This window comes from Yoonia sp. MH D7, assembly GCF_054439475.1.
The window spans coordinates 1146718-1203912 of the sequence record NZ_JBTJCF010000001.1 but is presented as its reverse complement, the minus strand read 5'-3'; the positions used below and the strand labels follow the sequence as shown (position 1 = coordinate 1203912).

The following is a 57195-nucleotide window of genomic DNA, read 5'->3' as shown; positions in this document are numbered from 1 at the left end:
GAGCATCAGCGCCGGTTCATCGATCGCCCCAAGGAGGGCTTTTGCCGTCTCAGTAGCGGGATCGGCGCTGGCAGTTTCTACGCGGCTCAAGATCTCATCCAGCGGTGCATCAAGGAGATCGGAGAGCGGGCGGTAGGCGAAGCCTCTCGCTTGCGCGATCTTCTGCGCTGCGCGGTAAGGGCTGGCCTCGTCTGGTCGCTCTTTTATGATAGCTTTTTCATCGAGCTCGGCTAGCAACCTGGCCTCCACATCGGGCAACAACTCACGGGCACGCCGCTCACTGTCGGTCTCAAGAGAACGGTGGATTTCTTTGCGTCCAGCGACTGCAAGAAACCGTTTGGGCACTCGCATTCGTAGGTGTCAAATGTCTCCCGTTTGATCAGTCCAGCCATCTGTGCCACCCGTTCTATGATCGCCGCCGCCTGTCGCAGATTAGCGCGTTGCTACACTTTCCTGATGGGCATTGAGATGTATAAATGACCTAAGTAGCTTGAAGGTATAGTATTATTTTAATGCACAAGTTGAACGGCGGTTGCCGTATTCCATGGTCGTCTTGGAGAGCCTCGACAGGGATTGTTCTGAAGGAAATTCGGTAACATCAAAGTGTTTTTGTTCAAAAAGTTCGGCGGTTCATCCATTTTCACCGAGTTGAAATGGTAACCTCGCCGCTTAGCCTCGGGGGAGTGACCTTTGGGCCCGATGGGAATAATCACGCTTCAATGAGAAGCGTGGTAATATGGCTGAAGATAATTCAGCTACCGACAATATTAGGGAGTGATAGGGTGTCACTCACTTGCAGCCGTGGTGAGATCATCATCGCGGCGCGGGATCATCGTTGCTGCAAGCAGTTGAGCCATGCATTTATACGTAAAAAAACGCCCCCGTAGGACGTTTTATTTATCGTTGCTAGGGCGGAGCTCAGCCGTTCCAGGTGCGTATTGGACCGCAGTCCATATGCACGAAGTTGGAACCGCGGTAGCGACCGACGCCGCCAGCGCGGCAGGCTTGTGCGGCTTGCGAAATTTGTGCGGTGCTGCGGCTATCGAGGCGCAGATCGGCGGCCTGACCAACCATGTGAAGCGATGTTTTCGCAACGCCGCTTGATTGGCTACGCAGCATCGCGTTTGTTTGCGGTGAGCGGTAACCGGACAGCAGCATATAAGGTTCGTTCACATCCATCAGGTTATGTGCGGCAGCCATAATATCAATGGTGCGGGTGTCGATGTTGATTGCTTCGCCGGTACGCCAGTCGCGCATGAAGATGTTCACTTCGCGGATTGCTTCACCGATATACTGGCCTTCGATCCAGTAGATCGTGTCCATGCGTTCGCCGGTGCGGCCATTATACATTTTCAGGCGACGGACATCGCCACCACCACGCAGGAACCCTGCAGCACTCGAATAAGTTGGTGCGGCGGAGATCGCAGTCGCTGCAAATGCGCCAAGGATACCGCGGCGGGTCATGCCCACTGTTTTGTTTTGTTTCATATTTCTTGCGCCTGTCCCGTCGCTCAACATTATTCCGCTTTTCAACGGTGTTTTCATCTATGTCCCCAGATGCACCGCCCTTATTGCACGAGTCGATTCTTGGACCAAGTCAATTTTGCCCGCAGGCACGAAACTACCCCCAAATAGGCGAGTTTTTGCGCAAATTGCCGCGGGCTTTTTGTCCCGTTGCTTTTTTGTTCGTGCGTATGGGCAACATTATTTTGCCGTAACGTCAGATGTAGTGTTTGTGAATGGACAGTGATGGGGTGGTTTATCCATATACGAGGCAATGCGTGGACTGTGTGTTTGTGCCATGAAGTATTACTCTGTTGGGGGGGCTATATGTCTGTTTTAGTTAAGTCACATGTGTTGCGCGCCGTGTTGGTTGCGAGCATGTTGTTTTCTGTTTGGGTCCCGTCGGCGCAGGCACAGGTGACCGCGTTCCGTCAAGCGGTGGCTGAGGCTGCTGCGCGTGATGAGGATTTGTCTGCGTTTTACCGCGCCCGCGATTTTCAGGGTATCTGGAGTGATCAGGGGGACAGTGGGCGTCGCAATGCCTTGCTTGCTGCGTTTGCGGATGCGGGGAATCACGGATTGCCTGCGATCCGGTATGATCCGGATGCGATCATGGCGCAGTTGCGTGCTGCGACGACACCTGCCGAGCAGGGCCGTATGGAAGTCGAGCTAAGCCGCTTGTTCATGCAATACGCCCGCGATGTGCAGACCGGCATTTTGACCCCGTCATCTGTTAGCAATGCAATCAAACGTGAAGTGCCGCTGCGCGCGCGTCTTGACACGATTAAAGCATTTTCGCAGGCAAACCCTGCGGGGTTCTTGCGGTCGCTTCCGCCGAGTTCGCCAGAGTACACCCGTTTGATGCGTGAGAAATTGCGTCTGGAGGCGTTACTGGATGCGGGTGGTTGGGGGCCATCGGTTAGTGGCGGCGCGCTTGCGCCCGGTGCGACAGGGGCACGTGTTATTGAGTTGCGTAACCGTTTGATCGCAATGGGATTTATGGATCTTTCGGCCACTCAGACCTATGATGCGTCAATTCAAGCAGCGGTGCAGCGGTTTCAGCAGGCACATGGGATAGTCGTAGATGGGACCGTGGGCGCTGGCACGTTGCGTGAAATCAACGTGCCTATGGCGTCTCGCTTGCAGTCGGTTGTTGTCTCGATGGAGCGTGAGCGCTGGATCAACCGTCCGCGTGGCGAGCGTCATATTTGGGTCAACCTTGCGGATTTCTCTGCGGCGATTGTGGATAATGACCGGGTCACATTTACGACTCGTTCGGTTGTTGGTGCGGTGCAAGCCGACCGCGAAACACCTGAGTTTTCCGATGAAATGGCGTTCATGGTTATCAACCCGAGCTGGTATGTGCCGCGCTCTATTGTGACCAAGGAATACTTGCCGTTGATGCAAAACAATCGCAATGCGGTGAGCCAGCTTGATGTGATCGATAGCAAAGGGCGCGCCGTGAGCCGATCTGCGATCGACTTTAGCAGCTACACTGCGCGCACATTCCCGTACTCGATGCGTCAAGGCCCGTCGGCCGCGAATGCGCTTGGCTTGGTCAAGTTCATGTTTCCGAACGTCTACAATATCTATTTGCATGACACCCCGTCCAAGTCGTTGTTTGGCCGCGAAGTGCGCGCCCTTAGCCATGGGTGTATTCGTTTGAATGATCCGTTTGATTTTGCTTATGCGCTTTTGGCCAAGCAGACATCGGATCCGGTAGAGTACTTTCAGTCGCGTCTGCGCACGGGGTCCGAGGTTCGCGTTAACCTCGATGTGCCTGTGCCTGTGCATATCGTCTACCGCACGGCCTTTACTGATGTGACTGGCCGCTTGCAGTTCCGCCGCGACATTTACGGGCGCGACGCTGACATCTGGAATGCATTGGCACGCGAAGGGGTAGAAGTCCGCGCGGTTCAGGGCTAAGTCTTGCCTTGAGGAATTCAGGGGTCCAAGACGTATGACACTATCAGTGAAAGACATCGCAACGGCGTTGGGGGCAAAAGCCTTTGGCGCCGTTGATCTTTTGGTGACGGGGTTGTCGGAGCCGCAGTCGGCGGGAGTGGATGATTTGGCACTGGCGATGTCACCTGCTTACGGTCCTGCTTTGGCGCAGGGGCAGGCCCGCGCGGCCGTGGTTTGGGCGGGGGCGGATTGGCGCGCGCTGGGGTTGCAGGCCGCAATTGAGGCGCCGCGCGCCCGTTTGGCGATGGCTGGTTTGACGCAGATGTTGGACGGTGTTCCAAGGGGGACGGGGATCAGTGCCCATGCGCTGGTCGATCCCACGGCGCAGATTGGCGCGGGGGTGTCGATTGGTCATTTCAGCGTGATTGGTGCGGGGGCTGTGATTGGTGATGGCTGCCAGATCGCGGATCATGTGAGCATTGCGGCAGGGGTGAAGATCGGTGCAGACACGCGGTTATGTGCCGGTGTGCGCGTTCAGTGTAGGGTACGCCTTGGCGCACGTGTCGTGATCCAGCCTAATGTTGTGATTGGTGGGGACGGATTTTCGTTTGTGACTGCTGCACCCTCCCATGTTGAAATCGGCCGTAAGACGCTGGGAAAAGTGCCGTTTGAGCCGCCTGTCGATGCGACCCAACATCGTATTCATTCGTTGGGCGGTGTCGAGATTGGCGACGATGTCGAGATTGGCGCCAATAGCACGGTGGATGCGGGGACTATTCGTGCGACGCGCATTGGATGTGGCACCAAGATCGATAATCTGGTGCAGGTCGGGCATAATGTCGTGGTAGGCGCTGATTGTCTGCTCTGTGCGCAAACGGCGGTGGCGGGCTCTGCGGTGATTGGTGATCGCTGTGTGCTGGGCGGCAAATCGGGCATCGGGGATAATCTGCGCATCGGCGCTGATTGTGTGATTGGCGGTGCTGCGATTGTGTTGGCGGATGTGCCTGCGGGCAGTTTCATGATGGGCTATCCTGCGCAGCCGATGCTGACATACCGCGCGCGTGAGCGCAGCCTGCGCCAAGCGGTTTTACGACATAAGACTGTTTCAAAACCTACGCAGAATGATTAGACACCTCACAGTCACCAATGGAACGCACAGATGAGTACGCAAGACAAAGTTATCGCCATTCTCGCCGAACAGGCCATTTTGCAGCCCAGCGATGTGGCGCTTGAAAATTCGTTAGAGGATTTGGGCATTGATAGCATGGCTTTGGTTGAAAGTATTTTTGCGATTGAAGAGACTTTTGATATTTCTGTACCGTTTAATGCCAATAATCCAAGTGACAGCGCGTTTGATATCTCAACCGTTGCCTCGATTATTGCGGCAATTGACAAGTTAAAAGCGGAGCAAGCGTGAAGTGAACCGCCGCGTTGTCATCACAGGGGCAGGGACGATCAATCCGCTTGGCGCGGATGTTGCGAGCACCTTTGAGGCGATGCGTGAGGGCCGTTGTGGCATTGACCGCCTCGATATTCGAGACGTCGATCGTTTGGCGATCCAGATTGGGGCGCAGGTCAAAGGCTACGCTGAGGCGGACTATTTTAACCGTCAGCAAATCGCGCTTTATGACCGGTTTACCCAGTTCACCTTGCTGGCTGCGCGCCAGGCGGTCGGCCAATCGGGGCTGACGTTTTCAGGCGAATTGGCGGATATGTCGGGGGTTATCCTTGGTACCTCTGGTGGTGGGTTGAACACCCAAGACGAGAATTACCGCGCGGTTTATGAAGAGGGCAAGAACCGTGTGCACCCCTTTATTGTGCCCAAATTGATGAACAGTGCCGCCGTGAGCCAAGTATCGATGGAGTGCAACTTGCTTGGTCCATCGTTTACCGTGTCGTCCGCCTGCGCGTCGAGCAATCACGCGATGGGGCAGGCGTTTAACATGGTGCGTTGCGGCATGGCGACGGTCATGGTCACGGGCGGCGCGGAGAGCATGTTGTGCTTTGGCGGGATCAAGGCGTGGGAGGGGCTGCGCGTGATGTCCAAGGATGCTTGTCGTCCGTTTTCAGCCACGCGCAATGGCATGGTCCAGGGCGAAGGGGCAGCGGTTTTTGTGTTTGAAGAGTATGAGCATGCCAAAGCACGCGGCGCGGAAATATTGTGTGAAGTGGCAGGGTTTGCGATGTCGTCTGATGCCGCAGATATTGTGATGCCGTCCAAGCAAGGGGCTGCGCGCGCGATTGCAGGGGCGTTGAAAAACGCGAAATTAGATCGCTCAGATGTGGGTTATATCAACGCGCATGGCACAGGCACTGCGGCCAATGACAAGACCGAATGTGCCGCTGTGGCCGATGTGTTTGGCGCGCATGCCGATAAGCTGATGATTTCCAGCACCAAGTCGATGCACGGTCATTTGATTGGCGGTACCGGCGCTGTGGAACTTCTTGCCTGCATCATGGCGCTGCGCGACGGGGTGATTGCGCCGACCATCGGCTATGAAGAGCCTGACCCTGAATGTGCGCTGGACGTGGTGCCGAATGTGGCGCGAGATGCCTGCGTGGACGCCGTTTTGTCGAATGCGTTTGCCTTTGGCGGGCTGAACGCGGTTATTGCGCTGCGCAAAATCTGAACATAAAAAAACCGCCTGCAACGTGAGTTGCAGACGGTTTGATCTGGTATTGCGGAAGGTTTAGTTTCCTGATCCGTCGAAGCCTGCGGTGAAACCGGAAAGCGAAATGTCCAAGACCACCTCTTGGTCTGGAGCCGCAGCTGGTACCATGCGCATTGTTGCTTTGCTTCCGCGCTTGAACTGGTTGATTTCTTCGGTTGTGAAGCCGATACGCGCAACACAGCCTGCGCGATTGCAGAACGTAAACTCGTAGCTGCGTGATGCTGAACCATCAACAGTGATTTGCAACTGCTCGGTCAACAGCGTCTCGAGCGGCACAACAATTGTTGCACCGGCTGCAGCGCGGCCACCAGCGGGCAGGGGGAACATGCTGATTTCGGCAACTGAATTACCTTCAGCGTCGTTCAAGAGTTGATACAACTGGCAAGGATCGTCCTGACCTTCCTCGGCGTTCAAGCAACGCAAAGCCCAGTCGCCGAATTCTTCGCGAATGTAAGGCGTGCCAACTGCGTTGGCGTCAGGCGCATTTGCCGTCGCAACTTCTGTGCCCATGTCGAAATCTTCGTCAGCATCAGCGGCGGGCGTTGCGGCATCAGTTGCAGCGTCTTGAGCCACAGCATCAGCGGCAGGCGTTTCTGTTGCAGCCTCTTGAGCCGCAGGTGCCGTCGTTTCATCGGTTGCAGGTGTCTCTTGCGCAAATGCGCTCGACGACGTTGCAATTAATGCGGCAAGAAAGATTGGTTTGACTGAGTTCAACATAACGTCGTTCCTAAATGATTGTTGATGCGATCTAACATGAGGGCCGCGCCGTGTCAGGCCCAAATAAGCGGAAATCGGCGGGGTTTTGCCAACAGGATTAGCGCCCCAAAGCCGCCCCTTAAATTCAAAGCGCATAGAAAAAGGGACCCGAAGGTCCCTTGATCGTTGTCTCCCCGTCGGACTTAGCCGACTAATTGATCAAACTTTATGCTGTGCGCACAAGTCCGTCAATTAAAAAAACTGAAGTTATGGCATGGCCCGAGGCAGATAGAAAAGTGCCGCGCCCGAAGGCACGGCAAGTTTAACACGAAGGATACGGTCACCACACCGGGGACATGTTGGCGCAGGACCGTGCGATTACACTGGCATGAACATGTTAAAAATGTATTTTGATGCAAACATTTTTAGCAAATAAAAGGGCCTGAACTTATGGCAGATGATATCTTTATCGGCGGCGGCGGCGATGCATACGGACAAGCGCAGCTGCTTTTGCTGGATAAAGCGAACCGTCACGGGCTGATTGCGGGGGCCACGGGCACCGGTAAAACCGTGACTTTGCAGATCATGGCCGAAGGGTTCTCGCGCGCAGGCGTGCCGGTATTTTTGTCTGATGTGAAAGGTGATTTGTCGGGGCTCGCGGTGGCAGGGTCCGAGGCATTCAAGCTTCACGGGCCTTTTACGAGCCGTGCAGCGACCATCGGCCTTGACCTGCAATATGAAAGTTTTCCTGTCACGTTCTGGGATCTGTTCGGCCAGCAAGGTCACCCGATCCGTGCCACGGTGGCAGAGATGGGGCCGCTATTGCTGTCGCGCTTGATGGATCTGACTGTGGTGCAGGAGGGGGTGTTAAACGTTGCGTTCCGCATCGCCGACGAGCAAGGCCTGCCGCTGCTGGACCTCAAGGATTTGCAATCATTGTTGATCTGGGTTGGCCAAAATGCCGGTGATCTGTCGTTGAAATACGGTAATGTCGCGGCCTCGTCCGTCGGTGCGATCCAACGGCAGTTGTTGGTGTTGGAGAATCAAGGCGGCACTGCGCTGTTTGGCGAGCCTGCATTGGAATTGTCGGATCTGATGCGCGTGCGCGCCGATGGCAAGGGCGAGATCAACATCCTTGCCGCCGATCAGTTGATGGGTAGCCCACGGCTTTATGCGACGTTTTTGCTGTGGCTGCTGTCGGAATTGTTCGAGGAACTGCCAGAGGTCGGCAATCCTGAGAAGCCTAAACTGGTGTTCTTTTTCGACGAAGCGCATTTGCTGTTTGATGGCGCGCCGAAAGCGCTGGTGGATAAGGTCGAGCAGGTCGCTCGTCTGATACGGTCGAAAGGCGTGGGGGTTTATTTTGTGACTCAGAACCCCGGCGACGTGCCTGATGATGTGTTGGGCCAGCTCGGTAACCGCGTACAACACGCGTTGCGTGCCTTTACTGCGCGTGACCGCAAGGAGCTGAAAAACGCAGCAGAGACCTACCGAGATAACCCTGCGTTCGATACTGCTGATGCCATTGTGCAGGTCGGTACAGGCGAGGCGGTCACCTCGTTTCTTGACGCGAAAGGTATCCCGCAAGTCGTTCAGCGTACGCTGATCCGCCCGCCGGCCTCGCAACTGGGACCGATCGACAAACCGACCCGCGCGGCAGTCATGGCCGCATCGGATATGGCGGGAAAATACGACGTGGCAATCGATCGGGTCAGCGCACATGAAATACTGCTAAAACGCGCGGATGCCGCAGCGAAAGAGGCCGAGCAGTCGGAGGCCGCAGCACAAGACGCCGGTGAAAAAGACCGCGAACACAGCCGCGCGCGCCGCTATGATGGAGGCAAGACCACGCAGCGGTCGTCACGGTCAAGCAAAGACGACGGGTTTGGCGGCGCTTTGGTCAATGTCGTGATGAAAGAGCTGAAAGGCACCACAGGTCGCCGCATTGTACGCGGCATCTTGGGCGGTTTGTTTAAGGGGCGGTAATTAAAGTGGCCGGATTTTAAGTATTGCGATCCGGTTTTCGTCCTTTTCGATCACTTCAAAACGGAACCCGTGGAAGCTGAACACTTGACCTTCCACGGGGATCATCTGCGCTTCATGGATCACCAGACCGGCCACTGTATTGGCCTCGTCATCGGGTAAGGCCCAGTCGTAAGCGCGGTTCAGGTCGCGCAGGGTCATGCCACCCTCGACCAAATAGGCACCGTCGGATGTGGCCTCGACTTGGGCGGCCTCATCTTCGTCAAATTCATCGGCAATTTCGCCCACGATTTCCTCTAGGATGTCTTCTAGCGTGATCAGACCTTGCAGCCCGCCATATTCATCCACGACCAGCGCAAAATGCGACTTGCGGCGCAGAAATTCGCGCATCTGGTCGCCCATCGTTGTGGTCTCTGGAATGAAATATGCGTCCATCGCAACCGACATAATGTCAAAATTACCAATGTCGCGGCGGTTGAATCTATCGGCAATCAATAATTTGTGCAGTGCGCGCAACAGGTCTTTTGAATGGATGACACCAACGATATTCTCGGGGTCATCACGGTAAAGCGGCAGGCGGGTATGTGGGCTTTCTAAAATCTGGCTGAGGATGTCCTGCACCGGCAGGGTCACATCGACCACTTCGATACCGGAGCGATGCAACATAACCTCTTCAACCATCCGCTCGTTCAGATCAAGCGCACCCAAGATACGGTCACGGTCTTCTTTTTCAACGATGCCCTCGGAATGGCCCAGTTGCAATGCACCCGCGATTTCCTCGTGGACCGCCAATATCTGGCTATCGGGATCGGTACGCACACCAAACAAAAACAACACGCCGCGCACAAAAAACCGCACGGCAGAGACGATGGGTGAAAAGATCAGCACGATGACAGCGATAGGTGCGGCCACCAGGGCGGCCACTTTTTCAGGGTTCGTGATCGCATAGGTTTTAGGCAGTACTTCTGCAAAGATCAGCACAAGGAGCGTCATAATCAACGTGGCAAAGGCCACGCCGTTCTGGCCGAATATCTTGGTCAGCAGGGCGGTGGCAAGCGAGGTCGCCAGAATATTCACCACGTTATTGCCCAATAGGACCGACCCGATCAGCCGTTCGCTATCGTCGGTCACTTCCAACGCGCGTTCTGCACCGCGGGAGCCTTTGTCTGCTGCGGTACGCAACTTGCCGCGTGATGCAGCCGTGAGTGCGGTTTCAGAGCCGGAGAAGAATCCGGAGAGAACCAGCAGCACCAGAATGGCACCCGCAGTCAGCCAGAATGCGGTATCGAAGAGGGACGTGTCCATCGTTCACTTTCATCTAAATTATTCGCGAGTGTTATGGGGCTTTGTGAGGCGCCGTTCAAGACGTCTTTGGCGTTTTGCGCGACAGCGGGTGGTGGTCCATGACCAGTTCGGTCAACCGCTCGTCCAGCACATGGGTGTAAATCTCGGTTGTTGCGACATCGGCGTGGCCCAGCATTGTCTGGATCGAGCGCAGATCAGCGCCGCCTGCGAGCAGATGCGAGGCAAAGGCGTGGCGAATCGTGTGTGGTGTCACTTTTTCAGGCGAGACACCGCCAGCGACGGCGAATTCCTTGATCAGGCCGAAAAACCTGTGCCGCGTCAGGTGACCCAACTTTCCGCGCGACGGAAACAGGAACTTCGAAGGGGGGACGCCTTTCTGGCGGGCGTCTTCCTCGGTTTTGTCACGCGCGACCAGCCACGCAGCCATAGCAATCTTGGCGGGAGGTGACAGGGGCACGAGACGTTCTTTGCCGCCTTTGCCTCGCACCAGAAGCATCGCAGGATTGCCGCGTGCCGCGCTGACCGGCAGGCTAACCAATTCCGTGACGCGCATGCCTGTGGCGTATAGCAGTTCCATCAGTGCGGTATTCCGCAGACCTTCGCGGCTATCGCGGGCGGCGGTTAAAAGCCGTTCAATCTCGGGCACATCAAGGGTTTTTGGCAGGGCTTTGGATCGTCCCGGCCCCTTGATTGTGATCGCGGGGTTTTGTGTGCGCCAGCCTTCTTCAAAGGCGAAGCGGAAAATTTGTTTGATCGCGGAGAGCCTGCGTGCGCGGGTCGATTTCGCCAATCCCTGCGCGTCGCAGTGGATCAAATAGCTTTCCACATGATCTTGTGTGACACCCGCAAAGTGCAGATCCTTGGACGTCAGCCAGCCGGAAAAGTCGGTTAAATCGCGCGCATAGGCCAGTTGTGTGTTGGTTGCGGCGTCTAGTTCTGCGGCCTGCGCCTCAAGAAATGCTTGAATCCAGTGGGCCATCGGCTGGTCGGCGGCGCTCACGAGGCGCGCTCTAGGATCAAGGCTTGCAGGGCGGTTTTGCGGGCGACATCTTCCAGTCCAATAGAGCGCCAGAACGCCAGCACATCGGTCAAGGCGGTCAGGTTCCCTGACAGGCCCGCATCCGCCGTAGCGATCGAGTGCAGCAACGCGGCCCCCAATTCACCGTTCAAAACCATCGCCTCGAACTCTGCGCTGGGTTCGATCCCGTCAAATGCCGTCTGGATCGCCTTTTCCTGATCGCTTTGCGCACCTTCAGGCACACCTTGGGCCAAAAGCACGCGGAAGTCTTGGGTATCATTGGCCTGTGCGACTGCCTCGAAATTTGGTGACAGCAGACCCACATCCAGTGCAATCTCTGCGGCCTGTCCCGTCAAGGCCAGCCCGGTCAGAGACGGAGCAAAGTAGCGAGAAAATGTAACTTCCAAACGGGCCGTCTGCATCTCGTCCCATGCCATTTTCAGGGCCGCAGAGGCAGCGTCAGCGTCGTCTGATTTCAACGCGATATCGAGAGCTTGCACTGCGCGCGCACGGTCCCAAATCCCACCCGAGGCTGCGGGCTTGCGGGCCATATAAAATCCGAAAAGCACGTTCTCGGATATAGCCCCGATACGGGCCAATCGCTCTGCCGCCTCTAACTGGCTTTTCCAGCCAGTTGTGGAGCGCAGGTCAGCGTGGGCAAAGGCGTTGGGCAGGCGGGTTGTGGTCATCGCCTCGCCAATTGCTTCACGCATCCGGAACACCAGCGGGCTAAGACGGGTCGGCGCGGGCAGGGGCGGTTCGTCCTCGAACAGATCGGGATCAAGAAAGCGTGACATCAGCGCCTCTTCTTCGGGCGTGATATCCCCTAAAACGCGGTGGGTATTCAAGATCAGTGCGGCGGCAGACCAATCGCCGTTGCGGGCGGTGCAGAAGATGCGGGCGGGGTACGTCGGCGCGACCCGTGGGGTGTCGCGCATGACGCTACAGGCTTCGTCTTCCGTGCCTGTCAGCAAGGCCACGTCAAACCAGCGGCGAAACAGATCAGGTTGTAGATTGTCACCCTGCACCAACAGGGCCAACGCCGGGTCAAGCGCGCCGATATCCAACAGCTTGTCCACACGCGCAAGATAGAGCAGTCCATCAGCGCGTTCGCCAAGCGGCGGCGCGGCCTCTGCCAGAAGCAGGGTCATTAACAATTCCTGCACGGCGGGCAGGGCGTCGATGTGTGCTGCTTGCAATAATGGAACGAGATCCTGGCTGTTGCTGGACGCCCACAAAGATTTGGGCAGCCCCGTGACCTCTGACGAGAGCAACCCGATTGGCGCAGGCGCCGGCGCGTCGAGTTCTGTAACCGTCACCTGCGGCACATCTGCGGAACTGGCGATCGGCGGCTCGTCTGGTTTTGGTTTGGCTGGAGGGGCAATGGTTGCATGGGCCTCGACGCTCTGAGACAGCCAGTCTATTGCAGACAGCGGGCTAGCCTGTTGCGCCAGCGCAATATGCGGCGCCAAAATCATTGGCACCAAGAACCAAGCCTTGTGCATTTAATTCAGATCCAGCGTGACAGGTAGCGACACAGGGGCCACAGGGGCCGCGAAATCGGATGGGAAAAAGATGGGTCCGGCATAGGCGTAGATCACCAATGCCAAGGCACCCAAAATAATCAGCACCAGTAAGAGTTTGATAAGTCGCCATAACATGGATGGTATTGCCTCATATTTGCCCGATAAGCGGTCTAGTCGCCGCGTTCTGCGTTGTTTATATATGGCCTTTCACGCAATATCACTCCATTCACATAAACAAATTTAAATTAGGCGGCACTATGCCTATCAAACACTGGAAGATAAGGCGATTTTTCTCATGACCCAAGCTGAGGTGAAACCGATTTTACACCGTACGGTTGTGCTCGTGGGTATGATGGGGTCGGGTAAAACGGCAGTCGGGCGCGCCTTGGCGACCGAATTGGAGGTACCGTTTCTGGATAGTGACGTGGCGATTGAGGAAGCGGCGACGCAATCGATTCCCGAAATATTTGAGCGCGACGGCGAGGCGTTTTTTCGTAAGCGCGAGGCAGAGGTGATTGACCGGCTGCTGTCGGGGCCCCCCGTCATCCTATCAACAGGCGGCGGCGCATTTTTATCGGACCGCACCCGCGCACTCATCGCGAAAAAGGCAGTATCGCTTTGGCTGAATGTCGATCTGAAAATTCTTTGGGAACGGGTGCGCAACAAGAACACCCGCCCTTTGCTGATGACACATGACCCGTTAGGAACATTGACCCGATTGCTGGCAGAACGCACGCCGATCTACGCCAAGGCAAAACTAGAGGTCGTGATCAAACCAAATGCGAGTATTGAAAGCACGACCGCAGATGTGCTTGATGCGCTTGCCGCCGACCCTCAAATTCTGGAGCGCACCCCATGAGTATTACCACTGCCGCCACCGTGCATGTCAATCTGCCCGGACGTGAATATGACATCCATATCGGGCCGGGTTTGCTGATCGAAGCGGGTAATCTTATCGCGCCGTTTGGCGGGCGCAGACATGTGGCCATCATCACCGACGAGACAGTGGCGGGTCTACATCTAAGCGCGCTTCAGGCGGGCTTGGCGGCGGCAGGCATCACGTCACAAGCGCTGGCCTTGCCTGCTGGCGAGGCCACAAAATGCTGGGCGGAGGTCGAGCGGACCTGTGATTTTCTGCTGGATCAGAAAGTAGAGCGCGGTGATATTGTTATCGCTTTTGGTGGCGGGGTGATTGGAGATTTGGCTGGGTTCGCGGCTTCTGTGTTGCGACGTGGCGTGCGGTTTGTACAGATCCCGACCTCGCTATTGGCGCAGGTTGACAGCTCTGTTGGCGGCAAAACGGGGATCAATACGCGTCACGGCAAGAACTTGATCGGCGCGTTTCACCAGCCGACGTTAGTGCTGGCGGATACTGCGCTGCTGGGCACGCTTGCGCCGCGCGATTTTCTGGCGGGCTACGGCGAGGTCGTGAAATACGGGCTGCTGGGTGATCTGAAGTTCTTTGAATGGCTCGAAAAGATGGCCCCTGCGATGGCAGTGGGCGATATGGATGCACGCGTGCAAGCAGTGACAAAGTCGGTGCAGATGAAGGCGGACATTGTCGCGCGTGACGAAACCGAACAGGGAGATCGTGCGCTGCTTAACCTTGGGCATACGTTCTGTCATGCGCTAGAGGCCGCGACGGGCTATTCGGACCGATTGCTGCACGGCGAAGGTGTGGCGATTGGGTGTGCGATGGCGTTCGAGTTGTCGGCCCGTTTAGGGCTGTGCAGTCAGGAATCGCCGTCCCGCGTGCGCGCGCATTTGCGTGATATGGGCACCAAGGTTGATCTGCGTGATATCGAGGGTGATTTGCCTGATGCGGAAGCTTTGCTGAACCTGATGGGGCAAGATAAAAAGGTCGTCGCAGGCCAATTGCGGTTCATTCTGGCCCGCGAGATCGGTGATGCGTTTATCACATCCGATGTGCCGCGTGATGTGGTGTTGTCGGTTTTGAAAGACGCATTAGCCGAGAGGTAGGATGGATGAGATCCATCCCACCTGATTGATTTAAAACGGGATTTCGTCGTCCATGTCAGAGCGTCCGCCGCCTTGACCGCTATCATAGCCACCGCCGGAATTGCCACCACCCTGATTGCCGCCGCCGTAGCCACCGCCAGAGTTGCCACCAGAATTACCGCCGCCGTAGCCGCCTTGGTCACCACCGCCGTAGCCACCCTGATCACCGCCGCCTTGACCGCCACCATCACGGCCGTCGAGCATGGTCAATGTGCCGCCGAAACCTTGCAAAACCACTTCTGTGGAATAGCGGTCGGTGCCATCTTGGGCTTGGTATTTGCGGGTCTGCAATGCGCCCTCGATATACACTTTCGAGCCTTTTTTGAGGTATTGCTCGGCAATGCGCACCAGACCGTCGTTGAAGATGGCAACCGAATGCCATTCGGTTTTCTCGCGGCGTTCGCCGGTGCTTTTGTCTTTCCAGTTTTCAGAGGTGGCGATGCGCAAGTTGCACACCTTGCCGCCGTTGCCGAATGTACGGACTTCTGGGTCACGGCCCAGATTGCCGATCAAGATAACTTTGTTGACGCTTCCGGCCATTTTATTCCCCTACACGATTCTACAGTACGCGTTGTTGTGACAGACCGTGTTTGGTCCGACAAGGTTTACGAGCGGATATCTGTTGCCTAGCGTTTGCAGTTTTGGGCCAAATGTGTAAAGTCCGCGCAACTGTAATGTCTGGGGGCGTTTGTATGCGCGGGTTTGGTTTGATTTTTGCCGTGGGTGCCGTGCTGGCGCCGATGGAAAGTTTTGCAGAAACACGCACGCGCGCGTCCTTGTTCGAGAACCAGTTGAGCGTCTTGGATAACCGCTCGGCGGCACAATACAATAATTCCGTGCGATTGCAGCCGCCACGCGCTGTGGTGCCGACGATTTCGACATCAACACTGCCTGCCTATAGCGGCCGCTATGCGGGCGAGTATATCAATGTAGCGCGCACTGCGGCCCGCAAACACGGCGTGCCTGAGGATTTGTTCTTGCGCCTTGTGCAGCAGGAAAGCGGCTGGAACGTCAATGCGCGGTCACATAAAGGTGCTCTGGGATTGGCGCAATTGATGCCGCAGACAGCGCGTGCCTTGGGTGTAAATCCTGCTGATCCTGCGCAGAATCTTGAAGGCGGCGCGCGGTATTTGCGTCGTCAATTCGAAACATTTGGCACATGGCGTCTGGCGCTTGCGGCTTATAATGCGGGCCCCGGGGCCGTTCAGAAATACAATGGCGTGCCGCCTTATAACGAGACGCGTAACTATGTACGGGTGATCTGGGGCAGTTAAGCACGGCTTTCACCGATAATCTTACAGGATTACCATCCGGGTGCGAGATGTGTCCGGACGGCGCATGGTCGTAAGCGCTTGCTTTGTTTGCATGAGTGCCGGTGTAAGTTTTGCCACACTAAATTTATTCGGTGCAGCTAAAAAGATTGGCGCTTAGCTGTGTTGGGTCGTCGCGCCATGTCTGCGGAATGTGCTGGGTGTGTGGCCCGTTTGTGCGGAAAAGCTGCGGGTGAAATAGGCCGCACTTTGAAAGCCCAACTGATCGGCGATGTCCTTGACGGGCAGGCTGGTGTCGCGCAGCAGCATACATGCCTCAAAATGAATTCTGTTGCGCAGCAGGCCCAGCGCCGACTTGCCGCAGGTCTGTTTGCAGCACCTTGTCAGGTGGGTGGGTGTGACCCCGAGCGTAGCTGCAAAATCACTGACGGACTTGTCGCGCCGGTAATCTCGTTCGATCAGGTCGGTGTAGGCTGCGACCAGCCTTGCGGCGGTGGTATCGGTGCGCGCTTTGCTTGTGCTGGGCGGGGCCGCTTCGATTTGCCGCTCGAAGAAAACGGCCAGTAGCCCAAGGTGGCAATGCGCCGCGCGTGCGTGGGATGCGCTGGCGGATTTCAGTTCGCGTTCGAGCGCCTCGACGAGGCCCAGCAGTTGTTTTTGCACATGTACATCGCGTAGCCGCAGGTGAACGGGTGCGTCGGGCCATTCGGAAGCCATGGCGGCGGGGATAACGATCATTTGTCCGAAAACGGTCGGGCCGACTTCAAAGCCGTACATCGTGTGGGCGGGGATATAGATCAGGTTGTTGGCCCCGTAGCCGCTGGTCAGCCCCGCAATTGTGATCCGCCCCTGTCCGCGGGTGATGAACAGCAGGCGCGGAGTGGCGTGGCTGCGCATGGCTTCGGTCCGCCAGCGGCCGGCTGTGGAGTTTTGCGCAATTGAGGACAGCGAGAGGGCTGTCGGGATCATTTCGGTGCCAAGCGTCATATCGGTCCTTTTGTTGATGCCAGCTTGGCCCGAGTTGTTATATTAAACAACGTTAATTTCATGACGCGAAGTGAATGGCATTTTCAGGTGTGGTTTTTGAGAGGTCAAGCTGGTGCCAGTCTTTGTGTTTGGAGCGGAACCACGTGCGCTGTCGTTTGGCGTATTGTTTTGACTGGATGATCGCGTTTGCTCGGGCGGTTTTAAGGCTGATCTCGCCGTTCAAATGCGCGATCAGGTCAGATGCGCCGATGGCTTTGGACGACTGGTGGGTAGGGTCCCAAGCGGGTAGCATGGCGGCGGCCTCGGTCAGTGCACCTTGGTCAAGCATGATGTCAAAGCGCTGTGTGATGCGTGTATTGAGCCAGTCCGTTGGCACATCGAGGCTGATGCGGGTGCATCGCGTAATGGGCAATACGGGCGGCGGTGTGGCGTCTTGCCAGTCTGCCATCGTGCGCCCAGTTTGGTGCAGCACCTCCCAAGCCCGTTGTACGCGCATCCGGTTTTGGGTGTCGATGCGGGCGGTCGTGTCGGGATCGAGGGCATCAAGCAGGTCGCTGAGTGAGAGCGTGTTGCCGCGGGCGCGTAGGGCTGGATCGGTCGGGGGGATGTCTGCCAATCCGCTGGTCAGGGCCAAGAAGTTGAGACCTGTACCGCCAACTACGATCGGGCGCTCGGTGCCAGAGATATAGGGTGTGACTTCGCGTAGCCATTGGCCGGTGGAGTAGGGGGCGTCGTAAGGCACATGGCCGTAAAGTGCGTGCGGAGCGAGGGAGAGATCGTGATCGTCGGGGCGTGCCGTGATGATACGCCAGCCGTCGAACACTTGGAGGGCGTCGGCATTTACAATGATCCCGCCTTGGGTCCGGGCGATATGCAGCGCAAGCGCGGATTTGCCAGAGGCCGTGGGCCCTGCAATCAGGACGGGTGAATTGGCGTCTATGTTTATCATGGGCCGTTCTTTAAAGCAGGTTATCGTGCGATTCTAGGGAAATGCCACGCGATTATGCGTTTGTCACATTGAACCACCGCGCGTTTTGAGACAAGTTAGCGCAGGTTCCATACTATTGCGCAGGGGGCAGCACATGACCGAAGCCAAAAAATCTTATAAAAGAGTAATGTTGAAGATTTCGGGCGAGGCCCTGATGGGCGACACGTCCTTTGGTCTGCATCCTCCCACAGTGCAGCGCATCGCGCGCGAAGTGAAAACCGTGCATGATATGGGTGTCGAAATTTGCATGGTGATTGGCGGCGGCAATATTTTTCGCGGGCTGCAGGGTTCTGCCCAAGGCATGGAACGCACCACTGCGGATTATATGGGCATGTTGGCCACGGTGATGAACGCACTGGCAATGCAGTCGGCACTTGAGGAACTGGATATTCATACCCGCGTGATTTCGGCGATTACCATGAACGAGGTGGCCGAGCCTTATATTCGCCGTCGTGCGGTGCGTCACCTTGAGAAAAAGCGGGTTTGTATTTTTGCTGCTGGCACGGGCAATCCCTATTTTACCACCGATACTGCAGCTACTTTGCGCGCCAATGAGATGGCCTGTGAGGCGATTTTAAAGGGCACCAAGGTTGATGGTGTCTATGACAAAGATCCTGCCAAACATGCGGATGCGGTGCGCTATGACCGCATTACTTACGACGAGGTTCTGGCCAAGCATTTGAGCGTCATGGATGCCTCTGCGATTGCGCTGGCGCGTGATAACCATCTGCCGATTATCGTATTTAGTCTGGATGAGCCCGGCGGCTTTAAGGGTATCTTAGCGGGTGAAGGCACATACACGATTGTGCATGATTAGGCCCGCATGACGAAAACCTGCACAACCTGCGACATGTCTATGCGGGCATGAGGCTATACATTTGGCGCAAACCTGCGCTATAGCATTGAAAAACCAATCCGAACCTTCAAGTGAAGAGTAGAGACCTATGTCAGAAGATTTTATTCTAGATACCGACGATCTTGCGCGCCGTATGGACGGGGCAATTGCTAACTTGCGTGTGGAGCTTGCGTCATTGCGCACCGGCCGCGCCTCGGGGTCAATGTTGGAGCCGATCATGGTGGATGCCTACGGGTCGATGACACCTATTAACCAGGTTGGGACTGTGAACGTGCCAGAGCCGCGCATGGTCACGATCAACGTTTGGGACAAGGGGCTGGTCGGCCCTGTTGAAAAGGCGATCCGCAATTCCGGTCTGGGGATTAATCCACAGCTGAATGGCACGATTATTATGTTGCCGATCCCTGAGTTGAACGAGGAACGCCGTCGTGAATTAAGCAAGGTTGCAGGCGACTACGCTGAACGTGCGCGGGTGTCGGTGCGCAACCTGCGCCGTGACGGTATGGACCAGATCAAGAAGGCAAAAGCTGACGGCATGTCAGAGGACGACCAGAAATTTTGGGAGGCGGCAGTTCAGGAATTGACCGTTGAACATACCAAAAAGGTCGACGAGACCGTCGAGACCAAACAAGCCGAGATCATGCAGGTCTGATCCGAAGGGAGGCCTGTTTGATGGCCAAAGACGCAAGCGACACATCACGCGGTCCTAATCACGTTGCCATTATCATGGATGGCAACGGGCGTTGGGCGCAGCAACGTGGCCGCCCGCGTTTGTTCGGGCATCATGCAGGTGCCAATCGCGTTCGCGAAATCGTAGAAGCTTGTCCTGATTTAGGTGTGAAATATCTGACGATTTTCGCGTTCTCGACCGAGAACTGGAAACGCACCCAGTCCGAGGTGTCTGGCCTGATGAAACTGTTTCGGCGCTATATCGAGAAAGAGGCTTTGGCGCTGTTCAAGGACGGCGTGCGGGTCCGGTTTATTGGCGATCGCGTGCGGCTGGACCCAAAGCTGGTGTCGTTGATGGATACGTTAGAGCAGAGCACCCAGCAAAATGATAAGGTACATTTGACGATTGCGTTAAATTACGGGGCACGCGATGAGGTGACCCGCGCGGCGCAACTGATGGCGATCGAGATTGAAGAGGGGCGTTTGGCCCACAAAGATGTGGACGCAGAAACCCTGTCGAAGTTTTTGGATACGCGGTTTTTACCCGATCCTGATTTAGTAATCCGCACCAGCGGCGAGGCCCGCATTTCCAATTTTCTGCTGTGGCAGTCGGCCTATGCGGAATATGAATTTATCGACACTCTGTGGCCGGACTTTACTGCCGCCGAGTTTGCCCGGGTCCTGTCAGGATTTGGCGGGCGCGAGCGTCGGTTTGGCGCAGTCACGGCATCTTAGGGCAAATGGCATGAAATCACAGAATTGGGATGACCTGACGGTCCGGCTAATATCCAGCGTGGCAATGACGGCTGTGGGGGCTGTTGGTGTGATTGCGGGTGGTGTCTGGTTTCAGATGTTGGTGGTGTTTGTCACCGCTGTGATGGTTTGGGAATTGTGGACGATGATTGCCCCCGACCGTCCCACGCCGGGCATGTTGATGGCCGCACTGACTGCGTCGGTAATGTCGGGGCAATTGACGTTGGTAGGCAGCTGGCCATTGTTGATGTTTTTAATTGTGCCTGTGGTTGGCGCGAGCCAGATTAAAATCGAGCGCCGTGCGTTTTTCCTGTTTGCGCTGGCTATTCCTGTCGCGGGTTACGGGTTGCTGCATTTTCGTGCTGAATACGGGTTTGTCTGGTTGCTGTGGTTGATGTCAGTCGTAATTGCCACCGATGTGTTTGGTTATTTTGCGGGCCGCACCTTTGGCGGGCCTAAGTTCTGGCCGTCGATCAGTCCGAAAAAAACGTGGTCGGGAACGGTTGCAGGTTGGATTTCTGCGGCAATTGTTGGTTTGATTTTTGTCGCTTTGACCAATGCGGGTGCAGTGATTGTGCTGATGTCGGTCGTCATTAGCTTTGCGGGTCAAATGGGCGATATCGCAGAAAGTGCGCTGAAGCGTCGTGTGGGCGTCAAGGATAGCTCGACGTTGATTCCCGGCCATGGCGGGTTGTTTGACCGCTTTGATGCATTGTTGGGGGCTGCCTTGTTTATGGTAATTATTATCAGCTTGATAAATGTGCCCGGGGTTTCTTTTTGAAGTCTGTTTCAATTTTTGGAGCGACCGGATCGGTAGGCCAGAGCGCTGTTGATTTGATCGCGCGTAAGCCTGATGATTATGATGTCGTGGTGCTGACGGGTGGTCGCAATATTGACCGCCTGGCTGAGGATGCCGTGCGCCTAGGGGCATCGATGGCAGTGACGTGCCATGAAGAGTTATACAATGATTTGAAGGCGTTGCTGGCGGGACATGATGTGGAAGTTGCCGCTGGCGATGATGCGATTGCGGCTGCGGCTGATCGCAGTGTCGACTGGACGTTGTCGGCGATTGTGGGTGCTGCGGGACTGAAACCTAGCCTGACTGTGGCGGCAAAGGGCGGCACGCTGGCGCTCGCGAATAAGGAAAGTCTGGTGACGGCAGGCCCGCTATTGATGCAGACCGCAAGGGATGCGGGAGCGGTCATTTTGCCGGTAGATAGCGAACATTCTGCAGTATTCCAGGCGTTGAACGGCGAGGATATGACCGCAGTCGAGCGAGTGATTATCACGGCGTCGGGTGGCGCGTTTCGCGACTGGCCGATTGCGGATCTGGAGAGGGCGAGTTTGGCCGAGGCGTCATCCCATCCCAATTGGGATATGGGCCAGCGGATCACGATTGATTCTGCCTCAATGTTTAACAAAGGCATGGAGTTGATTGAAACCAAAGAGTTTTTTGGAATTGATCCAGCGATGATCGAGGTTTTGGTGCACCGCGAAAGTTTGGTGCATGCGCTTGTCGGGTTCACGGATGGCGCGTTGATGGCCCATGTCGGGCCTGCTGATATGCGCCATGCGATTGGCTACGCGCTGCATTGGCCTAAGCGGGGGCATTTACCGGTGGAGCGGCTGGATTTAGCCAAGATTGGTCAATTGAGTTTTGAGGCCCCTGATCCTGCGCGCTATCCTGCGTTGCAGATTGCAAGCGACGTGATGGCACTGGGCGGCTTGAGCGGAGCGGTGTTTAATGCGGCCAAAGAGCGCGCGTTGGATCTGTTTATCGCTCATAAAATCGGATTTCTGGACATGGCGAGGGTGGTGTCACGGGTTGTTGACACGATGTCGGCCAACGAGGGGCTGCAAAATGCCCAGATTACCTTAGATAACGTAATGGAAATAGATGCTTTGGCGCGCGTGCGCGCAGACGAAGCAGCGGCTAAGCTAGGATAGAGTTTTGGATTTTGCACAGATTATGTCGTCATTTGGCGGCGGGTTATACACGATTGCGGCCTTTGTTCTGGCCCTTTCGGTCATTGTAGCGGTCCATGAATATGGCCACTATATCGTCGGGCGTTGGACGGGTATCCACGCGGAAGTGTTCAGCCTTGGCATGGGCCCTGTGCTGTATCAGCGCACCGATAAACGCGGCACTGTCTGGCAAATCGCGGCGCTGCCGTTTGGTGGGTATGTGCGCTTTATGGGCGATGCCAATGCTGCGGGTGTCGGCGGAACCGGAGACGTCAGTGACACAGACAAGCGCCGCTCGATGGCAGGAGCGCCTTTGTGGGCGCGCAGTCTGACGGTTTTGGCAGGGCCTATTTTCAACTTTATCTTGGCGATTGCGATTTTTGCTGTGATTGCGATGACAAGTGGTCGCTCGATTGATCCGCTGACCTATGAGGCCGGTCGCGATTTGCCGTCGCAATTTGTGTCCGAGTTGCAGGCGGGCGATCAGGTGTTGCGTGTTGAAGGGCTTGCATTTGGCAATAACGAGCCGGTGATCGAGACGCTGCCTTACACGCCGACTTTGCAGTATGATATTGTGCGTGACGGTCAGCCAATGACTGTTACGGGACCGTATCTGATGCCGTCTGCGATAACGGGGATCAGTCCGCGTTCGGCGGCAGATGATGCCGGACTGCGCAAGGGTGATGTGATTACCGCCGTTGACGGGGCTGATGTGGTGGCATTTGCCCAGTTGATCGAAACGGTGACTGCGGCGGATGGCAAACCTTTGACGTTGGAGGTGTGGCGTGATGGCCAGACGATGGATTTCACGCTGGCGCCACGCCGTGTCGATATCCCGCGGGCCGAGGGCGGATTCGAGGCCCGCTATTTGATTGGTGTCACGGGGTCGGTTTTCTTTGACGAGGCGACCGCAAATTTAGGGATTTTGGAAAGTCTGACGGGGGGATATACCCAATTAAAGTTCATTATTTCGTCGTCGCTATCAGGTCTATATCATGTCATCGCGGGCGATATCTCGACGTGTAATCTGTCAGGACCGGTTGGCATTGCGCAGACCTCGGGATCAATGGCGGCACAGGGGGCCACGAGTTTTGTATGGTTTCTGGGCATGTTGTCTGCGGCGGTCGGTCTATTGAACCTATTTCCCATTCCTGTTCTGGATGGCGGGCATCTGGTATTTTACGCGTATGAAGCGGTGATGCGCCGTAAACCGTCGGTGGCGGCATTTAATGTGCTGATGATGATTGGTCTGGGGTTGATCGCGGCGATGATGGCGTTCGCGATGTTAAATGATTTGGTGCTGTGCCCGTAAAACGGGCGGCACCTGTCACAATTGCGCCGTGATTGCCGGCTAGAAAATGCCCCACAAGATAGGAGCGTAAAGATGCAAATTTTGAACCAGAGTTATAAAGGGCTGTCATTTTTGGTAAGCTTGAATGCTGATCGTCTGTTGATGATTGGCGCGATGGTTGCAGCACTTTATATTGGATCATACCTCGCGTTGATCTGATAAGGATACACACGGCCGAAACTCAGCAGAAACGCGCCCATTGTGGCGCGTTTGTTCGTTTTGACAAGGCGCGGTTTACGCGATACTCCAGTGCATAATGAGATGACAATATAGGCGAAGACCATGAACCGTTCCAAAACGCTTGCTGCTGCGAAAAATTCCACGTCGATGCGAGGTCTGTTTTTTGGGCTCGTTTTGGGTGTCAGCTCTGTTTATGCCTTGCAAGTCCATGCGCAGAGCACCGTGTTTAACGCGGTGTCGATCGAGGGCAACCAGCGTGTCGAGGATGGCACGATTCTATCGTTTGCGGGGATCAGTCGCGGCGAAGCGATTTCGGCGGGTGAATTAAATGATGCGGCTCAGCGTATTCGCGGTTCTGGCCTGTTTGAGACGGTGGATGTGACCACAACCGGCGGCACATTGCGGATCGTCCTTACTGAATGGCCAACGGTGAACCAGATCAATATCGAGGGCAACACGAAGGTGCGCGACGCCGAATTGCTGGCCGTGGTCGAGAGCCAGACCCGCCGCGTTTATACGCCCGCGCAGGCCGAGCGCGACACGGCAGCAATTGCCAAAGTGTACGCCGACAAGGGCCGCATCAATGCGGTTGTGCGCCCGCGTATCATCAAGCGCTCTGACAACCGTGTGGATCTGGTGTTTGAAGTGATTGAATCCGGATTGACCGAAATCGAGCGCATTTCGTTTGTCGGAAACCGCACATATTCCGAGGGCCGTTTGCGCCGCGTGCTAGAGACCAAGCAGGCGGGCATTTTGCGCGCGATTATTGGTCGTGATACATTTGTCGAAGACCGGATTGCGTTTGACCGTCGCGCGTTAACTGATTTTTACCAGTCGCGCGGCTATGTTGATTTTGAGGTGCAGAATGTCGATGTGGCGCTGACCCGCGAGCGTGATGCCTATCTGGTCACGTTTAACGTGCAAGAAGGCCAGCAGTTCAAGTTTGGGAATATCTCGGTAACCAGTGATATTCCCGAGGCGGATGTGGCTGTGTTTCGTGATGCGCTGACGTTGAAATCGGGCGCTGTCTATTCACCCGCCGTATTAGAGACAGAGATTGCGCGTTTAGAACGTTTGGCGCTGCGGCTTGGCATCAACTTTTTGTCGGTTGATCCGCGTGTGACCCGCAACGATCGTGATCTGTCGCTGGATATGGAATTTGCGCTGGTGCGTGGCGAACGGATTTTTGTCGAGCGTATTGATATTGAAGGCAACAATACCACGCTGGACCGTATTGTGCGCAATCAGTTCCGCGTCGTAGAGGGCGATCCGTTCAACCCACGTGAAATCCGCGAGAGCGCGTCGCGCATTCGTGCGCTTGGGTTCTTTGGCAATGCAAATGTCGAGGCACGCGAGGGATCGTCGCCAAATCAGGTGGTTATTGACGTTGACGTAGAAGAAACGAACACGGGCTCATTGTCGTTTGGCGGCAACTATAATTCTGATACCGGTTTTGGGTTGCTGGCGTCGTTCCGTCAGAGCAACTTTATGGGTCGGGGGCAGGGTGTCAGTGCGCAGATATCTACGGCCGAGACGAACCGTGTGCTGTCGTTCTCGTTTAACGAGCCACAGTTTTTAGGCCGTGATTTAGGCTTTGGTCTCGATCTGGAGTATAGCACGACAGACAATGAAAATGCTCTGTACGATACAGAGCGTTTTAAGTTCAAGCCATCGCTGACGTTCCCGGTGAGCGAAAGTGGCCGCTTACAAATGTATGTGTCATCTGACTATACCGACATTACCGAAGTTGACGACGATGCAAGTCTGTTGATTCAAGAAGATGCGCTGGAGGGGGCCGTGTGGTCGTCGTCCGTTGGGTACCTTTACAGCTACGATTCGCGCCGCACCGGTCTGAACCCGAATGCGGGCATAGTATTCCGTTTTGGCCAGCAGTTTGGGGTCGGCGATTCGCAGTACATTAAAACCACAGCCTTGGCCGCTGCAGAGACGAAGGTATACAACGAAGAGATCACGTTGCGCGCTACGATCGAAGGCGGCTATCTGGACTTTACCGAGGGCAACAGTCGGATCACGGATCGTTTCTTTTTGGGCAGTCGTTTGATGCGCGGCTTTGAAGCGGGTGGTATTGGCCCACGTGACGAGTTTACAGATGACGCATTGGGCGGAAACACTTACGCGGTAGCGCGCTTGGAGGCTGAGTTCCCGATTGGCTTGCCGAGCGAATACGGTATCAGCGGCGGTGCTTTTGTGGATTATGGGTCCGTGTGGAATATCGGGCGCAGCCTTGCTGACTGTGGCGCGGCGTCTGAGACATGCACGTCGGTATTATATGACGACTACACGCCGCGTGCGGTTGCGGGTGTATCGTTATTTTGGGACACGCCGATTGGGCCGTTGCGCTTTAACTTTACCGAAGCACTGGATGCCCAGGACGAGGATAATACCAAGAGCTTTGACGTGACGGTTTCGACCAGTTTCTGATGCGGATGTTACGCGCTGTATATGTTGCGGGGGCGCTTGCGATTGCCGGTTTACCGGCTGTGGCCCAGCAAATTGTTGACACGGATGGGCCTGGCGTAGTTGTTGTTGACACTGACGAGTTATTTCGCACGACGATTTATGGCAAGAGAGTTACGTCGGAGTTGGAAACGCGCGCGCGTGCGTTGCAGGCCGAAAACGATCGTATCACCGCAGATTTGACCTCGGAAGAAAAAAGCCTGACCGAGCGTCGTCCGAATATGGACCCAGCTGCATTTCGTGTGGAGGCCGCAGAGTTTGATGCCCGTGTACAGGGGATCAGGCGGTCGCGCGATGCAGCGATTGCAGCGTTTGAGACCGATCGTGAAAATGCGCCACGCTTATTTATGGAACGTGTACGCACAACGCTTGGAGAGTTGATGGTAGAGCGAGGTGCGGTTGTGATGCTGAACCAGAACATGGTGCTTTTGTCGCTGTCGCGTGTTGATATTACCAATGCTGCGATTGCCCGCATTGATGCCGATTTGGGTGACGGTTCCGAGCCTGTAGCGGATCAATAGCCTAGAGGTAGCCGTGACTTGCTGGATGCTTGTCCGTTTGGTATCAGTCACATAAGTATTTTATGAATGGATCTGACCTGATGACCGAAGCCCAGCCAACAACATCACCTGCGACGCCCACCACGGCCGATATCAAGTTGATCCAGAAGATCATTCCGCATCGCTATCCGTTTTTGCTGGTCGATAAAGTTCGCGATATTGACGGCATCAAATCGGCAGTAGGCATCAAGAATGTCACGATGAATGAACCGCATTTTCAGGGCCATTTTCCCGGCAATCCGATTATGCCCGGTGTCACCATTATCGAAGCAATGGCACAGACGGCTGCCGTAATGATCGGCACCAGCCTTGGTCTGACGGACGGCAATCTCAACGTGTATTTCATGGCAATCGATGGCTGCAAATTCCGCCGCATGGTTGTGCCAGGTGACGTGCTTGAGATGCACTTGGAAACGACACGCGGTAAGGCGGGCGGCAAGGTTTGGAAGTTTAAAGGTGTGGCAATGGTTGAGGGCGAAATGGCCGCAGAGGCGGAGTTCACCGCCATGATGGACCTGAAAGCCTGATGTCGGCAATCCACCCTTCGGCGGTTATTGAAGACGGTGCAGTTATTGGCGCTGGCTGTCAGATTGGTCCGTTTTGTCTGGTTGGCGCAGAGGTGGTTTTGGGTGCGAATGTTGTGCTCAAATCCCATGTCGTGGTTACCGGCGATACCCATATCGGCGATGATACAATTGTGTTTTCCTTCGCCGTGATCGGTGAAATTCCGCAGGATTTGAAGTTTGGTGGCGAAAAAACGTCACTGCGCATTGGTGCGCGCAATCGTATCCGCGAGCATGTGACGATGAATACCGGCACGGTTGGCGGCGGTGGTGTGACCCGTATCGGCGACGACGGATTATTTATGGCAGGCTGTCACATTGCACATGATGCTCAGGTTGGCGACCGTGTCATTGTGGTGAATTCCAGCGCCGTGGCAGGCCATTGTCATATTGAAGACGACGTTATTATCGGTGGTCTTTGCGGAATCCATCAGTGGGTGCGGATTGGGCAGGGGGCTATTGTTGGCGCGTTGTCGATGGTGACCAATGATGTGGTACCGCACGGGTTGGTGATGGGACCGCGTGGCACCTTGGATGGTTTGAACCTCGTTGGCTTGAAGCGTAAGGGCGTTGCCCGCGCTGACATCACCGCGATGCGCGCGGCGTTCCAGATGTTGAAAGACGGCGAAGGCACGTTTCACGATCGTGCGCAGCGCTTGGCCGACGAGAGCGAAAGCGCATATGTGCAGCAGATGGTCGCGTTCATTTTGGGCGAGACTGACCGTAACTTTTTGACCCCAAGCTGATGCTGGCGCTGATCGCAGGTACGGGCGCACTGCCTGCCGCGATTGTGGCAGCGCGCCCTGATGCATTGGTCTGTGCGATGGCGGGTTTTTTGCCAGAGGTGCCTACCAAGGTTACCTTTCGTATCGAGCAATTGGGCAGTTTTATAAGCCAGTTGAAGGGCTTGGGAGTGACGCAGGTGTGTTTCGCGGGGGCTGTGAAGCGGCCTGTGGTTGATCCATATGCGATTGATGCTGCGACAAAACCCTTGGTGCCACTGATTGCTGGCGCGATTGCGCAGGGGGATGATGGTGCGCTGCGCGCCGTGCTTGGGATTTTTGAAAATGACGGGTTCGAGATCGTGGCTGCGCATGCTTTGGTGCCGCAACTGCTGCCTGCGGCCGGTGTTCCGACCCGCCGCCGCCCAGATGCAAAGATGATGGCCGAGGCTGTTCTAGGCGAGCGGGTATTGGTGAAACTCGGTGCGCGTGATTTGGGGCAAGCTTGTGTAATTTCAGGTGATCAGGTGGTTGCCCAAGAAGATGACGCAGGCACGGACGCGCTGATTGCAGCGGTGCGGGTCACGGGTGGGGTGTTGGTGAAGGGACCAAAGCCGGATCAGGATCGTCGTGCGGATCTTCCTGTGATCGGGATTGCGACCGCGCGCGGGATTGTGGACGCGGGTTTGGATGGCATCGTGATTGAGGCGGGTGGTGTGATGGTTTTGGACATGACAGCCGTAATCAGTGAACTGGATGCACATGACAAAGTGTTGTGGGTTCGCCCCACAACAGAGCGTTGATGCGAGTCTTTATCATCGCGGGCGAGGCGTCGGGCGATAAGCTGGGGGCTGCGTTGATGGCGGGCTTGTCGTCGCTAGTGGATGTGTCGTTTGACGGGGTTGGTGGGCCTTTGATGCAGGATGCGGGGCTGGTCAGCCGGTTCCCGATGGATGAATTGAGTGTGATGGGTTTGGCCGAAATTTTGCCGAAGTATCGCGCGTTAAAGGCCCGTGTACACGAGATGGCAGAGGCGGTTTTAGCGACCCGACCGGATGTTTTGATCACGATTGATAGCCCTGATTTTTGTCTGCGCGTCGCGAAACTTGTCAAAGCCAAAAGTGATATTCGCACGGTGCATTATGTGGCGCCGACGGTCTGGGCGTGGCGTCCAAAGCGCGCCATGCGCATGGCGCGTCATATTGATCAGGTTCTGGCCCTGTTTCCGTTCGAGCCGCACTACATGGAAGCGGCGGGGATGCGTTGTGATTTTGTCGGGCATCCTGTGGTGACCGATGCGCTGGCTAACGCAGAAGAAGTGGCGGCATGGACAGGGGACGGCCCCTTGGTTTTGGTGTTGCCGGGCAGCAGGCGCGGCGAAGTGCAGCGATTGATGGATCGCTTTGGTGCGGCGGCGGCTGCGATTGCCAAAACCCATCCCACAGCGCGGTTTGTGATCCCGACCACAGGCAATGTGACCGGTCTGGTACGCGAATTAGCGGCAAGTTGGTCTGTGGATGTGCAGGTTTTAGATGGTGACGCGAAGGCGTTGAAGCGTGGCACCTTCGCGGCGGCGGACGTGGCTTTGGCGGCGTCTGGGACGGTTTCACTGGAGCTGGCGGCGAATGATACGCCGATGGTGATTGCTTATGATATGGCGTGGTTGAGTCGCGTGATCATCAGTCGGTTGTTATTGGTGGATACTGTGACCTTGGTGAATTTGGTCAGCGAGAGCCGAGTTGTGCCAGAGTTTGTTGGGAAGGCCTGTCAGCCTATGCCGATTGCGGCGGCGGTGCTCGCCGTGCTGGATGATCCGTCTGCCCAACGGGCTGCCATGGCGTTAACCATGGACCGCTTGGGCCGTGGTGGCGAATCCCCGGGGCTACGTGCCGCTAGAGCCGTTTTGGACGGGGTCCGATCCAGCCACTGAGAATTAGCAAGCCAAACGCAAGGATTGCAAAGCCGATGTAGGCGTTTACTGGCAGCGCTTCACTCAATGACACCGCGCCGAGGATGATCGCGACGGGCGCGACGAGCAGGGTGACGATCATCGTATTACCCGAGCCTGCGATGTTCAGCACGCGATAGAATAGCAGATATGCGAGCGCTGTCGCGAAAATTGCGTAATAGCCGATGGCGAGCCAAGTGGCAGGTTGCAGGGCGAGCGTTATCGGGCCTTCGATGATCCAAGCGGTTGGGATTGTTATTAAACTTGATCCTGTGAGCATGCCCGCGGCGGCGACTTGCGGGCTAAGGGAGCCTAGAGTTTTACGCCCCCAGACCCCTGCAAGCGCATATGACATCGTGCCGCCGATCACCGCGAGTTGAGCGATGCTACGCAGGTCAAAATGTGCGAGATAGGACAGGCCGATTGCTGTGGCGACGCCGATAAATCCAGTGGTAACGCCGATAGTTTTGCGCCAGCTAAGTTTTTCATCCGCAAAGAATAGAGCCGCAAAAAGGACTCCAAAGATCGAGGTTGAAGCGTTGAGAATCGCCGTCAGCCCCGTTTCGATGTGCAACTGGGCCCATGCCATCAGCGAGAAAGGGATCACATTGTTGAGGAGCCCCATGACCAGAAATGCGAGCCAGATGCGCGGATCGCATGGGACGGGATAGCGTTTTATAAGAATATAACCCCAGAGAATCACCATGGCCCAGCCGGTGCGATGGGCAACAGCGGTAAGCGGGCCGATTTCGTTCAGCGCCACATGGATTGACAGGAACGAGCCCCCCCAAATGAGGGAGAGGATGGCCAGCAAGAGCCAAGCGGTCGGGGTGAGGTTTTTTTGAATTTGGGTCATTTGGGTTTGTCGGTGGAAATCGCGCACTCAACAACCCGAAAAATGCGGAAATGGAAAAGCCCTGTCAGATGACAGGGCTTTTCCGTCGATTTATCAAAACTTAGTATGTGTAAGCGATTTTCAGGCCAACAGCGACGGCGTGGTTGTCTTCGAATTCTGCGCCGATGATTTCGGTCGTTGCATCACCCGCCATGATGTAGCGCACGCCGCCCGTCAGCGCGATGCCGTTGGCCAGTGTGTATGTGCCGCCGACAGTAACGCTTGTGTAGCCGTCAGTTGGCGACAGGTTACTTTGTGCGCCGCCGAGGGATTTTTCATAGCCCAAGGTGAGTGCGCCAGAGAAACTATCGGTGAACTTGCGGCCAACACCCAATGTGTATGTGACAACATCGTCGTCCCATTCCACGATAGGTTCGCCGCCAGGGAGGCTATTGAGGAACACGTCAGTGATGTCGCCTTCGCTCCATTCTGCCCAACGGACCGAACCGAAGACCAATGTGTTGGCTGCAACGCCGGATTGGAATTCTAGGTTCACAGACTGGGGCATTGTTGCGGTCAAATTGCCGAGGCCACCAGCACCGTCGCCGTCAAGTTCTAGAGCAATTGCGCTGCTGTAAGTCAGGGCAACACGCATTGCGATATCTTGACGCTCGTATGCCATGCCAGCCACGTAGCCTGTGCCAGATCCGCTTGAGTAGTTGGAAGTATAGGCGGCGGCAGGGATCGACGGGATGTTACGTGTATAGTAACCGTCGGCGGTCAGGTAGCGTGGGCCAAAATGAACGCTGATATTTTCATTGAATTTATAACGTCCAACCAATGTGATCGCGGTCGAATTTACTTCAGCGCCGGTGCCCGAGATTGGGTAGCCGAGGTCGGTCGAATCGTAACCGATGTTTGCACCAAATGGTTGGTCAATGATCAACGCCACCGAGACATCATCGCTGATGTCTGTTTTGAAGGCAAAACCAGCGTTCGAATATTCAGGTACCGCGCTGCCCGAGGAAACGGTGCCTGCGCCAACGGTGCCAGATACCGATGGTGTCATGTAACCGTAGCTAAGTTCGACGTATTTGCCGTCTTCAAAGAGTGCGCCAATGCTTTGACCAGAGCGGTCAATGCCGCCTGCGTAAGCGGCGGTTGTTGTCAGCATAAGTGCTGCCCCAACTGTAGTGAGTTTTTTCATGTCTCCATCCCCGTCATGAAACTTATAAGATAGTTGATGTTAAAAACCTCAACTGGTTTTCGTCAATTATTGACGTGGCGTTATAGTTACGTCGCGAGAGCACCGCGGCATAAATACACAGTTAGGTCACAAGTTTAGCCTGCCCGAAGTTAATATTTATGTAATTCGCCACGAATATAATGATTCCGCCGATCAGCACCCAAATATCGATTGGCTCGTTATACAGGATGATTCCCACCACGGCGATGATTGGTAGCCTTGCAAAATCGATAGGCATGACGACGGCGGCAGGCGCAATCGACAGTGCTTTGGTCAGGCAAAAGTGCGCGGCAAGCCCTGCTATGCCAATGATAACAACCCATGGCAGGGTTTGTGCGTCAGGCAGTGTGATATCGCCGTCATAACCCGCGCAGATCAGTCCAAAGATGGCTTGCAGCCCTGTGAGGTACGCAAGGATGCAGGTAATAGTCGCCGTCCGCGTCAGTTTACGGGTGAAAATTGCAGTGAATGCAAATGCGATTGCGCATAGAGCTGCTGCAATCAGTCCTGCGTTAAGGTTTTGGAAATCCGGACGTGCGACAATAAGGATACCGATAAAGCCGATGGCGGCGGCGATCGCGGCGATGCGTGTGATCCGTTCTTTTAGTATGAGAGGTGCCAATACGATTGCCCAGATGGGGGTGGTGAACTCCACGGCAAAGACCTGCGCCAGTGGAATGACAGTGATTGCAAAAAACCAAAGGTTTTGTCCGGTGAAGTGACACAGGTTGCGCAATGCGTGGAGCCCGATCCGGTCGCGGTTGATTTGGTTTAATGTGCCCATTGCCCATCCTGCGATCATCACGATGCTGAAGCCAACAAGCGACCGGTAGAGCATGATTTCAAATGTATCGAGGTTGAGCGATGCGGCGCGGCCTGCGATGGCCATTGTGGTGAAGGCGACGATTGCGCCAATCATCCATGTTGCGGCGCGGAACGTAGTACTCATGTCGGGATCCCGCCGTGCGGGTCTGCCGGCGCGGGCAATGTCGCCGGATTTTCATGTGAATTCAAGTGGTAAGGTGAATTAAGGGTTGGTGCCTGCTATGCCCGTTATTTTGCCAACCCGCTGACGGAAATAGTGAGCATAAGACACGCCATACAAGGTGTGGATCATCGTTGGAGTAAAGCGTCTGTGATGACACCGATTAAGCATCCGAGGCTCTCAGCAATGGTTACGCAAGTCATGCAAAGTGAAAGCCGTACATTTGATATCCTTTCAAACATTTATGTTGTTGAAAAGATGCCGGCAGACACTGCATTTGCATAGATTTAGCGCAAGTGCGCTATTCCCACTCGATGGTGCCCGGAGGTTTTGAGGTGATGTCATAGGTCACGCGGTTGATGCCTTGCACTTCGTTGATGATACGCGTGGCGGTTTCCCCAAGGAAGTCGTGGGTAAACGGATAATAATCCGCGGTCATCCCATCGACCGAGTTGACCGCGCGCAGGGCGCAGGCAAAATCGTATGTGCGCGCGTCGCCCATAACGCCAACGGTACGCACCGGCAGGATGGCCACAAAGGCTTGCCAGATGTCATCATAGAGCCCGTGTTTGCGTATTTGATCGATGTAGACCGCGTCCGCTTTGCGCAAGATGTCCAGCTTTTCGCGGGTGATTTCGCCAGGGCAACGTATCGCAAGGCCGGGACCAGGGAACGGGTGGCGTCCGATGAATGATTGCGGCAGGCCAAGCTCACGCCCCAATGCGCGCACTTCATCTTTGAACAATTCGCGCAGGGGTTCGACCAGTTTCAGGCCCATTTTTTCAGGCAAACCGCCAACATTGTGGTGGCTTTTAATCGTCACCGAGGGACCACCAGAGAAAGACACGCTTTCGATCACATCAGGATAAAGTGTGCCTTGGGCCAAGAATTCGGCACCATCAATTGTATTGGCATGTTTCTGGAACACGTCGATAAACAATTTGCCGATGATTTTGCGCTTGGTCTCGGGGTCGGATTGCCCTTCGAGTTCGCCAAGGAACAGTTCCTGCTCATCTGCATAGATCAACGGAATGTTGTAGTTTTCGCGGAACATTTTGAGGACGCCTTCGGCCTCGTCCTGGCGCAATAATCCGTTGTTCACAAAAACGCAGGTCAGTTGATCGCCAATCGCTTCGTGAATCAAGACCGCCGCGACGGACGAATCAACGCCGCCAGACAACCCGCAGATCACGTTTTTGTCGCCGACTTGGGCACGGATCGCCTCAATCGCCTGCTCGCGGTAGGCCGACATTGTCCAGTCGCCCGAAAAACCGGCGATGCGCACGAAGTTTTCGTATAGTTTTGCGCCGTTTGGCGTGTGATGCACTTCCGGGTGGAATTGCACCGCATAAAAATTGCGCGACACATCAGCCGTAATAGCAAAAGGGGCATTGGGCGAAGTACCAAAAACGCCAAAGCCGGGCGCAATTTCCGAAACGTGGTCGCCGTGGCTCATCCAGACTTGTTCTTTGTCATCCCCGAACCAGCCGTCAAGCAAGTCAAGTTGCCCTTGCTGTGTCACGAAAGCGCGCCCAAATTCAGCCGTGCCATGTCCGCGATCCACTTGACCGCCAAGTTGCTGCATCATGGTTTGCTGACCATAGCAAATCCCAAGAACCGGCACACCCATCGTAAAGACCGATTGCGCCGCGCGCGGTGATCCCTTGCGGGTCACAGAATCCGGACCGCCTGAAAGGATAATCGCTTTGGGTGCGAAATCACTTAAAAAGGCATCGTCCACCACCTGATAGGGATGAATTTCGCAATAGACATGCAGCTCGCGCAAGCGACGCGCAATCAGCTGCGTAACCTGGCTACCGAAGTCGATGATGAGAAGGCGTTCATGTGTCTGTATATCCATGCCGCGTTTTAGCCTTGAGTTGGGGGCCTGTGCAAGAGTGTCAGATGTCGCTTTTGCGCAGCAAGCGCCGTTAATTTCCCAAGGTGGTCGCATTGTTTTAGGTATTGAGGGGCTAACAACTTGTTTTTGAGGACATTCCCATGACTGATGCATCCACAATTCCCGCCCGTCGTGCCCGTGGTGGCGGTGGTGCTGCCCGCCGTGCAGAGCGCACAGCCGTCAGTGTTGAGACTGCCAAATATATCGAGCGCAATATTCCGAACTACGAGGTTCTTGATGAAGCGGCGCTGGATATTATCGAGCGGAATGCCGAGACGATTTTGGCGGAAATTGGCGTTATGTTTGTTGATAACCCGGACGCGCTGGATCGTTGGCGCGCGGCGGGTGCCGAGGTTGATGGCGAAAGGGTGCGGATTCCGCGCGGGCTTGCACGCAAATTATGTTCCACGGCCCCCGCAACCTTTACGCAATGCGCCCGCAATCCGGAGCGCAATGTCGAAATCGGCGGCAAGAACCTTGTGCTGGCCCCTGTCTACGGCCCGCCATTTGTGCGCGATGTCGAAGGTGGGCGTCGCTACGCCACGATGGCCGATTTCGAAAAATTCGTGAAACTTGGCTACATGTCAAAATGGCTGCACCATTCAGGCGGAACAGTCTGCGAACCGACGGATATTCCTGTGAACAAGCGCCATTTGGATATGTTGCTGGCGCATATGGTGTTGTCGGACAAGCCGTTTATGGGGTCCGTGACCGAGCCAAGCCGCGCGCAAGACAGTGTTGATATGTGCAGCATCCTGTTTGGCGCAGAGTTTGTGCAAAACAACACGGTCATGACATCGCTGATTAACATCAACAGCCCGATGACCTTTGACAGTATTATGATGGGCGCATTGGAGATTTTTGCCGCCAATAACCAAGCCTCTATTATTTCACCGTTTATTGTCGGCGGGGCGATGGCCCCTGTGTCAGTTGCGGGAACTTTGACGCAGGTCATGGCCGAAGTGCTGGCAGGCATCGCCTACAGTCAACTGATCCGCGCTGGTGCACCGGTGATTATGGGCGCATTTGTGACCTCGATTGATATGAACTCGGGCGCGCCGACCTTTGGCACGCCAGAAGCCGCGCATATCACTTACGGGGCAGGGCAACTGGCGCGGCGGTTGGGCGTGCCATATCGTTCTGCCGGGTCGTTCTGTGGCTCTAAACTGCCTGATGCGCAGGCGGCTTACGAAACGTCTAACAGTTTGCAGATGGGCTTGCTCTCAGGTGTGAACTTCATGTTGCATGCCTGTGGATGGCTTGAGGGCGGCCTTGTTGCGTCTTTCGAAAAATTCGTCATGGACGCCGATCAGCTTGGTACCTTGCACCATTTTGCGCGCGGCGTGGATATGTCCGAAGATGCGCAAGCGATGGGTGCAATTGCCGAAGTTGGCCCAGGCGGTCACTATCTGGGCTGCGCGCACACACAAGCAAACTTTAAAACTGCGTTCTGGCGCTCTGATCTGTTCGATTACAAGCCGTTCGAGACATGGGACGAAGAGGGCGCGCGCGATACGCAAGCCTTGGCTGCGGTCCGTGTGAAAAAGATGATCGATACCTACCAGCAGCCCGCGCTTGAGCCCGAGATCGAAGCACGGCTGCGGGCGTATGTGGCTGATAAAAAGGCAAGCATGCCTGACTCGTTTATGTAACCACCTCAAGCGGGCGGCTGGTGGCGCGCAAAATTTGTGCTTCCGCCATCAAAGCAATCATCACTTCGACATGACAGGCCACTGAATAGGTGGCCTGTTTTTCGACGCGTGCACCATTCATGGCGTATTCGATGTCCAGCAGCTGCATCACAGCGGGGGCAGGGCGTGGGATGATGTCGGTTTTAAGAATACGCTTCAGGTGTTGATCCCGCACATAATCATCAAGCCCGAAACGAGCGGCATTGATCAGCAAACGAGGGCGGCGCAGTTGGGCGATACGAGCAGAAATATCTAGCATGGTCAGAGTCCTTTTGGGTGTGGCAGTGCCCAGTACATGGCATGGCGGACAGGGGCGTTGCGCAAACGGACAACACGGCGCGCGGTGGGGCCATGATTATTTATCTTTTAGAAACAATAGTGAACGTGATTGGAAACAATTAACTATTGAGTAACCAATGCAATCATAGGTTGTGAACTGGCAATGTGATTCCTATTCGGCAGGCTTTAGCTGGATAGGGCGACGTAAGGATATCGGGATGCAAAACCAGCGGATTCAAGATGTAACAGAGGGCCTTCCTACGTGGGTGCCAATCGCTGCGGCGCATTATCTGGCGCATACAGAACATGGTATCTCTATCCGTGCACTTGCGAAGGATCACAACTGCCACCCGTCCACGATTCTGCGTCAAGTGCGCCGCTATGAGGGACGCCGTGACGACCCGTTGGTTGATGACGCGCTGCGCGCACTTTCACGGACATCAACGCGGGATCAAGGCCATAGTAACAAGGAAATTACACATATGAAGATCGTCCGCCTGAACGAGCATTCCGCGCCGCGAGATGGCCTGACTCAAACAAGGATCGAGCAGGAAGCCAAGCGTGTATTGCTCAGGCTATGCGAACCCGGTGCTGTGATGGCTGTGGCCAGCCAAATGGAAACGGCTGTTATTGTGCGCGAAAGTAACGGTGGGGACCAGTTGCGCACGGCCGTCGTCGAACGCGAGATTGCACAGGCTTTAGCGTTAAAAGACTGGATTAGTTGCTCTGACACGACGGGCCGCGTGTCGCGGTATTTTATCACCAATGCGGGACGTGCGGCATTGCGTGCCTTGACCGCCCAAAGCGAGAATGCAGCCTCCGGTTTTGGTGACGCGCGTAGTGTGATGCGCGGCATGCCAGCATGGGATCTTGCAGTGTTTGAGGGGGACACGCGCCCCAAACCCCCAGCCGTCGAGAGTCCATTGATCGGCTTGTCGCGCCGCCGTGATCGTGACGGTGAGCCGTTTTTGCCCCGCGATCTGGTCGCCGCTGGCGAACGCCTACGCGAGGATTTCGAGCTTGCCAAAATGGGCAGCTAGATTGGCACTGACGTTGCAGTGTTTATGGCCGGCATGCCTGCGCCAGATGGTCCGCGCGGCGCCATTGCAGGGCATTTGAGAGTGCAGGCTGCACTTGGTGATCTTGGGTACGGGACTGATGGATGTGGTGTTTCACTGCTGTTGTTTGCTGGAAGGACTGGAAAATACCGAGAAATCAATGGGCTGGTCAGCGAGATCAGGTAAAATTGTACTGCGGATAGGGTTGCAGCGTCTGAAACGACACTACACTGAGCTCGGAAAATACGCCCCATTGATCGGATGACCCAATAGCGCGCGCAAGGTGTTGTCGTCAGGCGCGGGAAATACTAGGTTACCCATGACCTCATTTATGGATATTGCCGTGCGTGATCTGAAAATACCTGCTCAACGTCACCCTGAAAAAGCCAAGCGCCCTGACAACGTGCAACCGAAAAAACCTGACTGGATCAGGGTAAAGGCGCCAACATCCGAGGGTTATAAGGTGACCCGCGACATCATACGTGAGCATAAATTGGTCACGGTCTGTGAAGAAGCAGGCTGTCCCAACGTGGGCGAATGCTGGTCACAGGGCCATGCAACGATGATGATCATGGGCGAAGTTTGTACGCGGGCTTGCACGTTTTGTAATATCGCAACGGGCAAACCACCCGAGGATCTCGACGTATTCGAGCCAGGCCGCGTTGCCGATGCCGTGAAAAAACTTGGTCTAAACCATGTGGTGATTACCTCTGTGGATCGCGACGATGTGCGGGATGGCGGGGCTGAACATTTTGCCCAGACCATCCGTGCCATTCGCAAACAGTCGCCAAGCACAACGATCGAAATTTTGACGCCTGACTTTATTCGCTGTGATCCCGATGTGTTACGAATCGTTGTTGAAGCAAAACCTGATGTATTCAATCACAATCTAGAAACAGTTCCTGGCCTTTATCCAGAGGTGCGCCCCGGCGCGCGCTATTTCCATTCATTGCGCCTGTTGCAGCGCGTGAAAGAAATTGACCCAACGATGTTCACCAAGTCGGGCATCATGGTCGGTTTGGGCGAGAATAAGCAATCCGTCACGCAGGTGATGGAAGATATGCGCGCGGCTGACATCGATTTTCTGACGATCGGCCAGTACTTGCAGCCAACCCCCAAGCACCACGCAGTTGACCGGTTTGTGACGCCTGAAGAGTTCAAAACCTACGAGAAAACAGCTTACAACAAGGGCTTCTTGATGGTTTCGGCCTCGCCGCTGACACGATCAAGTTATCATGCAGGCGACGATTTTGCGCAATTGCGCGCTGCGCGGTTGAAGAAATTCGGGCAAGCCTAAAGCCGCGGGGCGCGTTGCACGCGGTCTGCGGCGACCCAATCGGGCAGTAATCCCAATTTTTCCACCCCTACGAGCACCAAGCAAAAGACAACGATTCCAAAGACAAACATAACTTTCTTCATGCTGGGCGGATTTTGCGCCCAGCGTTTTGCGTGCAATAGCCAGCGCGGGTTCATGCTTCGGTGAACCTGACTTTACCAACAAATGGCAGATTACGGTTGCGTTGCGCAAAATCGATTCCGTAGCCCACTACAAATTCATCTGGTATTTCAAATCCGATCCACGTCGGTTTGAAATCCACCTCGCGGCGTGCCGGCTTATCAAGCAAAGCAATAGTTTTCATACGCGCCGGTTTTTTAGTCATCAGATAGTCGTATACATGCTGTAAAGTGTGACCTGTATCAATAATGTCTTCAACAATCAGCACGTCGCGGCCTTCAATACCACCGCGCAAGTCTTTGAAAATACGGACTTCTCTGCTACTCTCTGTAGCGTCACCGTAAGACGAAGCCTCCAGAAAATCCACCTCGACCGGCAGATCAAGTTCACGGACCAGATCTGCAATAAAGACAAACGAGCCACGCAATAGCCCGACCACAACCAGCTTGTCGGTATCTTTGAAGGTGGTTTGGATTTCGCGTGACAGCGCCTCGATCCGCGCGGCGATGGATTTCGCGCTGATCATGGTGTCGATCACATAGTTTTTTTGCGTCATGTCGGCCTCAATTTGTGCTTCAAGCTTGATTTCTGGTTCTATTCTACGACATCAACGGGTGAAGTCACCTGCGAAAGTCCGATATGACCAGCCATTCCGAGACAAAATTTTTGCCCTACACTGCGGATCAGATGTATGATCTGGTGTCCGATGTAGCAAATTACCCAAAATTTCTGCCGTGGACCGCTGCCGCGCGCGTGCGCAGCGAGATACAAAATGATGACCATGTTGAAATGCTCGCGGATTTGGTGATCTCGTTTAAGGTGTTTCGTGAAACCTTTGGCAGTCGGGTCCTGCTGTGGCCAGCGCTAAAAAAGATCGACACATCGTATCTGGATGGCCCGTTTAAGTTTCTGGAAAGTACATGGGTTTTTCGTGATGTCGAAGCGGGTTGCGAGGTATCCTTTGAAGTTGATTTCGAATTCAAAAACAGGCTCTTACAAGGCGCAGCAGGTTTGTTTTTCAATGAGGCAATGCAACGTATTGTTCAGTCCTTTGAGACGCGCGCGGACGACCTTTACCGGGACGCGTAAGACTTTACAGCAGATATAAGCAAGTCCAGCGCGTAATCGGTCGCCGCTTTGCGAACATTTGCGCGCCCGAGCGGGCCAAATTCCTCCGTAATGACACGGGTCTCTTGCGAGGTATGTAGACCAAAACAAACACGTCCTTCGGGCTTATAATCCGAGCCGCCAGGACCTGCGATGCCGGTGATACTGACGGCGATGTCGGCGTTCGAATGGGCGACGGCCCCGATAGCCATCTCGCGGGCGACTTGCTCGGATACCGCGCCATATGCGTTAAGCGTCGCAGTGCTCACACCGAGCATTTGCTTCTTCGCGATGTTGGTATAGGTCACAAACCCTCGCTCGAAAATCGCGGAACTGCCTGCAACTTCCGTGATTGCAGCAGCCACCATACCGCCCGTGCAGCTTTCTGCGGTGGCGATTGTCAGATTTGCGGCGCTTGCAAGGTCGAGCAAGGTTTTGGCGCGTATCACATCAGCACCGCATGATAAAAACCGCCCAAAAGCAGGACGCCAAGAGCCGCAAAAATGCCTGCGAGCACGTCGTCAAGCATCACGCCCGTGGCATCATCGCGCTTATCTGCCCAGCCCACGAGCCACGGCTTGGTGATATCGAACAAGCGAAATAGCGCAAATGCGGTGATCCAACCGGGCCAAAGCGCAAGCGCGTCGAGATCGCGCGACGTGACAATGCTGGCGATGGGCAAAAGGGCGATCCACATACCGACGACTTCGTCGATCACGATTTCCGACGGATCGTGATTTTCTTGACCCGCAGTTTCGCGTTGGGTCGCCCAGAAGCCGAGACCATAGACCACGATGCACGCGAGGATAAGCCCATAAAGCCCCGTGAAGGTTATAATAATCCACGCAAAGGGCAGGGCAGCGAGTGATCCCCATGTGCCAGGCGCGGGTCGCATGTACCCGACATAAAAGAAGGTCGCGATAAGTTTGCTCATGATTTTACCAATGTTGCGGTGGCGAGTGAAGCGATGCCTTCTTCGCGACCTGTGAAACCGAGGCGTTCTGATGTGGTGGCTTTGACGCTAATCCGGTCAGGGCTGAGCCCCATGATGTCTGCGAGGGCGGCTTTCATCGCCGCTTGATGCGGACCAATTTTAGGATATTCGCAGACAAGAGTGCAATCTATATTACTGATTTTAAACCCGTTATCTGCCGCGAGCTTCACAGCATGACGCAGGAAAATATGGCTTGCCGTGCCTTTCCATTGAGGGTCGGACGGCGGAAAATGCTGGCCAATATCTCCCATACCCAGCGCGCCGTAGATCGCATCTGTGACCGCATGCATGCCAACATCAGCGTCGGAATGCCCAAGCAGGCTGCGCGTATGTGCAACCTTCACGCCACAAAGCCAGACGTGATCCCCGTCGGTAAAGGCATGCACATCGTATCCGTTACCACATCTTACATCCATTTCCTGTCCTAACATACTGGCAGCGCGTGAAAAATCGACGGCTGTGGTGATTTTGAGATTGCGTTCTTCGCCCTGCACTATGGCCACATCAATGCCCGCAGCGCGTGCGACGGCAACGTCGTCGGCAGCAGGTGCTTGAAGGGCGGCATGTGCCTGCACGATAGCATGGTAATGGAACCCTTGCGGGGTCTGCGCGCGATAAAGATTTTCGCGGTCTTTTGAACCGCTTACAAAGCCATCCTCACCAGTCCACAGCGCATCAGTGACAGGCAGCGCGGGGGCCGCGCCCTCATGATGGTCGAGAGCCGCAATAACATCGGTGATGATCGCAGCACTGACCAATGGCCGCGCGGCATCGTGGATCAAAACATAGGTTGGATTGGTTTCTGCAAGCGCATCAAGCCCCGCGCGTACAGAGGCATCGCGGGTCGCGCCACCCATCACAACGTGGTCCGCAGTGAGATTAAGCGCACGCCAGAGGATTGCATCATCGGGGTGCAAAACGACGACGATATAATCAACAAACGGCCTTAAGGCGTTGTAAGTATATTCAATTACGGATGTCCCGTGCAGCGCTTGCCATTGCTTGGGCAACGCACCGCCCGCGCGGTTTCCGCGTCCTGCCGCGACAATGATTGCTGCTGTGGTCATCGTGTTTCCTTTTCCTACGCCGTGTTTACTGCCTGTTCGTCTGTGGCGCAATTCGTGGCGAGGCGTGGGTATTATTGCTTAATAAATGTGCGAACTTGATGTGATGCGTGTTTTTTATGCGACTATGCGTTGTGAATGCCCGTGAACCCAAGTAAATCTGGAGTCCAGATCCATCAAAAGGTATTTCCCCTCCCGTGAAACATGTCGAATCGATTTCACTGTCTGCAATTTCACTCAGCCCACCCGTGGCTTTGGCCCCCTTGGCGGGGATCACTGACCTGCCGTTTCGCCAGTTGGTGGCATCGTTTGGCGCGGGCTGGGTTGTCAGCGAAATGGTCGCAAGCCAGGAGATGGTACAAGCCAAGCCGGCCGCGCGCGAAAAGGCCGAATTAGGCTTTGATCAGGCGGGCACAGCGGTCCAGATCGCGGGCCGCGAGGCGTATTGGATGGCCGAGGCTGCCAAGCTGGTCGCGGCAAATGGCGCGGCTTTCATTGATATAAATATGGGCTGCCCTGCCAAAAAAGTCACCAGCGGGTATTCAGGGTCGGCACTGTTGCGCGATCCTGATCATGCGCTGACCTTGATCGAGGCGGTGGTGAACGCCGTCGATATTCCTGTCACGCTCAAGACGCGGCTAGGCTGGGATCATGACTGTTTAAATGCGGCGTATGTGGCCAAGCGGGCCGAGAATGCGGGGATCAAATTGGTCACGATTCATGGCCGCACGCGCTGCCAGTTTTACAAAGGATCGGCCGATTGGGCCGCGATTGCCGAGATCAAGACGGCGGTGAACATCCCTGTAATTGCCAATGGCGACATTATGGGGGCGGATACGGCACGCGAGGCGCTGAAACAGTCAGGCGCGGATGGCGTAATGATCGGGCGCGGCGCGCAGGGGCGGCCATGGATTTTGGCACAAGTTGCGAGTGAGTTGCACGGCACGACAGCGCCTGTGATCCCTACCGGGGCAGATTTGGCCGCGTTAGTTTGCGGACATTACGAGGAGATGTTGTCGTTCTACGGCTCTGAGTTTGGTCGCAAGACCGCGCGCAAACATTTGGGCTGGTATATGGACGATGTGGAAACACCGAGCGCGCTGCGCCGCGAAGTCCTGACCGAACCAGATCCAAAGGCGGTTTTGCGCCTGTTGCCTGATGCAATTGCGGGGATCGCGGTGTGATTGAAGATGCGGCACTTTGGGCTTCGTTGCCTGTTCCTACGTTGTTACTCGACAAAATGGATATGATTATCGAAATAAATCCAGCGGCAGAGAGTTTTCTGAACCTATCCGCCAAATCGTTGAAAAGTAAATCTTTCTGGGACACCGTAATGATTGATGCACCGTTAGAAGGCGCATTTGGTCGCGCCCGCGACGGTCGCACGCCGCTATTTGTAAATGACGTTGATGTCGGCAGCTTTGAGCGACCGCCGATGCAGTGCAACATCCAGTTCACCCCCCATCAGGGCCGTGACGATGTGATGATCGCAATGATCAGCCCGCGCGAAATTGCCAGCCGCATGACCAAAAGCCATAATACGGGTAAAGCGGCAAAATCGGCGATTGGCATGGCGGAAATGCTGGCCCATGAAATCAAAAATCCGCTGGCGGGAATTATCGGCGCTGCGCAATTGTTGGCAATGGGGCTGCCTGCGCAGGATCAGGAGTTGACTGATTTGATTGTAGAAGAAAGCCGCCGCATTGTGACGTTATTAGAGCAGGTTGAGCAGTTCGGCAATCTGCGCCCACCCTTGCTGACCTCGGTGAATATTCATGATGTTTTGGACCGTGCAAAACGCTCTGCGGCTGTCGGTTTTGGCGCACATATGCGGTTTGTCGAAGAATACGACCCGTCTTTGCCTGATGTTCTCGGCGACGGGGACCAGTTATTGCAAGTGGTCTTGAACTTGCTGAAAAATGCATCCGAGGCGGCGAATGGTAGCGGTCAGATCAAGTTACACACATTCTATGATCCATCATTGCGGGTGCGCAGGGCTGACGGCACGCAAGCCCGCTTGCCGCTTCAGGTCGAGATTATTGACGACGGACCGGGTTTGCCCCCCGAGATCGCCAATGATGTATTCGAGCCGTTTATTTCAGGCCGCGAGAATGGCACCGGATTGGGCTTGGCGCTGGTGTCGAAACTGATCGGCGACGCAGGGGGCTGGATTTCGGTCAAAAGCGCCCCTGGTTGCACGGCGTTTCGCATCTCGCTGCCACTTGCCCCGAAAATTGTTGGAGAAAAATAATGGATGGCACTGTTCTGGTCGCAGATGACGATCGCACGATACGCACGGTTCTGACACAAGCACTGACGCGGGCAGGGTGCAAGGTGCATGCCACCTCGTCGCTGGTGACGTTGATGCGCTGGGTGGATGAAGGCAAGGGCGATTTGGTGATCTCCGATGTGATGATGCCAGACGGCAATGGCCTAGAGCAACTGCCCAAGATTGCACTTGCCCGTCCTGGATTGCCGGTGATTGTAATTTCGGCGCAGAATACGATCATGACGGCCATCAAGGCAGCCGAGGCCGAGGCCTATGATTATCTGCCCAAGCCGTTTGATTTGCCTGATTTAATGAAGCGGGCGGCAAGGGCGTTGGAGATCAAACGGCGTACGCCCCAGATAAAACCACCTGCGTCCAACGAAACAGGAGATCTGCCGCTGGTGGGCCACACGCCGGTGATGCAGAGCTTATACCGTTTGGTTGCGCGGATCATTAATACGCCTATGCCCGTGTTGATCACCGGCGAAAGCGGGACAGGCAAATCGTTGATTGCACGCGCTATTCACGATTATTCTGATCGGCGAACCCAACCGTTTGTGGTCGTATCAGGTGCTGATCTGAAAGAAGTGGACGGGCTCTCGGCGGTGCTTGCGCGGGCCAAGGGGGGATCGTTGCTATTTGACGAGGTCGGCGATCTGTCTGATGTGGCACAGGGTCGTATCGTGCGCATGCTGGACGCTTTGGACGACACTGCCCCGCGTATCATGGCAACGTCCCAGACCGATTTGATGGCAAAGCTGGAGGATGGCTCGTTTCGTCAAGACCTGTTTTATCGCCTTGGCGGCGTGACGATCAATGTGCCATCGCTGCGCGAGCGGGTCGATGATATACTGTTGCTGGTCGCGCATTTTTTAACCCGTTCCGAACGTGAAGGTGCGCCAGCACGTCGCATGGGCGTTACCGCCTTGGACCTGATCCGGGGGTATAGCTGGCCTGGTAACGTGCGTCAGTTAGAAAATGCGATCAAGCGCTTGGTATTCACCTCCGCCGGCGAAGAAATTAACCGCGCCGAGGTCGAGGCCGTTCTGGGCAATCAACCTGCAATGGAGCCTGCAACGAGGGGTGCAGACGGCGACAAACTGGCGGCTTCGGTTGGCAAACATTTGCGGCGTTATTTTGATTTGCATGGCGGCGACTTACCGGCACCGGGCCTTTACAATCGAATCCTGCGCGAGGTTGAAGGGCCATTGATCGAGACTGCTTTGGATGCAACGGCGGGGAATCAGGCAAAATGTGCCGATTTACTAGGGATCAACCGAAATACTTTGCGAAAGAAGATCACAGAGTTGGATATCCGCGTGACACGCCGCCGCAAAATGATGTAAAACCGCAACATAAGCGTGGCACCTCGGACGCAACTATATCTGGGGCTAAACACGCAATGTGGTGGTATGTGAGGGCAACCTCACCTTTATATATAAAGGGGCTTATGCGTGCAGCGTGGCCTAACGCGAACGAATTTAGCGCGGTTTAGCCGTTGGCGCCGCAATCGCGCGGTCCAAAACGCGACGGTTCTGGGGCTTGTCCTGTTGGGGCCGGTGCTGGCGGTGCTGACCTATGTGGTTTTGGGCCCGTTGGTGCAGTCTTCAACCTCTCCGTTCCTGCGTTTAGTACTCCTTGCCGATCTGATTTACGTGATGGTTGTCGCATCGTTAGTGATGCAGCGTGTGGCCAGCATGATCGCGGCGCGGCGCGCTAAATCCGCAGGTTCGCAGCTGCATTTGCGTCTGACGGGGGTTTTTGCGCTGCTCGCCCTGACGCCTACCGTTCTGGTCGCCCTGTTTGCGATGCTGTCGCTGAATGTCGGTCTAGAAGGTTGGTTTTCCGAGCGGGTCCGCACAGTTCTCAGCACGTCATTGACCACTGCACAGGCCTATGAACGCGAAGAAAGACAGGAATTAACCCGTGACGGCCAAGCTCTCGCCGCCTATCTGAACACCGAGAGATTGCGCAACTTCTTTATGGATGATGGCGATGTGCGACTGGCAATTGCGCAGGTGCAAAACCAAATTGATCGCGGGCTAACCGAGACCTATTTCATCAGCGGCACCGGCGAGATCATGACGCGCGGTGCCGGATCGTATGATTTTGACTACGAGCAGCCACGGCCTGCGGATTTTGTAGCGGCAACGGCAAAAACGACCCATATCATCGAGGACGCCAACAACAACGAGTTTCGGGCCCTGATCGCGATGCCGCAGTTTCACGACCGCTTTGTCTATGTGACGCGCACCGTGAATGGTGAAATCCTGTCCTTGCTGGATCAGACCACGGAAACTGTGGCGCTCTACGAGCAGTTAGAGAATGATCGCGGACGATTATTATTCAACTTTGGACTGATTTATCTGGGCTTCGCTGTAATTCTCATTTTGGCGGCTATCTGGCTTGGGCTTTGGTTCGCCGAAGGACTGTCGCGCCCTGTCGGGCGACTTGTTACGGCGTCACAACGGGTCGGTGCGGGTGATCTGGATGTGCGAGTGATCGAGGATGTTGGCGAAGATGAGATTTCGCAATTAGGTATGTATTTCAATCAGATGACAACCCAATTGAAGGTGCAGCGCGATGAATTGCTGGACACCAACCGCCAGATCGAGCGGCGACGTCGCTTGTTTGATTCCGTGTTGGGCTCGGTGACATCCGGGGTCGTGGGGTTGGATGCACGGGGCCGTGTCGATTTTGCCAACCGCTCGGCGCAAGGTCTTTTGGCCGTGGGTGAAGCACAAGAAAGCGTGGCAATTGCGGTGGCGGTGCCAGAGTTCGGCGCGCTCTTCGAGGCGATGCGCAAGGACGGCCGTGAAGTGGCGCAAGAACAAATCAATTTGATCCGCGATGGCTCGCAGGAAAGTTTGCTGGTGCGGATGTCAACACGGCGCAATGCCGAGGGCACGCTAGAGGGATATGTTGTGGCCTTTGACGACGTGACCGATCTGGTCAGTGCGCAGCGCATGGCCGCATGGGGGGATGTCGCGCGCCGTATTGCCCACGAGATCAAAAACCCGCTGACGCCAATTCAATTGTCGGCTGAACGCATCAAACGAAAATTCTCAAAAGAAGTGGCCGAGAGCGACAAGCTGGAACAGATGACAGACGTTATCGTGCGTCAAACCAACGACTTACGACGCATTGTTGACGAATTTTCAAAATTCGCGCGGATGCCAGAACCCAAACTATTGCCAGCGGACTTGGTCACGCTGGTCGGCAACGCAGTAACCCTGCAAGAGGCTGGCCAGCCTGACGTGACCTTCTTTGTGGCGCTGCCCGAAAAGGGTGCTTGCGTGGATGTAGACGAGACAATGATCTCTCAGGCGCTCATAAACCTTATTAAGAACGCAGGCGAAGCCACTGAAACTTATCGTGAAAAAGAGGATGCGCCCAATTATCATCCCGAAATTCGGATCGAGATGGCCTATTCGGATTGCACCGCAACACTCACAATTAGCGACAATGGCATAGGTTTGCCGCATGACCGCGCGCGCCTGTTCGAGCCCTATGTCACCACGCGCAGTAGCGGCACGGGATTGGGCCTGCCGATTGTGAAGAAAATCATCGAAGAACATGGTGGCACTTTGACACTCAAAGACGCCGCAGACTTTCACGGGACTGGCCATATCGGGGCCATGGCCGAAATCAAATTGCCTTTGATGCCACGCGGCACAGAGCAAACATAAATAGTTAGAGGGTAACACACATGGGCGATATTCTAATCACTGACGACGAGCGTGACATTCGTGAGTTAATCTCGGATATCCTTCAGGATGAAGGGTTTACGACACGTCTTGCCGGAAATTCAGATGACTGTATGGCTGAAATTGCCAAGTCGCCACCAGCCTTGATGGTGCTCGATATCTGGCTGAAAGATAGCAACATGGACGGGATTGATATCCTTAAGACCGTGAAACGCGACCACCCAGATATTCCGGTCGTGATCATTTCCGGTCATGGCAATATCGAAATTGCCGTGGCCGCGATCAAACAAGGGGCTTATGATTTTATCGAAAAGCCTTTCAACATCGATCAACTTCTGGTTGTTGTGCGCCGTGCTATGGAAACCAGCAAGTTGCGCCGCGAAAATATCGAGTTAAAGCGCGGCGAAGTCGCAGGCACGGATATGCTCGGCGATAGCGCTGCATTCCGCACCCTGAAATCCCAACTGGATAAGGTCACCAAATCCAATGGCCGTGTCATGCTGACAGGGCCTGCGGGTGCTGGCAAGGAAATCGCTGCCCGTTATATCCATGCGCATTCCAACCGTGCAGGATCGCCGTTTATCACCGTTAATTCCGCCTCGATCGCGCCTGATCGCATGGAAGAAGTGCTATTTGGCCGTGAGGGTGGCAGTCGTGGCATTGAAAAAGGCCTACTCGAAGAGGCCAATGGCGGTGTGATCTATTTCGACGAAATCGGTGATATGCCACTGGGAACACAGTCAAAAATACTGCGTGTTCTGGTCGATCAACGGTTCCAACGGGTTGGCGGCAATGACAAGGTGCAGGTCGATTTGCGCGTCATTTCCTCCAGTAACCGTGATCTGCCGATGGCCATTGAGGCCGGCACATTCCGCGAAGAATTATTCCACCGCCTGAACGTGGTCCCGATTGCGGTGCCTAGTCTGGAAGAGCGTCGCGAGGATATTCCGCTACTGGCCGAATACTTCATCGAAATGCTGAACAAAGCGCAGGGGTTGCCACTGCGCAAACTTGCGGAAGATGCCCGTGCCTTGCTGCAAACCATGCTCTGGCCCGGCAACGTGCGTCAGTTGAAAAACGTGATCGAACGTGTGCTGATCTTAGGTGAAAGCAGCGATGCCATTTCCGCCAAAGAATTGCCAGCCTCGGCCGAGAGTTCAACAGCGGAAGAGGGGCGCATTGTGCTGGCGGGCGGCCTTGCGACCTTGCCATTGCGCGAGGCCCGCGAATTGTTCGAGCGCGAATACCTTCTGACCCAGATCAACCGCTTCGGTGGCAACATCAGCAGGACGGCGTCATTTGTGGGTATGGAACGCTCTGCGTTGCACCGTAAACTCAAATCTCTTGGCGTCTCGACCACCAACAAAGCTGGCGGACGTGTCGCGTATATTGAAGGCGAAGCATAATTGACGAAACATCCGCGTTCTGTCACCCGTAGCCAGTTGCAAGGAGTGACACGATGAAAGTGATTATTTGCGGAGCGGGTCAGGTTGGCTGGCAAATCGCGCGGCATCTGTCGGGCGAAAAAAACGATGTGACGGTTGTGGATAACAATCCCGAACTCGTGCGCCGCGCCACTGATACGCTTGATGTACAAGGGATCTGCGGCTTTGCAAGTTACCCTGACGTGCTGGCCCGCGCTGGCGCCAAGGACGCCGATATGATCATCGCCGCGACTCATTCCGACGAGGTGAATATGGTCACCTGTCAGGTCGCCCACTCGGTCTTTGCCATCCAGCGCAAAATCGCGCGGCTCCGCGCACAAAGCTATCTGACGGCGATCTATTCCGACCTTTACCGCCGTGATCACCTGCCGATCGATGTTGTGATCAGTCCGGAGCGCGAGGTGGCCGAGGCCGCGTTGCAAAGGCTTGCAGCCCCGTCTGCGTTTGACACCGAAAGCTTCATGGAGGGCAAAGCACAGCTTGTCGGCATCTCGATTGACGAAAGCTGTCCGGTGATCAACACGCCACTGCGCCAGTTGACGGATCTGTTTTCGACTCTGCGCGCGGTTGTGGTCGGCATCCGCCGCGAGGGGCGATTGTTTGTGCCGTCTGCCGGTGACCAGATTTTTGCAGGCGACGACTGTTACGCTTTCACCCATTCCGAAGATCTTTCGCGTACAATGGAGATTTTCGGCAAATCAAATGCCAAGCAAGAGCGCATCGTGATCATTGGCGGTGGCAATGTAGGCTTGGGTGTGGCGCGTGCGTTAGAAGCACAAACCGAGCGGGTGCGCGTCAAGATCATCGAAAAAAACCGTGAAATCGCAGAAGCCGCTGCCGACGTGTTGGACCGCACAATTGTACTGCTGGGCGACGGGTTGGATGGCGCTTTGCTGGAGGAAGCGCACATTAGTTCCGCCGACGCCGTGCTGGCTGTGACCGATGACGATAAGACAAACCTGTTGGCCTCGGTGCGTGCCAAAGAGATGGGCTGTGCTATGGCGATTGCATTGATCAACGACCCCAGTCTGGTGCCATTGATGGGGCCGCTGGATATAGACGCTTATATCAATCCGCGCGCCACAACCGTCAGCTCGATTCTGCGCCATATCCGTCATGGCCGTGTGCGGGCGGTCTATTCAATCGGCGATGCAGAGGCCGAAGTGATCGAAGCACAGGTGCTTGGCACCTCACCGATATCGGGCCAGATGATCAAAAATATCGCTTTCCCCGAAGGCACGCTGGTCTGTGCCGTGATGAAAAAAGGCGAGCCGCTGAAGCCAACAGGCGATATGCGGATCGACGAAGGCGATGTGATCGCAATCTTTGCAATGGCTGACGACGTGCCAGAGGTCGAGCGGCTTTTGCAGGTCTCCATCGACTTTTTCTGATGATGGACTGGATCAAAAGACTTCCGTTTTTTGTGATCCTTATGGGGATTGGCGCGTTTGCGATGCTGATCCCTGCAATGCATGCGCTTGCGTTAAATGATTTTACGACAATGCGCGTCTTCTTCTACGGCTTTGTGCTGTTCGGATTGCTTTCCTTCATTCTGGGGTTGGCCACGTCGAATTACGCACCTGTCAGCGTTGCACGTAGCCAACTGGTCGCCCTTCTGGCCGCTTTCACCGTACTGCCAGTCATGTTTGCGATCCCGTTCTACGAGGCGGTTGGCAATACTACACTGCTAAATGCATGGTTCGAAATGGTGTCCTGCCTGACCACGACAGGGGCCACTGTTTATGACAACGCGGGCCGTTTGGCACCATCGCTGCACCTGTGGCGCGGGCTTGTCGGCTGGCTCGGCGGATTGTTGATCTGGATCACCGCCGTGTCGATTTTCGCGCCGATGAACCTGGGCGGGTTCGAGGTGCGTGCGACCGGTGCAGCGGGCAAAAGCGCTATTGCTGCGACCTATACGCAGATTGGACAGATTGCTGACCCGACCGAACGTCTGCTGCGCTTTGCGATCACATTAACGCCACTTTACACTGGCTTGACGTTTGTGTTGTGGCTGGGGCTGACCAGTCTGGGCGAGGTGCCATATATCGCGCTGATCCACGCCATGTCGGTCATGTCGACCTCGGGCATCTCGCCGATTAACGGTCTGTATTACGCCAAAGCTGGCTTCTGGGGCGAAGCGCTGATTCTGGTCTTTTTTATCCTCGCAATCTCGCGCCTGTCGTTTTCAGCCGGACAATTTGGTGAAAAAGACAGCTCGCTGCTGAAAGATCCCGAATTCAAAATTGGCGTCGCCTTGATCGTCATGGTTACAGGCGCATTATTTTTCCGGCATTTTGTCGGCGCAGGTGACGGGCAGGCGGTGGCATCATGGACCCAGATGTTCAAAGCATTCTGGGGCGCGCTGTTCACCGTCACCTCGTTTTTAACCACAACAGGATTTGAATCGCGTTATTGGACAGGCATTGCCACATGGTCGGGCTTGCAAACACCGGGGCTGGGGCTGGTGGGTCTAGCCTTGATTGGCGGCGGGGTCGCGACCACAGCGGGCGGCGTGAAACTGTTGCGGATATACGCGCTCTACCGGCACTCCGAACGCGAGTTGGAACGGCTGGTTTATCCCTCGTCGGTCGGTGGTGGTGGCCGCGAAGCGCGCCGTATCAGACGTCAGGGTGCCTATATCTCGTGGATTTTCTTTATGCTATTTGCCCTGTCAATTGCGGGCGTTATGCTACTGCTATCCCTGACAGGGGTGCAATTCGAGGTGACAATGGTGCTTGCGATCTCAGCGCTCTCCACCACCGGTCCTTTGGCACAAGTCGCCGCCGAATATCCGATTTCCTACTCGGGCATTCCAGATCTTGCCAAAATGATTCTCGCGGCAGCAATGGTGCTTGGACGACTTGAAACGCTGGCGATTATCGCACTTTTCAACCCTGAAATCTGGCGAAAATAAATGCTGTTTTTTGGGCTGGAAACCTTTGCCATGGCGCGACATACTGCACCGATAAACGAGGGAGGCCGATCGCGGCCGCAAGAACAAAAAAAGGGGTCCCGCTATGGCGGCCGATAAAGCAAATCTGCAAGATGCATTTCTTAACCATGTGCGCAAAGCCAAGGTGCCTGTGACGATCTTTTTGGTCAACGGCGTGAAATTGCAGGGCGTGATTACATGGTTTGATAGTTTCTGTGTCCTGTTGCGTCGCGACGGACAAGCCCAGCTGGTCTACAAAAGCGCGATTTCAACGATCATGCCATCGCAGCCGATCAGCCTGTATGAAGGCGAAGAATAACTTTGCTGGAACACGATAAGCACATCACCCGTGCTTGGGTCTTGCACCCTGATCTGAAAAACGACCAGACACGCAGGGACGCTGGACCTGCGCTGGAAGAGGCGATTGCGCTAGCAGCCGCCTTGCCCGAAATCGAAGTGATGGGGGGCACATCCGTGCGCCTTCCAAAACGTCATGCGGGAATGCTTTTCGGCAAAGGCAAGATCGAAGAACTGCGGCTGATATTTGAAGAGGCCGAGGTTGAACTGGTCTTGGTCGACGGATCGGTCACGCCGGTACAGCAACGTAACTTGGAAAAAGCATGGGGCGTCAAATTGCTTGATCGCACCGGCCTAATCCTTGAAATCTTCTCTGACCGTGCGCGCACCGCCGAAGGCGTGTTGCAGGTCGAGATGGCAGCGCTGTCCTACCAACGCACCCGTCTTGTCCGCGCATGGACGCACCTTGAACGCCAACGTGGCGGCATGGGCTTTGTCGGTGGTCCGGGTGAAACCCAGATCGAATCCGACCGCCGCGCTATTGACGACCATCTGGTGCGTCTGCGCGCCAAACTGGCCAAGGTTGTAAAAACCCGTGCTCTGCACCGCGCCTCGCGCGCCAAAGTGCCTTACCCAATTGTGGCTCTCGTCGGCTATACCAACGCGGGTAAATCCACGCTCTTTAACCGCTTGACCGGCGCAGATGTGTTTGTGAAAGACATGCTATTCGCCACGCTTGACCCGACCATGCGCAAGATAGAATTGCCCACGGGCGACGAAATCATCATGTCTGACACGGTTGGTTTTATCTCTGACCTGCCAACCGAACTGGTCGCGGCCTTCCGCGCGACACTTGAAGAAGTGCTGGACGCTGACCTGATCGTGCATGTGCGCGACATCAGCCACGCCGAAACCGAAGAGCAATCCAAGGACGTGATGGCGATCCTGACCGCATTGGGGGTCGCTGAAACTGCGCCGCTGATCGAAGTCTGGAACAAGATCGACAAGCTCGACGAGGACCGCCGCGACGCTGTCGAAACCCAGTCCGCGCGCACCGACGACCTGTTTGCGGTCTCGGCAGTGACAGGCGACGGCATGGACGCCCTGCTGGCAGCCGTGGCCGAACACCTGAAAGACCCGCGCCGCGAAGAGGTGATCAAACTCACCTTTGCCGAGGGCCGCAAGCGCGCTTGGCTGTTCGAGCAGGGAATTGTTACCGACGACACCCAAACCGACGCGGGCAATACCTTGACCGTGTTCTGGACCTTGCTGCAAAAAGAACGCTTCAGCCGTATGTGATCTAGGGTGCGGCGGGTACCAACGTGGTCACACCCACCGCCGCCGCCCTTGCCAGATCAGGGTCCAACGACATCGGAATATACTCGCCGCGCCGCCATAACTCGCCCAAATTGTCATAATAGCGCGACAGTGGATGGCCCGATTGGCCGGTGGCCGTGACAAACACCGAACTGTCAGGATCAGCAAAATCGTAGACCCCGCGATACCCCGCTGCATGGACGTTTTCATAGGGATTTGGCCCAGTACCTGACGTGCGGCCGCGTTGTAACGTGTTGTCGCCGCCGCTGGTGGATTGACGGATATTTACAAACCAGTTCAGCACAGGCACGTCGCCAAGCACCGGATGGTCATGGGTCGCCTGATGTAGATCGCCCCAGCGCAGCGCCGCTATGCGACCGCCAGCATTTTCATCAATCCACAGCAGGGCATCATCCAGCGCCAGCCGCGCGATCTCGGTGCAGGTCTCCACGGGTGCGGACTGGATCACGTCACACCACGCCGACGCGCCGTCCACATTCCGGAACACCCGCTCGATGAACACAGGATTGGCATGGGTGAACTCCGAGGTTAGTGGCCCCATCTCGTCGCGAATTAGCCGCTCGTTAAGACTGCGCAACCACGCCGCATACAGCAGCGGCTCGGGCAAATGTTCGTTCATTTCACCGTTCCATGCCGCAAGTAATTCCAGCGCTTCCTGACGGCGGCGCACAGGCGTGCCATCCACCGCAGCCTCGCCAGTGAACCACAGATCCGCGCCAATCAACGGCAACAGCGCGCGCGCCGTGAAACTCACAGTGTCCAGTTGTGCCTCGATAAAGCTTTCGCGCGTATGCACAGCACGGCTTTGCATCAAACGGGTCCAGCGGTTAATGCGCTGCGTATCGCCCCACAAATAAGACATGTGATTGGGAAACGGACGGTCCACCGTTTTGTTATTGGTATTACCTAAAATGCCACTTTCAGGGTTCACAAATTCGGGGTTGTCGGCATAAGGCATACGCCCTTGCCAGCGGTTCTCGGAAAGGTAGCCGTAGCTGGGAAACCGTCCCTTGGACTGATGATTTACATCGCGGGCGGGCACTGCGCCGATGGTCTTCATCGCAATCTGGGTGCGGTCCGCCAAGGTCAGGTTCTGGCTTGGTGCGATATAGCGCTCGGCTGCGTCAATGCCCTCTTGCACGGTACGCGCATGGCCAATCGCCAAAGCAGCGGACATGGTGGTGTCTTTTTCCGACAATGCCGTCCAGCCAATTGCCGCCACATGCCCCGCGGGGGTCACCGCCCCAAGATCATATTGCGCGGCAGGCATCACGGGACCATTATCGGTCCAAAGCAGTTTCAGCGTGACAGCAGGCCCGTCTTTGACACGGATAATGCTTTGGCGGGTGCGGAATTCGGACCACCCGGTAGGGGTGCGGTATTCATTCAGGTTTTCGGGATTCAGTTCTTCTAGGAAAATATCTTGATCATCCAGATAACTGCTGGTGATCCCCCAACCCAAATCCGCACTGCGCCCTGACAAAACCGCGGGCATGCCTGGAATAGTGGCACCAATCACACCACCGGATTGCAACTCCAATCGCGCCAGATACCAGACGGTTGGTGCAGTCAGCCCAAGGTGTGGATCGTTGGCCAACAAAGTAGACCCCGCCGCCGCGCGCTCGATCCCCGCAGCCCAAGCGTTTGACGCCCCTGCAAGCTCAGGCGGCTTGGACGGATTGAGTGGCCCATAAGCAAGCCTGCTATCAGGCGTATAGCGCGGCAGGCCCGGCACGAGGCTCGCATAGTCGGGCAGGGCAGCGATCCCCGTTGTCGGATCATCGGGCAAAATATCCGCAAGCCTGTCACTCGAAATCATAAGCGAGGTGCGCGCACGTAGCACTTCCGCCTCCAGATGCGAAGAAAGCTGTAATGCCATCAGCTTGAGAATGGCAATACTGTCAGCAGGTTGCCATGGCGCGACAGGATGGTTGAACATCCACATCTCAGGGGCACCGCGTCCTAGCGCCCCTTTGTTAATCTCGGCCAGCCATGCATTCACGCCCGCAGAATAAGCCTCAAGTGCGCTTTTTGTGCTATCGTCCTGCACTGCCACAGAACCGCTCGCCAGCGTGTAAAGATCAAAGCGGCGCAGCACCTTGTCGATCTCTAACGTGCTCTCGCCAAACAATTCCGACAGCCGCCCTTGGGCTGTGCGGCGCAGCATCGTCATCTGCCACAAACGGTCCTGTGCATGGGCATAGCCCAATCCAAAATAAACATCCGCGTCATTCTCACCAAAGATATGTGGCACGTTGGCATTATCGCGCACGATCTCGATCGGTGCGATTAACCCAAGCGCTGCAGCCTCGGCGTCATAATCGGGCAGGGACCGTGCAGCAAAGTAATAGGTCAGCCCAAAGATTCCAACGATCAAAACGATCAGCAGAGTCGTGAGGCGAAGAAGCCAGCGGAAAATAAGCGCCATGAGATAAGCAGGCCTTTGCACAAGACAGATTTGGGGGCCTGTCTACCGCGCCTCGGCCCTGTGCACCAGCGCCAAGGCGGCATCAACCGCCAACTTTGGTGTGGTCAGCACAGACCAGCGTATCTGGCGATACGCCGCCGCAAGCGTCCAGTAGCGCCTCTGAGGCAGCTTTGGTGGCGTTCAAGCAAGTGACCAGCATGATCTGTGGCCCGATTTTAACGGCCGCTTCAAATGCGGGACGGT

General features: G+C 55.5%; 53 protein-coding genes and 1 pseudogene (1 of these 54 only partly in view). 34 read left to right on the top strand and 20 right to left on the bottom strand.

The window, feature by feature from the left end; translation table 11 throughout:
- Positions 1-351, bottom strand: the 5' end (the start) of a protein-coding gene (locus tag ACXLHR_RS05915) for a hypothetical protein (protein WP_458790593.1). The gene continues 546 nt to the left of window position 1, outside the view; only the first 351 of its 897 coding nucleotides appear in the window; its start codon is at positions 349-351; its stop codon lies beyond the left edge, outside the window.
- Between the two features lie 567 nt (positions 352-918).
- A complete protein-coding gene (locus ACXLHR_RS05910) occupies positions 919-1488 on the bottom strand; it encodes a YcbK family protein (RefSeq protein ID WP_458790592.1) in 570 nt (189 codons plus the stop codon).
- Positions 1489-1830: 342 nt separating this feature from the next.
- Between ACXLHR_RS05910 and ACXLHR_RS05905 the strand changes: the two genes are divergently transcribed.
- From ACXLHR_RS05905 to ACXLHR_RS05890, 4 genes are read left to right on the top strand one after another with little or no spacing between them, the layout of a single operon-like run.
- Complete coding sequence (locus tag ACXLHR_RS05905; protein WP_458790591.1) at positions 1831-3429, top strand: L,D-transpeptidase family protein; 1599 nt, start codon at positions 1831-1833, stop codon at positions 3427-3429.
- Between the two features lie 34 nt (positions 3430-3463).
- Positions 3464-4537: a UDP-3-O-(3-hydroxymyristoyl)glucosamine N-acyltransferase gene (locus ACXLHR_RS05900; RefSeq protein WP_458790590.1), complete on the top strand. Its 1074-nt coding sequence runs from the start codon at positions 3464-3466 to the stop codon at positions 4535-4537.
- Positions 4538-4567: 30 nt separating this feature from the next.
- Positions 4568-4825: an acyl carrier protein gene (locus ACXLHR_RS05895; protein WP_458790589.1), complete on the top strand. Its 258-nt coding sequence runs from the start codon at positions 4568-4570 to the stop codon at positions 4823-4825.
- Position 4826: 1 nt separating this feature from the next.
- Positions 4827-6038, top strand: coding sequence for a beta-ketoacyl-[acyl-carrier-protein] synthase family protein (locus ACXLHR_RS05890; RefSeq protein WP_458790588.1), 1212 nt, complete (start codon positions 4827-4829; stop codon positions 6036-6038).
- Between the two features lie 60 nt (positions 6039-6098).
- Here ACXLHR_RS05890 and ACXLHR_RS05885 read toward each other — a convergent pair whose 3' ends face one another.
- Complete coding sequence (locus ACXLHR_RS05885) at positions 6099-6797, bottom strand: invasion associated locus B family protein (RefSeq protein ID WP_458790587.1); 699 nt, start codon at positions 6795-6797, stop codon at positions 6099-6101.
- A gap of 429 nt (positions 6798-7226) precedes the next feature.
- Between ACXLHR_RS05885 and ACXLHR_RS05880 the strand changes: the two genes are divergently transcribed.
- Complete coding sequence (locus ACXLHR_RS05880) at positions 7227-8762, top strand: helicase HerA-like domain-containing protein (RefSeq protein ID WP_458790586.1); 1536 nt, start codon at positions 7227-7229, stop codon at positions 8760-8762.
- Here the strand turns inward: ACXLHR_RS05880 and ACXLHR_RS05875 are convergent, their stop codons facing one another.
- Genes ACXLHR_RS05875 through ACXLHR_RS05860 form a run of 4 tightly spaced genes read right to left on the bottom strand, consistent with a single transcriptional unit; the run spans position 8763 to position 12743 of the window.
- Complete coding sequence (locus tag ACXLHR_RS05875) at positions 8763-10064, bottom strand: HlyC/CorC family transporter (protein ID WP_458790585.1); 1302 nt, start codon at positions 10062-10064, stop codon at positions 8763-8765.
- Between the two features lie 55 nt (positions 10065-10119).
- Positions 10120-11043 carry a site-specific tyrosine recombinase XerD gene (locus tag ACXLHR_RS05870; RefSeq protein ID WP_458792482.1) on the bottom strand — a complete coding sequence of 308 codons (924 nt, stop codon included), beginning with the start codon at positions 11041-11043 and terminating at the stop codon, positions 10120-10122.
- Positions 11044-11060: 17 nt separating this feature from the next.
- Positions 11061-12560, bottom strand: coding sequence for a hypothetical protein (locus tag ACXLHR_RS05865; protein ID WP_458792481.1), 1500 nt, complete (start codon positions 12558-12560; stop codon positions 11061-11063).
- A 27-nt stretch (positions 12561-12587) separates the two neighbouring features.
- Positions 12588-12743 (bottom strand): hypothetical protein, encoded by a 156-nt coding sequence (locus tag ACXLHR_RS05860; protein WP_458790584.1) that lies wholly within the window; start codon positions 12741-12743, stop codon positions 12588-12590.
- Positions 12744-12903: 160 nt separating this feature from the next.
- Between ACXLHR_RS05860 and ACXLHR_RS05855 the strand changes: the two genes are divergently transcribed.
- Together ACXLHR_RS05855 and aroB are read left to right on the top strand one after the other, a co-directional pair.
- Entirely contained in the window at positions 12904-13467 is a 564-nt protein-coding gene (locus ACXLHR_RS05855) for a shikimate kinase (RefSeq protein ID WP_458790583.1), read from the top strand.
- On the top strand, positions 13464-14588 hold the full coding sequence (gene aroB / locus ACXLHR_RS05850) for a 3-dehydroquinate synthase (RefSeq protein ID WP_458790582.1): 1125 nt from the start codon (positions 13464-13466) through the stop codon (positions 14586-14588). The genes ACXLHR_RS05855 and aroB overlap by 4 nt, the downstream gene beginning before the upstream one ends.
- Before the next feature lie 30 nt (positions 14589-14618).
- Here the strand turns inward: aroB and ssb are convergent, their stop codons facing one another.
- The gene (gene ssb, locus ACXLHR_RS05845; protein WP_458790581.1) at positions 14619-15167 is read right to left on the bottom strand and encodes a single-stranded DNA-binding protein; all 549 of its coding nucleotides are present in this window, start codon (positions 15165-15167) and stop codon (positions 14619-14621) included.
- 134 nt (positions 15168-15301) lie between these two features.
- Here ssb and ACXLHR_RS05840 point away from each other — a divergent pair, with 134 nt between their 5' ends.
- The gene (locus tag ACXLHR_RS05840) at positions 15302-15901 is read left to right on the top strand and encodes a lytic transglycosylase domain-containing protein (RefSeq protein WP_458790580.1); all 600 of its coding nucleotides are present in this window, start codon (positions 15302-15304) and stop codon (positions 15899-15901) included.
- 153 nt (positions 15902-16054) lie between these two features.
- Here ACXLHR_RS05840 and ACXLHR_RS05835 read toward each other — a convergent pair whose 3' ends face one another.
- Positions 16055-16885 (bottom strand): AraC family transcriptional regulator, encoded by an 831-nt coding sequence (locus ACXLHR_RS05835; RefSeq protein ID WP_458790579.1) that lies wholly within the window; start codon positions 16883-16885, stop codon positions 16055-16057.
- A gap of 58 nt (positions 16886-16943) precedes the next feature.
- Positions 16944-17834: a tRNA (adenosine(37)-N6)-dimethylallyltransferase MiaA gene (gene miaA, locus ACXLHR_RS05830; protein ID WP_458790578.1), complete on the bottom strand. Its 891-nt coding sequence runs from the start codon at positions 17832-17834 to the stop codon at positions 16944-16946.
- 133 nt (positions 17835-17967) lie between these two features.
- Between miaA and pyrH the strand changes: the two genes are divergently transcribed.
- The 13 genes from pyrH to lpxB all read left to right on the top strand — a co-directional run bounded on the left by pyrH (position 17968) and on the right by lpxB (position 29900).
- Complete coding sequence (gene pyrH, locus ACXLHR_RS05825) at positions 17968-18690, top strand: UMP kinase (RefSeq protein ID WP_458790577.1); 723 nt, start codon at positions 17968-17970, stop codon at positions 18688-18690.
- Positions 18691-18817: 127 nt separating this feature from the next.
- The gene (frr, locus tag ACXLHR_RS05820) at positions 18818-19381 is read left to right on the top strand and encodes a ribosome recycling factor (protein WP_458790576.1); all 564 of its coding nucleotides are present in this window, start codon (positions 18818-18820) and stop codon (positions 19379-19381) included.
- A gap of 20 nt (positions 19382-19401) precedes the next feature.
- Positions 19402-20133, top strand: a complete 732-nt coding sequence (uppS, locus tag ACXLHR_RS05815; protein ID WP_458790575.1) for a polyprenyl diphosphate synthase — start codon at positions 19402-19404, stop codon at positions 20131-20133.
- Between the two features lie 10 nt (positions 20134-20143).
- Positions 20144-20932, top strand: coding sequence for a phosphatidate cytidylyltransferase (locus ACXLHR_RS05810; RefSeq protein WP_458790574.1), 789 nt, complete (start codon positions 20144-20146; stop codon positions 20930-20932).
- On the top strand, positions 20929-22098 hold the full coding sequence (gene dxr, locus ACXLHR_RS05805; RefSeq protein WP_458790573.1) for a 1-deoxy-D-xylulose-5-phosphate reductoisomerase: 1170 nt from the start codon (positions 20929-20931) through the stop codon (positions 22096-22098). Before ACXLHR_RS05810 ends, dxr begins: the two co-directional genes overlap by 4 nt.
- 4 nt (positions 22099-22102) lie before the next feature.
- The gene (gene rseP, locus ACXLHR_RS05800) at positions 22103-23428 is read left to right on the top strand and encodes an RIP metalloprotease RseP (protein WP_458790572.1); all 1326 of its coding nucleotides are present in this window, start codon (positions 22103-22105) and stop codon (positions 23426-23428) included.
- A gap of 72 nt (positions 23429-23500) precedes the next feature.
- Positions 23501-23626, top strand: a complete 126-nt coding sequence (locus tag ACXLHR_RS05795; RefSeq protein ID WP_458790571.1) for a hypothetical protein — start codon at positions 23501-23503, stop codon at positions 23624-23626.
- Between the two features lie 123 nt (positions 23627-23749).
- Entirely contained in the window at positions 23750-26089 is a 2340-nt protein-coding gene (gene bamA / locus ACXLHR_RS05790; RefSeq protein ID WP_458790570.1) for an outer membrane protein assembly factor BamA, read from the top strand.
- A gap of 5 nt (positions 26090-26094) precedes the next feature.
- On the top strand, positions 26095-26646 hold the full coding sequence (locus ACXLHR_RS05785; RefSeq protein WP_458790569.1) for an OmpH/Skp family outer membrane protein: 552 nt from the start codon (positions 26095-26097) through the stop codon (positions 26644-26646).
- A gap of 80 nt (positions 26647-26726) precedes the next feature.
- The gene (fabZ, locus tag ACXLHR_RS05780; protein WP_458790568.1) at positions 26727-27212 is read left to right on the top strand and encodes a 3-hydroxyacyl-ACP dehydratase FabZ; all 486 of its coding nucleotides are present in this window, start codon (positions 26727-26729) and stop codon (positions 27210-27212) included.
- Positions 27212-27994, top strand: coding sequence for an acyl-ACP--UDP-N-acetylglucosamine O-acyltransferase (gene lpxA / locus ACXLHR_RS05775; RefSeq protein ID WP_458790567.1), 783 nt, complete (start codon positions 27212-27214; stop codon positions 27992-27994). The genes fabZ and lpxA overlap by 1 nt, the downstream gene beginning before the upstream one ends.
- On the top strand, positions 27994-28773 hold the full coding sequence (locus ACXLHR_RS05770) for an LpxI family protein (protein WP_458790566.1): 780 nt from the start codon (positions 27994-27996) through the stop codon (positions 28771-28773). Before lpxA ends, ACXLHR_RS05770 begins: the two co-directional genes overlap by 1 nt.
- Positions 28773-29900 (top strand): lipid-A-disaccharide synthase, encoded by a 1128-nt coding sequence (lpxB, locus tag ACXLHR_RS05765; protein WP_458790565.1) that lies wholly within the window; start codon positions 28773-28775, stop codon positions 29898-29900. Before ACXLHR_RS05770 ends, lpxB begins: the two co-directional genes overlap by 1 nt.
- On the opposite strand, the gene ACXLHR_RS05760 is transcribed toward lpxB, so the two are convergent.
- The 4 genes from ACXLHR_RS05760 to guaA form a co-directional block, all read right to left on the bottom strand.
- A complete protein-coding gene (locus tag ACXLHR_RS05760) occupies positions 29863-30774 on the bottom strand; it encodes a DMT family transporter (RefSeq protein WP_458790564.1) in 912 nt (303 codons plus the stop codon). The two genes, lpxB and ACXLHR_RS05760, sit on opposite strands and share 38 nt — an antisense overlap.
- Before the next feature lie 100 nt (positions 30775-30874).
- On the bottom strand, positions 30875-31960 hold the full coding sequence (locus tag ACXLHR_RS05755; protein ID WP_458790563.1) for an OmpP1/FadL family transporter: 1086 nt from the start codon (positions 31958-31960) through the stop codon (positions 30875-30877).
- A gap of 121 nt (positions 31961-32081) precedes the next feature.
- Positions 32082-32948: a DMT family transporter gene (locus tag ACXLHR_RS05750; protein WP_458790562.1), complete on the bottom strand. Its 867-nt coding sequence runs from the start codon at positions 32946-32948 to the stop codon at positions 32082-32084.
- Positions 32949-33285: 337 nt separating this feature from the next.
- On the bottom strand, positions 33286-34845 hold the full coding sequence (guaA, locus tag ACXLHR_RS05745; protein WP_458790561.1) for a glutamine-hydrolyzing GMP synthase: 1560 nt from the start codon (positions 34843-34845) through the stop codon (positions 33286-33288).
- A gap of 140 nt (positions 34846-34985) precedes the next feature.
- On the opposite strand from guaA, the gene ACXLHR_RS05740 reads away from it, so the two are divergent.
- Entirely contained in the window at positions 34986-36536 is a 1551-nt protein-coding gene (locus tag ACXLHR_RS05740) for a trimethylamine methyltransferase family protein (protein WP_458790560.1), read from the top strand.
- Here the strand turns inward: ACXLHR_RS05740 and ACXLHR_RS05735 are convergent.
- A complete protein-coding gene (locus ACXLHR_RS05735; RefSeq protein ID WP_458790559.1) occupies positions 36529-36834 on the bottom strand; it encodes a DUF6477 family protein in 306 nt (101 codons plus the stop codon). The genes ACXLHR_RS05740 and ACXLHR_RS05735 overlap by 8 nt on opposite strands.
- A gap of 238 nt (positions 36835-37072) precedes the next feature.
- Between ACXLHR_RS05735 and ACXLHR_RS05730 the strand changes: the two are divergent.
- Positions 37073-38177: pseudogene (locus tag ACXLHR_RS05730) on the top strand (DUF6456 domain-containing protein).
- 72 nt (positions 38178-38249) lie between these two features.
- Positions 38250-39209, top strand: a complete 960-nt coding sequence (lipA, locus tag ACXLHR_RS05725) for a lipoyl synthase (RefSeq protein ID WP_458792480.1) — start codon at positions 38250-38252, stop codon at positions 39207-39209.
- Positions 39210-39381: 172 nt separating this feature from the next.
- Here the strand turns inward: lipA and hpt are convergent, their stop codons facing one another.
- Positions 39382-39924, bottom strand: coding sequence for a hypoxanthine phosphoribosyltransferase (gene hpt, locus ACXLHR_RS05720; RefSeq protein WP_458790558.1), 543 nt, complete (start codon positions 39922-39924; stop codon positions 39382-39384).
- Positions 39925-40007: 83 nt separating this feature from the next.
- Here hpt and ACXLHR_RS05715 point away from each other — a divergent pair, with 83 nt between their 5' ends.
- Positions 40008-40457: a type II toxin-antitoxin system RatA family toxin gene (locus tag ACXLHR_RS05715; RefSeq protein ID WP_458790557.1), complete on the top strand. Its 450-nt coding sequence runs from the start codon at positions 40008-40010 to the stop codon at positions 40455-40457.
- Here the strand turns inward: ACXLHR_RS05715 and ACXLHR_RS05710 are convergent.
- The 3 genes from ACXLHR_RS05710 to ACXLHR_RS05700 are packed head-to-tail and all read right to left on the bottom strand — an operon-like array spanning position 40442 to position 42536.
- Positions 40442-40921 carry a CinA family protein gene (locus tag ACXLHR_RS05710; RefSeq protein WP_458792479.1) on the bottom strand — a complete coding sequence of 160 codons (480 nt, stop codon included), beginning with the start codon at positions 40919-40921 and terminating at the stop codon, positions 40442-40444. The two genes, ACXLHR_RS05715 and ACXLHR_RS05710, sit on opposite strands and share 16 nt — an antisense overlap.
- Entirely contained in the window at positions 40921-41409 is a 489-nt protein-coding gene (locus ACXLHR_RS05705; protein ID WP_458790556.1) for a phosphatidylglycerophosphatase A family protein, read from the bottom strand. Before ACXLHR_RS05705 ends, ACXLHR_RS05710 begins: the two co-directional genes overlap by 1 nt.
- A complete protein-coding gene (locus tag ACXLHR_RS05700) occupies positions 41406-42536 on the bottom strand; it encodes a bifunctional 2-C-methyl-D-erythritol 4-phosphate cytidylyltransferase/2-C-methyl-D-erythritol 2,4-cyclodiphosphate synthase (RefSeq protein ID WP_458790555.1) in 1131 nt (376 codons plus the stop codon). The genes ACXLHR_RS05705 and ACXLHR_RS05700 overlap by 4 nt, the downstream gene beginning before the upstream one ends.
- Before the next feature lie 194 nt (positions 42537-42730).
- Between ACXLHR_RS05700 and dusB the strand changes: the two genes are divergently transcribed.
- The 9 genes from dusB (at position 42731) to hflX (ending at position 54485) form a co-directional block, all read left to right on the top strand.
- Positions 42731-43717, top strand: a complete 987-nt coding sequence (gene dusB / locus ACXLHR_RS05695; RefSeq protein WP_458790554.1) for a tRNA dihydrouridine synthase DusB — start codon at positions 42731-42733, stop codon at positions 43715-43717.
- Positions 43714-44784 (top strand): two-component system sensor histidine kinase NtrB, encoded by a 1071-nt coding sequence (locus ACXLHR_RS05690; RefSeq protein WP_458790553.1) that lies wholly within the window; start codon positions 43714-43716, stop codon positions 44782-44784. Before dusB ends, ACXLHR_RS05690 begins: the two co-directional genes overlap by 4 nt.
- Positions 44784-46148 carry a response regulator gene (locus ACXLHR_RS05685; protein WP_458790552.1) on the top strand — a complete coding sequence of 455 codons (1365 nt, stop codon included), beginning with the start codon at positions 44784-44786 and terminating at the stop codon, positions 46146-46148. The genes ACXLHR_RS05690 and ACXLHR_RS05685 overlap by 1 nt, the downstream gene beginning before the upstream one ends.
- 108 nt (positions 46149-46256) lie before the next feature.
- Positions 46257-48491, top strand: coding sequence for a sensor histidine kinase NtrY-like (locus ACXLHR_RS05680; protein ID WP_458790551.1), 2235 nt, complete (start codon positions 46257-46259; stop codon positions 48489-48491).
- Positions 48492-48511: 20 nt separating this feature from the next.
- Positions 48512-49915, top strand: a complete 1404-nt coding sequence (gene ntrX / locus ACXLHR_RS05675; RefSeq protein WP_458790550.1) for a nitrogen assimilation response regulator NtrX — start codon at positions 48512-48514, stop codon at positions 49913-49915.
- Between the two features lie 53 nt (positions 49916-49968).
- Positions 49969-51345, top strand: a complete 1377-nt coding sequence (gene trkA / locus ACXLHR_RS05670; protein WP_458790549.1) for a Trk system potassium transporter TrkA — start codon at positions 49969-49971, stop codon at positions 51343-51345.
- A gap of 2 nt (positions 51346-51347) precedes the next feature.
- Complete coding sequence (locus ACXLHR_RS05665) at positions 51348-52871, top strand: TrkH family potassium uptake protein (RefSeq protein WP_458792478.1); 1524 nt, start codon at positions 51348-51350, stop codon at positions 52869-52871.
- Positions 52872-52974: 103 nt separating this feature from the next.
- Entirely contained in the window at positions 52975-53208 is a 234-nt protein-coding gene (gene hfq / locus ACXLHR_RS05660) for an RNA chaperone Hfq (RefSeq protein ID WP_458790548.1), read from the top strand.
- A 5-nt stretch (positions 53209-53213) separates the two neighbouring features.
- Positions 53214-54485: a GTPase HflX gene (hflX, locus tag ACXLHR_RS05655; protein WP_458792477.1), complete on the top strand. Its 1272-nt coding sequence runs from the start codon at positions 53214-53216 to the stop codon at positions 54483-54485.
- A gap of 1 nt (position 54486) precedes the next feature.
- Here hflX and ACXLHR_RS05650 read toward each other — a convergent pair whose 3' ends face one another.
- Positions 54487-56952, bottom strand: coding sequence for a penicillin acylase family protein (locus ACXLHR_RS05650; protein ID WP_458790547.1), 2466 nt, complete (start codon positions 56950-56952; stop codon positions 54487-54489).
- Between the last annotated feature and the right edge of the window lie 243 nt (positions 56953-57195).

Excerpts from the sequence above, each read along its gene's own strand:
- ACXLHR_RS05910 (WP_458790592.1), bottom strand. The coding sequence starts at position 1,488 with ATGAAACAAAACAAAACAGTGGGCATGACCCGCCGCGGTATCCTTGGC.
- ACXLHR_RS05905 (WP_458790591.1), top strand. The coding sequence starts at position 1,831 with ATGTCTGTTTTAGTTAAGTCACATGTGTTGCGCGCCGTGTTGGTTGCG.
- ACXLHR_RS05900 (WP_458790590.1), top strand. The coding sequence starts at position 3,464 with ATGACACTATCAGTGAAAGACATCGCAACGGCGTTGGGGGCAAAAGCC.
- ACXLHR_RS05895 (WP_458790589.1), top strand. The coding sequence starts at position 4,568 with ATGAGTACGCAAGACAAAGTTATCGCCATTCTCGCCGAACAGGCCATT.
- ACXLHR_RS05885 (WP_458790587.1), bottom strand. The coding sequence starts at position 6,797 with ATGTTGAACTCAGTCAAACCAATCTTTCTTGCCGCATTAATTGCAACG.
- ACXLHR_RS05880 (WP_458790586.1), top strand. The coding sequence starts at position 7,227 with ATGGCAGATGATATCTTTATCGGCGGCGGCGGCGATGCATACGGACAA.
- ACXLHR_RS05875 (WP_458790585.1), bottom strand. The coding sequence starts at position 10,064 with ATGGACACGTCCCTCTTCGATACCGCATTCTGGCTGACTGCGGGTGCC.
- ACXLHR_RS05870 (WP_458792482.1), bottom strand. The coding sequence starts at position 11,043 with ATGGCCCACTGGATTCAAGCATTTCTTGAGGCGCAGGCCGCAGAACTA.
- ACXLHR_RS05865 (WP_458792481.1), bottom strand. The coding sequence starts at position 12,560 with ATGATTTTGGCGCCGCATATTGCGCTGGCGCAACAGGCTAGCCCGCTG.
- ACXLHR_RS05860 (WP_458790584.1), bottom strand. The coding sequence starts at position 12,743 with ATGTTATGGCGACTTATCAAACTCTTACTGGTGCTGATTATTTTGGGT.
- ACXLHR_RS05855 (WP_458790583.1), top strand. The coding sequence starts at position 12,904 with ATGACCCAAGCTGAGGTGAAACCGATTTTACACCGTACGGTTGTGCTC.
- aroB (WP_458790582.1), top strand. The coding sequence starts at position 13,464 with ATGAGTATTACCACTGCCGCCACCGTGCATGTCAATCTGCCCGGACGT.
- ssb (WP_458790581.1), bottom strand. The coding sequence starts at position 15,167 with ATGGCCGGAAGCGTCAACAAAGTTATCTTGATCGGCAATCTGGGCCGT.
- ACXLHR_RS05840 (WP_458790580.1), top strand. The coding sequence starts at position 15,302 with ATGTCTGGGGGCGTTTGTATGCGCGGGTTTGGTTTGATTTTTGCCGTG.
- ACXLHR_RS05835 (WP_458790579.1), bottom strand. The coding sequence starts at position 16,885 with ATGACGCTTGGCACCGAAATGATCCCGACAGCCCTCTCGCTGTCCTCA.
- miaA (WP_458790578.1), bottom strand. The coding sequence starts at position 17,834 with ATGATAAACATAGACGCCAATTCACCCGTCCTGATTGCAGGGCCCACG.
- pyrH (WP_458790577.1), top strand. The coding sequence starts at position 17,968 with ATGACCGAAGCCAAAAAATCTTATAAAAGAGTAATGTTGAAGATTTCG.
- frr (WP_458790576.1), top strand. The coding sequence starts at position 18,818 with ATGTCAGAAGATTTTATTCTAGATACCGACGATCTTGCGCGCCGTATG.
- uppS (WP_458790575.1), top strand. The coding sequence starts at position 19,402 with ATGGCCAAAGACGCAAGCGACACATCACGCGGTCCTAATCACGTTGCC.
- ACXLHR_RS05810 (WP_458790574.1), top strand. The coding sequence starts at position 20,144 with ATGAAATCACAGAATTGGGATGACCTGACGGTCCGGCTAATATCCAGC.
- ACXLHR_RS05795 (WP_458790571.1), top strand. The coding sequence starts at position 23,501 with ATGCAAATTTTGAACCAGAGTTATAAAGGGCTGTCATTTTTGGTAAGC.
- bamA (WP_458790570.1), top strand. The coding sequence starts at position 23,750 with ATGAACCGTTCCAAAACGCTTGCTGCTGCGAAAAATTCCACGTCGATG.
- ACXLHR_RS05785 (WP_458790569.1), top strand. The coding sequence starts at position 26,095 with ATGTTACGCGCTGTATATGTTGCGGGGGCGCTTGCGATTGCCGGTTTA.
- fabZ (WP_458790568.1), top strand. The coding sequence starts at position 26,727 with ATGACCGAAGCCCAGCCAACAACATCACCTGCGACGCCCACCACGGCC.
- lpxA (WP_458790567.1), top strand. The coding sequence starts at position 27,212 with ATGTCGGCAATCCACCCTTCGGCGGTTATTGAAGACGGTGCAGTTATT.
- ACXLHR_RS05770 (WP_458790566.1), top strand. The coding sequence starts at position 27,994 with ATGCTGGCGCTGATCGCAGGTACGGGCGCACTGCCTGCCGCGATTGTG.
- lpxB (WP_458790565.1), top strand. The coding sequence starts at position 28,773 with ATGCGAGTCTTTATCATCGCGGGCGAGGCGTCGGGCGATAAGCTGGGG.
- ACXLHR_RS05760 (WP_458790564.1), bottom strand. The coding sequence starts at position 30,774 with ATGACCCAAATTCAAAAAAACCTCACCCCGACCGCTTGGCTCTTGCTG.
- ACXLHR_RS05755 (WP_458790563.1), bottom strand. The coding sequence starts at position 31,960 with ATGAAAAAACTCACTACAGTTGGGGCAGCACTTATGCTGACAACAACC.
- ACXLHR_RS05750 (WP_458790562.1), bottom strand. The coding sequence starts at position 32,948 with ATGAGTACTACGTTCCGCGCCGCAACATGGATGATTGGCGCAATCGTC.
- guaA (WP_458790561.1), bottom strand. The coding sequence starts at position 34,845 with ATGGATATACAGACACATGAACGCCTTCTCATCATCGACTTCGGTAGC.
- ACXLHR_RS05740 (WP_458790560.1), top strand. The coding sequence starts at position 34,986 with ATGACTGATGCATCCACAATTCCCGCCCGTCGTGCCCGTGGTGGCGGT.
- ACXLHR_RS05735 (WP_458790559.1), bottom strand. The coding sequence starts at position 36,834 with ATGCTAGATATTTCTGCTCGTATCGCCCAACTGCGCCGCCCTCGTTTG.
- hpt (WP_458790558.1), bottom strand. The coding sequence starts at position 39,924 with ATGACGCAAAAAAACTATGTGATCGACACCATGATCAGCGCGAAATCC.
- ACXLHR_RS05715 (WP_458790557.1), top strand. The coding sequence starts at position 40,008 with ATGACCAGCCATTCCGAGACAAAATTTTTGCCCTACACTGCGGATCAG.
- ACXLHR_RS05705 (WP_458790556.1), bottom strand. The coding sequence starts at position 41,409 with ATGAGCAAACTTATCGCGACCTTCTTTTATGTCGGGTACATGCGACCC.
- ACXLHR_RS05700 (WP_458790555.1), bottom strand. The coding sequence starts at position 42,536 with ATGACCACAGCAGCAATCATTGTCGCGGCAGGACGCGGAAACCGCGCG.
- ACXLHR_RS05685 (WP_458790552.1), top strand. The coding sequence starts at position 44,784 with ATGGATGGCACTGTTCTGGTCGCAGATGACGATCGCACGATACGCACG.
- ntrX (WP_458790550.1), top strand. The coding sequence starts at position 48,512 with ATGGGCGATATTCTAATCACTGACGACGAGCGTGACATTCGTGAGTTA.
- trkA (WP_458790549.1), top strand. The coding sequence starts at position 49,969 with ATGAAAGTGATTATTTGCGGAGCGGGTCAGGTTGGCTGGCAAATCGCG.
- ACXLHR_RS05665 (WP_458792478.1), top strand. The coding sequence starts at position 51,348 with ATGGACTGGATCAAAAGACTTCCGTTTTTTGTGATCCTTATGGGGATT.
- hfq (WP_458790548.1), top strand. The coding sequence starts at position 52,975 with ATGGCGGCCGATAAAGCAAATCTGCAAGATGCATTTCTTAACCATGTG.
- ACXLHR_RS05650 (WP_458790547.1), bottom strand. The coding sequence starts at position 56,952 with ATGGCGCTTATTTTCCGCTGGCTTCTTCGCCTCACGACTCTGCTGATC.